The following is a 56,155-nucleotide window of genomic DNA, read 5'->3' as shown; positions in this document are numbered from 1 at the left end:
TCGCCCAAGCCTGCGGAGCTTCGTTCGACCGGCCCGATACGGTCGCAGACGTGATCACGCTGTTGTGCACACGTCGACTCGATCAGATCTGGGGCCTGGGTCCACGGCGTATCGGCGAGATCGAAGTAGCCCTGGTGTTCGTCGGTTTGACCCGCGACCATGGCGGCCCGCTTAGCAGCAACCTGTGAAGTGCCAGGTGAGGGCATCGTGACAGCTGCTATGCATTCAAGATCATCGGGGTTCGCCTACTCCGGATGAGACCTCCGATGAGGCTAAGTCGTCAAGCCGTCCGCTACGCGGCCGGGCCATCCGGACCGTCCGGATCGGGCGTGCGGCCTCTTCGGGCCGGTCCCGATCCGGCGACCGGCTGGCTGCAGGCGCCGAAAGTTTCTTGACACAAAAGAGATGATCTACGGACTATCCGAGGATTCAACGGACATCGACAACTGATAGCTAGCCGCCGGCCCCATGACCGTTGACAAGCACCGAGTTGAGCGTTCGACGCCAGGTAATCCAGGGTTCCTGGTCGACGGCGGTGCTGGCTGTGGTCTGGGCGATGTAGGCGCAGGCAGCGTTTGCGTGGCGCATTGCACGGGAGCAGTGTGGCGAGCAGGCTACGTATGAGACCAGGGCGACACCCGCTTGGTAGCCGCGCGGGTCGAGATGGTGTGCCTGTTCACGGTCACAGTGGTCCCCGAGACGCGTCGCATGGTCGTCGATGCGTTCCTCGCCAATGGCTGCCGTTGTACGGGCGCAGCATTCCGGGTAGCCGAGGAGCAGGCCCAGTTCGAGGGCGTGCGGTTGCGGCCTGCGATCAACGTCGAGGATGTGTCGGGCCATCTGGCCGGTCGGCGCCGCAACAAGATACTCCCCGTCGTGGGCGGACGCCCAGCCGACCTCGGCGAAAGCGGCGGCGGTGCAAGCGGCGATTGCGGTATCACCCACGGCGATGCGTAAGGCGGGCTTTCGGTACGCGTAGATACCGAGAATGTCGACGCGGACGCTGGGCGACAGGTCGGGCCAGGGTAGATCGATCCACTCCATCAGCGGTGTTTGCCCGGCCGTTTCCAGACCATGATGAGCTGCGGGGTGGATACGTCTTCATCGACGACGTATCCGGCGTACTCGGCGGCCTTGCGGGAGGCGAGGTTGGACTTGCGCATGTGGGCGTAGACGGTGTTGTGTTCGCTGGCTACGCTGGCCAGCCGGTAGGCTATGCGTCCTATTCCTCGCCCCTGGCAGTTCTGGTTTACCTTGATTTGGATGCTGGCGTGGGTTCCCAAAGGCAGTTCGTCGATGACGTTGATGTAGACGGCGCCAGCGCGGGTGGTGCCGAGATAGATGTGCCAGAACCCGCCGCCGGGTCCGTTTCCCCGACCCGCGCTTCCAGTGCCTTTCTCCAGCCGTACCTCGTCCGGATCGGCTGGCGGTCGGCTACCGCTGCGCACACTGGTCGGCGGTGGTGGGGTGCTGCGCCTGCGGGTAGTTGTCGCGCGGCGCGGTTGTCGGCCGGAGGTTGGCTTACCGGGTGCCATGAGCGTCTACGGCTCAAGTCGATCGGAGCTAGCAAGTCGATCAACGAGAGTGCCGCAGACCAGCTGCCACAGTTCAGCGGGGAAGAACCCAGGTGAGATTCCGATGGCCACGTCCACGATTCTATGGCGAAGCGGTGCCAGCGCGTCCACGACCCGATCAACTCGCCGCATTACCTGATCTCTGTTGGGATCATGGCGATGGACATTGCCCAGCCAGTCGGAATCCCCGTCGAACCGGTTGTTGAAGAAGTCGAGATCGACATGGAGCAGGATCGGCCCTTCGCCCAGATCGGCCAGCAGCGCTGTTTCGTCATGTCGTACCTGGTATGTGCCAGCAGCCTGGTCGGGAATGGCCAGCGGGTCGACGATCGGGTCAAGGCGAACTGACGGCCGACGCGCCCGGGGATCAAGGATGGTGTCTGGCTCGTGGGCGCGAACGAGCCAATACCGGTCGGTCCGCTCCCGCGCATAGTCCGTGTCGCATAGGTGACGTATGTCAATGAATGGCAGGGTGTGTAGTAGGGGGACGAGGAAGCTGCCCATCCCTATGGCGCCGCTGTTGATCGCGGCTTCGACCGAGGACGGGTCGCGTAGGTCCACCGGATGGCCGGTGAGAAGGTCAGCGAGCCGGTTGTTGTACGCGGCGAGCCGAGGGCACATCAAGTCGTCGTGGTCGTCGAGGTGGATGATCGTGAGGTGACTGGGTAAGGACGCTTGGCCAGCCAGCCATCGACTGGCCGACAGCAGCGTCCAAGCATCGGAGAGACTGACGAAGACGCCCTGCATCATCCGGTGCGCGAACGGGATGTCCGTGACCGAACAACCCCACCACGTCAGCCCCTGGGCAAGCCGTGGATCAATGTAGAAGTCGGCGGTAGGCGGGACGCCGAGGCTGACGCGCCAACCGCCGTCGCTATTGCTGTCGAGAACAGAGCTGGGGACCCGTTCGGCGAAGTACTGGGTCAATACGTGGTCGCGAAGCGCGGGTTCCTCCGGGAGTAGGCCAGCCGGGATGGACCATGCCAGCGGGTTCACGCTCGGGTCCGCTCCCGCAGCAGCGCGGCGAGGTGCTGCCCGGCCGGGGTGAGCTGAACCGTCGCGAGCGTTTGCCAAGCCTGGGCCAGCCTCTGCTCGGTCGTGGCGATCTGAGCGGTCGCGCGTGCGCGGACCTCCTGCCCGACGTTTTGGTCGATGTAGCGCCAGAACCGCAGCAGTTCCACGAACACCCATGCCGCGTGCAGTAGGCCGCTGGGCGGGCGCGGTTCCTCGCGCCAGGGCGAGGCGACTAGCGGTCGGTCCACGGCGACCAGTTCGGCCTGCCGGCCGAGCAGGTACAGCTTCTGGTGGCGGTGTTCGTGGATAAGGCTGTCGGCCAAGTCGTAGACGTCGACGGCGCCTGCGCGACTGCCCAGGCCGAGGTAGAGCGCCCCGGGCACAACATCGTCGCTGAACGAGACGACCTTGTCTGGGTGGGCGGACGTATCGCGTACAAACTGGATTTCTGGGCTGAGCAGCCGGATCTCGGCAGCCAACGCCGTGTCGAACTGGCTGATCAGCGTTAGAGCCTGGGCGACGAGCTCCCGGCCGAGAGACGCGTCGGCCTCGTCGGCGAACTCGATCGGTGCGCTAAACGGCAGCCGTAGCCACGGGTCGTCGCGGTGCACCCGTACGGGTGCATCCATCGGCTCATACAGCATCTGCGCCACTGTGATGGCGTAGGTCGGGTCGAAACGCACTGGTGTGCCGTCTTGGCGACGCAGCGACGCGCCGAACCGCTCGTCGGCGCCAAGCCGGGTCCACAGCACGACACTGGGGCGGATCACGATCTGGCCCAGCAGGTCATCCGACGCCGCGTCCAGGGCCTGAACGGCACGCAGCACTGCCTGGCTGACGTCGCCGCTTGCAAGAATGTGCGCGGCTACCGCCCGCAGATCGGTCAAGGCTGCTCGGCGCCAGTCCTGGACCAGCATGTCCACGACTGCACGAGCTGTGGACGCCTGTTCGAACGCGTCCAGGTCGACGTGGTCAGCGGCGCCACGGGCAAACCGCCGATGGCGTTCCTCGACCATGGTCGAGCGCATGCGGTGTTCAGCGTGTTCGATCAATGCGAGCATTTCCCGGCAGTACACCGTCGGGTTTGCGAAGCCGTTGCTGGAGTAGCGGTGCGGCACCGAGCCGCCGCCGCACATGTCAACGACCGGACAGGCCCGGCATGTGTCGCACAGGCCATCCACGGTGAGCAGTCGCCGGTGAACGGCCAGTTTCGGTGAACCGGCCACCTCGCCGATCGACATGGCGGTGACGCCCGCGCCGAGTGAGGTCTGCCCCTCCTCTGTGATCTTGAGGACGTCGAGGTCGTGATAGCCGCCATCGGTCTCGATAGCCAGCAGACTCACGTCACCGAAGCCGAAGGCATCCGTCCCTCCCGGTAAGCCCGCCAGCTTCGCAAGGAGCCCGTCAAACGTTCGGAGGGGCAGGTGCGGGTACCGGTCATACCACAGATCGAACGCGCGGATGATCCAGTCGCGGTAGAGGTTGGTTTCGGTGTCACGGCCCTGCGGTGGCGTCAGGTGGTTCGCGTCCGGCAGCAGCAGATCAAGTGTCGGCAAGGCCCGCGAGGCGAAGAACTCGAACACATCCTCGGGCGCCACCGCGGGATCGATGACGGCGATAACGCCCGTGAAAATGTCGGGCCGTCGCTCCAGACGGCGGAGCGCGTCGGAGGCCGCGGGAAACGTGCTACCGCCAGCAGCGGTGAGACGATGGCGGTCGTTGGCCGGCCGCGGACCATCCAACGACAGGGACACCCCGATGCCCGCCCTTGCAAGGGCATCTAAGGCTTCGTCGTCAAGCAGGACACCATTGGTCTGCAACGAGAAGTCGACCTTCGTCGCGGTTGGCAGCCGTGACCGGATGTCGTCGGCGAACGCCGCGAGAGTGGAGGCGCCCGCGAGCAGCGGTTCGCCCCCATGAAAGATCACCAGCATGCGTTGCATGACGGTCGCAGCGGCGTACTCGGCGAGCCGATCGGCCACCCGTTGGCGCGTGGCCGCGCTCATCAGGTGCGGTTGCTCCCGCCAACTCTGATCGCGGTGCTCGTACATGTAACAGTAGTCGCACTTGATGTTGCACCGGGACGCGACCTTGAGCAGGAAAGTCGTGAACTGAATCGGATTGGTCTGCGCTACCAACGTGTTCTGTATCAATGGACCATCCACAGTGGCGTCATCGACCTATCTTCTAAGATCGGTTGTGCCGGTGGTGCATCCGGTCATAGCTGGTGATCTGCTGATCCTCGGTGTCGATTAGTCGGCGATGAACGCGCGCCAAGACCGGGTGGTCGGGACTATGCTCGCGCAGTTCGTCAACGAGACTCCCCTGTTGGGCAAGGGAACTGGCGGAGTCGGCATCCACGGTAGCCTCCGTGTCCGTATCTTCGACGGTCCGAGAAATCGGACTCATCGACCATGGTGCCGGACTATTACGCGGCGCGGAAGCCCATACCCCCACCGCCCTAAAGTTAAGACCTTTATTCCGTTTTGGGCAAATCCTAAAAGCGTGTTTGAGATGGGCTATGGCTCTCCCCTCGTACCGTGGAGGTCTGACCTAAGGGGGGTCGGGTCATGGGAGAGACCAGACGTAGTTTCGATCCGGAGTTTCGGGCGGGTGCGGTGCGTATCGTGCGCGAGACCGGAAAATCGATCGCCGCGGTCGCCAAGGACCTGGGGATCAACGCGGGCACGCTGGCCAACTGGATACAGATGGACCGGCTGGCTCGCGAGCAAAGCGCGACCGGGGATCTGAGTGGGTCCGAGCGCGAGGAACTGGCGCAGCTGCGTCGCCAGCGGGCCGAGTGGGTCAAGGAACGCGCAGATGGAGCGTGATGTGCTCAAGCGCTCGGTGGTCTTGTGGGTGAAAGAGGCGACGGGGGGAAGCTCACACGGCGCTGAGTGGCCAGTCAGTTCTCGGTGGGGATGTCCAGGGCGGTGCCGTACAGACGTGACACCCGCAGCCTGATCACCAGGCGTCGTTCCCGCACCGCCTGCCTGAGGAACGCCGCCTCCTGTGCCGGGTCCTCGAAGCCCGGGGTGAGGGCCAGCAGTTCCTGGCCGATCGCGTCTCCGGGCTCAGTCGTCACCTCTGACACCTCCGCATCGCCCTCGGCGACGGCGAACGACCAGATGTCCGGCCCGTTCACGAGCAGGGCGAGGCGGGGGTTGTTGCGTATGTGACGTGCTTTGAGGCGGCCAGAGTGGACAGCACTGCGACGCCGACGGCCATGCCGGTCTGCTGGGTGGTGTTGAACACCCTTGAGGCCAGGCCCGCGTCGTCGGCTTGGGCGCCGGACATGCCGGCCGAATAGAAAGTTTCCACGGTTTCAGGGGATTGCCATTATGAGCGGACCGCCCGGGCGCGCAGACGCTGCTCAATCGTGGGATGAGTCCGCGGTGCCCAATGCTGGCGGATGGCATTTCGTGCTCCCCTGCCCTCATTTTGCAGACACAGCATGGCCCGCACCGGGGCGGCGCCAATCAGATCAACCGCGAACCGATCGGCCGCGTACACCCGGTGACGCAAGATCCATAGCACGGCCTGCTTGGCCAACAGCAGGCCGGCCCCGACGATGAGCATCATCGGCAGCATCGCAAACTCGATGATTCCCCACACGCCTATCACTGCGGCCACTACCGGCAGAATGTGCCGGGCGGCATATAAGACGTACACGTCGAAACGGATGTATCCCAGCGCGATGTACCCGAGTTGGTGGGCGACCAGACCGGCCAGCGCATCCTGGGGCCACTGTTCGGCTGTAGTCCTGTCGACCACGAGTGTCGCGGCTGGGCGAGGCCAGGCCCACCTGACGTCGATCGTCGCCGTCACATGCAGGTCCCCGACGGCGACGGGCAGGCGGGGATCAAGATCTGCGCGCGCTGTGAGAGCGCGCACCAGAATGTGCAGCCGATCATCTGTGTCTGTGTCCATTGTCTCCGCCTACGACGAAAGATCAGCATACGAGCCGCTGCCGTCGACCAGTCACGCTGAATGACGTTCAGCAACACTGCTTTACACGACGCATCTACCGCCCACTCAGTGTGCGAGCCTGCCGACCTGTAATTAAGGAGTCTTCGCCGTTCTCTCTCTATAGCGGGTGAGGCGGTTCAGGGGCGGTCGATGGTGTTCGATCTCGGAAAGTGGTCGCGATGACGAGCGCCGCCGCGGCCAGTAGGTGCCATCGGATCATCATGGTCGCGTCCGAGAAGTGTTCGCCGCCCACGACGATGAGAGCCGCCACGAACCCCTCGAAGGTGGCGAGGACGAGGAGCGCACCGGTCCCCAGGGCGATACGGCGCCGCGCCCGGCTCGCGATGACGCCGCCGGCCGCCGCGGTCAAGGCGATGAGCACGATCAGCACGCCGTCCACATCGGCCTTGCAGGCCCAGGCCCCGGGTTGTTTCCACAGCAGTTCCACAGGCGGTGTATAGGCGAACCAGCCGAAGGAGGTGAACTCACCACCTGGGAGAGCGAGTCGACCGACCGTCCACGAGGCCGCTACGGTGGCCGCCACCCAGAGCATGGTTCCCTGCGGAGGCCGGGGGCCAGAACGTCATCGGTCACAGCCGGCAGGCGCCAGGTCATCGCCGTCCACGCCGCGGCGGCGACGGCGAGTGTCCAGAGATCGCCTCCATGCTCCGTCCGTGACAGCGGTGACCGGGCCGCCAGGGCCAGTGACACCGTGGCCACCGGGTAGCAGACGATCAGGGACCAGGGCAGCACGGGTGGGTGCCGGGCAGGAAAATCGCCCTGAACAGCCCGAGCGCGAGTACGGCGCCAACCGCTGAGACGGCCGTGAGCGTGGCCCAGCGCGACATGCGCAGGACGAGGCCGGCCAGGACGACCGGTAACAGGAGTTTTGCCCAGAACAGCAGCTCCCACGACGCGCTCTCCAGGGCGTGGGGATCGGAAGAAACCGTTGCGGAGATGGCCGCACTCCCGGTGTTCCCGCGGCTCCCACGCGTCCGCGGTTACCTGAGCCGTTGAGCTGTATGAATGCCTGCTCCTACGTCCTGAGGGCCAACAGGGCGGGCAGCGGTTCTCAGTCGAAGCCGGCGTGCGGTGCGCTGGTGCCCTGTGGCACGCGGAGCGGACCGGACGCGCTGGGACGGACATCGAAGTCGAAGATCGCGGTTGGCAGGTAGACGGTGGCGCAGGAGTTGGGGATGTCCACCACCCCCGACAGCCGGCCCTCGATCGGCGCGGCGCCGAGCAGCAGATATGCCTGCTCGGGGCTGTAGCCGAACGCCGTCAGGTAGTCGATCGCGTGCAGGCAGGCACGCTGGTAGGCCAGCTGCGAGTCAAGATAGCGCTGCTCGCCGTCCAGGGTGACGGACACCCCGGAGAAGGCGAGCCACTCGCTGTACTGAGGGCCGGTGCGGCCCGGCATGAAGATGGCGTTCTCGCCGACGCGGTACGTTTGCATACCATCCTTGATGACCTCGACCCGCAGGTCGATGAAGCCGCCCATCTCGATGGCACCGCAAAAGGTGATCTCGCCGTCGCCCTGCGAGAAGTGCAGGTCGCCGACCGACAGGTTCGCGCCGGGTACGTACACCGGGTAGAACACGCGGGAGCCCCGGGTGAGGTTCTTGATGTCCTGGTTGCCGCCGTTCTCTCGCGGCGGCGCGGTGCGGGCCGCCTCGGCCGCGATCCGGTCGAACTCGGATGGGGAGACAGAGCCGAGGACGGCGTCCCGGGGCTCGGGAGGCAGGGCCAGCGGCGGCACTCTCTGCGGGGCCGTGGCTATCAGCGCCGATTCCCGCGCGTTCCATTTCGACAGCAGCGCCGCCGACGGCGCGGTGCCCATGAGCCCGGGGTGGGTGATGCCGGTGAACGACACCGCTGGGATATGACGTGATGTGGCAGTCTGGCCGGAGAAGTCCCAGATCGCCTTGTAGGCGTCGGGGAACTGCTCGGTGAGGAACCCCCCGCCGTTCTTGGTGGGGAAGATCCCGGTGTAACCCCAGCCCTGACCGGCCAGCGGGCCGCTGTCCTCCTGGAGGATGGGCCCCAGGTCGAGGATGTCCACGACCAGCAGGTCGCCCGGCTCGGCCCCCTCGACCGCGAACGGGCCGCTGAGCGCGTGCACCGTCGTCAACGGGGCGTCACGGATGTCCTCGGCGGAGTCGTCGTTGTGGATCGCACCGTCGAACCACTCCCGGCAGTGGACCCGGAAGCTGTCGCCGGGTTTGACCCATGCCACAGGCGGGATCGCGGGGTGCCAACGGTTGTGACCGATCTTGACCTGGTCGGTGAACTTCCTCTTCGAGTCGAGCGGGAAAATCAACTCTGGCACGGCTGGATTCCTTTCGGCGCTGCGAGACGGTCACGGCCGCGGCAGGCGACTGGTAGCGGGATGGGCGACCGCCGCGCCTCCGGTACGGCGCCGCGGCAGGGACGTGACGACTTCGGGCTCGAAGGCGCTGCGCTCCGCGCGCTGCAACCGGGTGGACATGGCGGCCGGAGTACGCGCGAGCATCGGCGCTGAGAACGCCCGAACCGAGGCCGCGCCGCAGTCTGGGCACGGCACCGAAGCGGGTGCGGTGCCGATCGGAAAGGTGATCTCAATTTCAGAGCAGCACGGGCACCGATAGACATATACCGCCATAGCGCGCGCCCTTCGAGCGAATCCGAAATGGTTTTTCCCGGTCGTGACCCTCTCCGCCGACGCGATCTCGGGAAATGGTCTCAGAGTCGGATGTATCCGCAATTTAACGTATGAATGCAATGTAATGCATCTTGCTTTCGTCAACTTGCTCGCACAATAAGGTAGATCGCTTAGTTCATAAGCGGAAATAAGAGGAAATATTCCTTTGTTTGCAATACGTAAACCATGTGGTTTTTTGCCGACTGTGCTCTCCCGGAGCGGGTGCCTCAGGCTCAGACGCTCCTCATGAGGTGGGTAGCTATGGGGCTCTTCGATCTTGAGGGTGAACATCCCCCTCAAGATCGAAGAACCACTATGTCGTCACGGATGCGCTGCAGGCGATGGATATCCTGCACGCGGTTCGGTGACCAATTCGGAAGCGGGGGAGACGCAAACGTCGATCTTGCTAACGCGGATGCTAATCCGAAAATCGGACAGTAACCGGGCAGGCGGCAGCGAACCCCGGCGTACGGTGGCGCGTGGGGTTGGTGGTCGGCCCGGGCGGTCAGGCGGCGGGTTGGAGGATGACCCGGTAGCCGAGGGCTTCGAGCTGGTGGATGTGGTTGCGCTTTTTGCGTTCCGGGCCGATGCGGTTGGTGTAGTAGTCGGCGCCCAGGTCGATGAAGTGGGCGTCGGGGTCGGACAGCAGGTGCCAGATGATGGTGAGCAGGGAGCGGCCGACCACGACGATCGCGCGTTTCTTGCCGCGTCGGCGGGCGATGCGCCGGTAGCGTTCGCCGGGGAAGGTGCTGGTCCTGCCCGCGATCACCGCTGCCTCGCCCAGGATGCGGGCCAGGTAGGGGTTGCCGTGGCCGGTCCCGGCGTGGCCCTTCTTGCGTCCGGCCGACTCCTTGACCCCAGGGGCGAACCGCGCCCAGGAGGCCAGATGCCCTGGGGTGGGAAAGCGGCTCATATCGGTGCCGATCTCGGCGAGGATCACCGCGGCCGCGGTGGGGCCGATACCGGGAATCTCATCCAATCGCGCCGCCGCCGAGGCGAAGGGGGCGAGGAGTTCGGTGATCTTGGCGTCGACCTCGGCGATGTCGGTGCTGATCGCATCGACTCGGCCCAGCATCTTGCCCAGTAAAAAGGCGTGGTGATCGGTGAAGTGGCCGGTGAACGCCTCCTGCAGCAGGGGAATCTTCTTGCGCAGGCTGGTGCGGGCCAGCTGCGCCAGCACCGCCGGATTGCGTTCTCCGGCGATCAGGGCGGCCATCATCGCCCGCCCGGAGGCCCCGAAGATGTCCGAGGCCACCACCGACAGCTTGATCTGCGCGTCCTCCAGCAGCTTTTCCGCCCGCTGTTTTTCGGCGGTCCGTGCACCGATCAGGTCGATCCGATACCGGGTCAGGTCCCGAAGCCGGCGGATCTGCGGCGGGGGGACGAGGCTGGCGCGTAGCATCTGCCGTTCGGCGACCTTGGCCAGCCAGACCGCATCCAGCCGGTCGGTCTTGGGACGACCGGGCAGGTGCTTGACTTGACGTCACGGGCATTGACCAGCCAGGTCTCGAACCCGGCCGCCTCCAGCAGGTAGAAGATCGGCTTCCAATAATCGCTGGTGGCCTCCATCACGACCCGGGTCACGCCCAGGGCGTGCAGGTGATCGGCCATCTGCAGCAGCGCGCCGGTCATCGTCGCATACGTCTGCACCTCCTGCAGGCGCCGCCCCGGCCGGTCCTCGTCCGGCACCCGCGCGCAGCAGACCAGGAAGGCCTTCCCGATGTCCAGCGCCGCGACCCGCTCGATGATCTCCTCGTGGTCCCTGGCTTCCTCCAGCATGCCGCCTCTCCTGCCGTCGTCACCGCTTGCGAGCACCCTGCACGAGCTGCCCGCAAGAGCCGCAAGGACGAAGCGAATCTAATCCGCGTGCTCAAAGCACGGTGAAGGGCCCACGGCGCGGCTCCCGGCGTCCGACTAACAAACGGCCTTAACCAGACCAAGCACCTACGACGTCGGCGAGCAACCACCCCGATTTTCACCCCGGAACGGGCATCCCGCCAGGGATATCGAGGACTAACAACAGCGCTGGACGTTCATGAACGTCCATGGACGATCGTGGACTGAGGGACCTCGTGAAGCCCGCCCGAGCAGGCCCGGAAGACGATCGTGGACGGTCCTGGACGGTCGTGCTTCTAACTCGTAATGAAGGAGGCCGGGGTTCGATTCACCCCATTAGGGGCACTTCCCGGTTGATCTGGGCTACGCGTGCCTTGGTACGGCATGTGACGCGGCTAAGGCGTCCTCCAGTAGCCGCCGGAGCTCGGCAGGCGACTGGACACCCGAGACGGGGGGGCTTCCGTCGATCACTATCGAAGGGACACCGATGACGCCCTGCTCGGCGGCGCGGTGTTCATCGGCCCTGACGTCCTGGGCGTAGGCGTCACCGGCCAGGGTGGTGCGCACCTCGGTGGTGTCCAACCCGGCCTCGACCCCCAGGCGCTCCAGTGTCTGCGGGTCGGCGATGTTGAGTCCCTCGGTGTGGTAGGCGCGAAGCAGACGCTCCATCACCTCGTCGGCCAGACCGTGCTCGACGGCCAGGTGGCACAGCCGATGGGCGTCGAAGGTGTTCACCGGCCGGGCGGCGTGCAGGTTGAGTTCCAGGCCTTCCGCGGCACCAATCGCCTGGATGCGGGCGATCCTGGCGGGCGCCTGGTCGCCCCACCACCCCTTCATCGCCTCGGCGGCCGTCGGGCCGGGGAGTCGGCCTTCCTCCGGGGCGAGTTCGTAACTGCGCCAGACGATCTCCAGCCGATCGCGGTCGGCGACCTGTGCCAGAGCGGTTGCAATACGTCTCTTCCCGATGAAGCACCACGGGCACAGCACGTCAGCGTAGATTTCAACCTTCATGACTTCCTTTTCGGCATATGACGGACCGGCCGCTGGACGTGGCCGGGGACACGGAGCCGGTCCATCGATAGCGAGGCGTTCGCGCCCGGACAGAGGGAGGACCGGGTCAGTCGGATCAGGAACCGGTTGTCTGCGGCCCCGGACCGACCTCGCGGACGACGGTGTAGGTGGGCACTCCGCTCATGCGGGCCTCGGCCTCGCCGGAAAGTCCCTCCAGAGCCTTTTGGATGGCGACCATCCGGCCCTCGGTGTCAGACGTCTCCACGAAGTTGCGGTAGTCCGCCTCGCTCGCCCAGTGCACGACGTTGTAAACCCGGGTGCCGTCGGTGCTCACGTGGAAGCGGGCCGACCGGTAACCGGGGTAGAAACGCACCCATCGCTCCTGGATCTCAGCGAAGGCGTCCACGAGCTCACGCTGGGTACCGGCGCCGTCAACGGTGTAGTCGATGATCGAGTAGAAACCGGTCTCCGCGCTCACAATGCGTTCTCCCTCATGCGGCGATGTGAGATGAGGGCCGACGCCCTGATATGAATCATGCAACCTAGACTTAACTTGAGGTCAAGTGATGCCAGCGGGCGCCTAAGCAGGGCGTTTACTCCGCCCGGTTCGGAAAATCGGTTCGTTGGTGGGTAAGCGGCGACGACAACAAGGGCGGGAAACAGCAATCGACCAAGATCCGACAACCGGCTCCGAGCGGCCGTGGAACGCAACCTCGCGCACCTGGTCAAATGGAAGATCCTCGACACCGGCTGGTGTGGACGCCTGACCGGCTTCCCGGAGGTACTACACACCGTCACCAGCAGTGCTGATCGCGGGGCTGGCATCTCCGGCACCGGATCGATCTGCCGGCATGACGTGGCCTGGTACGCCGGCCGCCTGGTGGTCTCGCTGTCGTGGCCGGGGACGACGGCAGTGATACACCAGGGCCGGCGGCAGATTCGCCCACACGGTCCGCCCGAGGACGACTTCCTCGAACCGATCCGCCAATGACCGGCGGAGCCGGCGAGCCGGGATGAACCGGCGGGCGTGGACATAGGCGAAGGTCGTGAAGGCACCCTGTGGCGACAAGGCGTCCACGACGGCGTCGAGCAGTTCACGCTGTCGTTCGTGCCGAAACGACGCCCACGGCAGGCCGCTGACGATGGCATCGGCCTGACCGAGGCCGCGCTCGGCGAGGATGGCGGAGACGTCACGGGCATCCGCCGTGACCGCGTCGAGGCCGGGGAAGCGTTCGGTCAGCAGGGCGGTGAAACGCTCGTTGACGTCGAGGGCGATATGCCGCCCACGCCCGTCGAGTCGGTCTTGAATCGTCCGGCTGAACGCACCGGTGCCGGAGCCGAGTTCCACGACGACCGGTTGTCCCATGGACGGAACCGGTGCTGTCATCTGCCGGGCGAGAGCTTTGCCGCTCGGTATCACCGATGCGACAACGGTCGGCGCCTTGGCGAACTCACGGATGATGGGTGACGCCGAGGTCGAGCGCGCGATGGATCGCGCGGATGGATTCAGCGTCGTCCAGGCCGCCGCCGGAAAGGAGGGTGCCGGCCATGGACATGGCACCCAGGCCGATCCGGGAAACCCGCAGGCTCCCCAGCATGGCGTGCTGCATCAGAGAACTCGTTTCTCATCGGGAACGTCGAAGGAAGGCGCATCAGAAGAAAGCGGCCAGGGCCCGCGTCCGCGGCACCCGGGGCGGCGATCTCGATCTCGCCGACACCCAGCCAACATCGGTTCACCACATCTCGACAGGCACTGAGAAAAGGGGTACTCACAGGGACCCCTTACGGGACGTGGGCCGGGCCTATCCTTGATCTCATGGACGAGAAGGAGGCCGCGCGGGCGGCGGTCCGCGAGTTCCTCACCACCCGCCGCGCCCGGGTCACCCCCACCGACGCCGGCCTTCCTGCGCAGGGCACCCGCCGAAGGGTGAAAGGCCTGCGCAGGGAAGAGGTCGCGCTGCTCGCCGGGGTCAGCCCGGAGTACTACGTGCGGCTCGAACGCGGCCAGGCAACCGGGCCCTCCGCCGGAGTCGTCGATGCCGTCGCCGACGTCCTGCGTCTGGACGACGACGAACGCGCCCACCTCGACCGGCTGCTCGCCGCTCTGACCCCCGCGGCCCGCAAGCGGCGCCGCGGCGCGGCGAAGGACCTGGTCAACCCCGGAATCCGGGTGCTTCTGGACTCGATGGACCACCTACCCGCAGTGGTCTTCAACGGCCGGTTCGACATCCTCGCGGCCAACGCACTCGGGCGCGCGCTCCTCGCCCCCGTGTACGACCTGCCCGGACGGCCGAACAGCGCCCGCTTCCTGTTCCTCGACGAGCCCAGGGCCCGGGACCTGTTCCCCGAGTGGGACCGGATCACAGCCGACACCGTGGCGACGCTGCGCATCGAGGCCGGTCTCCACCCCGACGACCCCGACCTGACCGAACTGATCGGACAACTCGCCACCCGCAGCACAGAATTCCGGACGCGCTGGGCGACCAACGACGTACGAACCCCCCGAGCCGGAACCAAGACCTTCCGGCACCCGCTCATCGGCGAGATCACACTGCCCTACGAGACCCTCCGCATCGACGCCGTCTCCAGCCAGATCATCAGTGTCTACACCCCCCAGCCCGGCACCCCCGAAGCCGACGCGATCCGCCTCCTGGCCAGCTGGAACGCCGACGACCAACGGAACAACAACCCGACAGCAGGAACACGCGGCCAGAACCCCGAGGACTAACTTGATCTTTAGCCTGCGGCCGGTCGGTATCGACCCCGGCTGACCATGGGGACAGCCCTTGATCGATCATTCCTCTGGCTCAGTGAGTAAGCAGGGACTTAGGCTCCCGACTATGAAGCGCTCGACGATTGCGGTGCTTGTCGTCTGTGTAGGGGGCGGTGCTGCTTTGGTTGCTCTTGTCGCTTTCCTGATGCTTCCCGATGGGTGTACCGCTGAGGATGACCGGCTCGCCGCTTCCTTGGCCACGCTCAGCATTCTCGATGCTCATCCGGTGACCGCGACGCCCCAGGGGGGACGCAGCTCCGGTTGCCACAGTGACGGCCGGCTAGTGAACGTCGTGCAGTCCTATCGCTCTTCAGGCCCGGTAGCCGATGTGCTGTCCTTCTATCGAGACGCCGCGATCATGGAGGGCTGGAAACCCCCTCCGGGGGAGGATGGCGAAGGGGTGAGCTGCTTTGTCAAGTCCGTTGGTGGTAGAGATGTTGGCTTCTCTGTGTGGGTCGTGAAGGAGGAAGGCGAGGAGTACAGCGACGACTACGACGTAGACGTGACCTCTTCCATGACCGGCGGCAGGGGTTGGTGTTGACGCCGCGGAGTCTCGGACCGCTTCGAGCCTCCATCGCCGGCGCCGCGGGATCGAGGTGGCCGAAGGTCAACGCCGTCTTGAGAATTCCGTAAGCCCTGGGATCTATCTCGAAAGGCTCCGAATTACTGTTGTGCTAGATCGATCTAGCGTGGCGTTCCAGTATGCCTTCTTCTCTTGCACGAAATTTTAGCAGGAGGATAGCCGATATGGCTGGCCGGCTCTCCGGTCCGCATGTATCGAGGATCCAGGAGGATTGGCGCTCACCGTCGAGGGCGGCGCCTGTGTTTATTGATCCCAGGCGCGGGGATACTTGTCGCCGTAATCGCTCATTCCGGGCGAATCGACGAATTCGGGAGGCTGACATGAATGGATACCTACCGTATCGTGATTCCACTCCGACTACCCGCCTTGGAGGCGTACGCGGCTGGCAGGCGGACATTCTTCGCGGCGAGTCGTAGCTGAATGAGCCGAGGTGCTGCGGTGCGTAAGGCCGCAGTGCCTCGACCTAATTGCAGGCGGGGCAATGCATCGGGGGGCGTTTGTGACGCGATTGTTTTACCCTGCCGTTTGGCGTAGCGATGCGGTGGAGGATCTGTTCGGAACCCCGGTTTCCGACCCCTACCGGTGGTTGGAAGACGGCAATGATGCGCGCGTGCGGGACTGGGCCGCGGCCCAGGATCATCTCTTCCGCGCGTATCGCGCCGGATGGCGTGAGAAGCAGTCGTGGGCGTCTTTGCTGGATCAGGTGTCATCCTTTGGCGTGTCGGAACCTCCGATGGTGCGTGGTTCGGTCATGTTCCTTGCCGAGCAGCTCCGTGGGGACGAGCAACGGCGCCTGCTCGTCGTTGACCCTGCGGGGAACAGGCGGGTGCTGGTCGATCCGGTAGCGATCGATCCGTCCGGTCGTACCGGGCTGTATGCCTGGTGGCCATCGCGTGAGGGCGAACGTGTGGCCGTCCAAATGGAGGTCGCCGAGCAGCCCGGCAGCGACATCATGGTGCTGGACGTGCGTACCGGAGAGGTGGTGGACGGGCCGTTGCCACGCGCCCGTAACACCTCGCTTGCCTGGCTGCCGGGAGGGGATGCGTTCTACTACGTCAGCCGTGTTCCCGATGAGGAACTGGCCCCCGGCGACATGCGTTTGCAGCGGCGGGTGAGGTTGCATCGGATCGGTTCGCCCTGGCGGACCGACGCGGTGGTGTTCGGCGGCGATGATGCCCCAGACCACTATTACGGGCTCACGGTCAGCGCCGACGGCCGTTGTCTGGCGATCACTGCGATGGCCGGGCCCGCCTCATACAACGATGTGTACGTGGCCGAGCTCACCGATCCGGAAGCCCCGCATTTCGTCAAGATCGTGGACGGGCGCACCATACGCGCCCGTGTTCTCCCGCGCTTCCTCGCGGACAACGATCTGCTGCTGGTCACCGACTACCAGGCCCCGTGTGGCCGCATCTGTACGGCGCACCGGCACGATACCGACCCAGCAGCATGGCGCGCGCTGTTAGCCGAAGATCCCCAAGCCCCCTTGGACGAGTGTCTGGTCCTGGACGGTCCTGCACTTCCGCGGCCCCTCCTGTTGGTGGCACGCGCCCGCCACGGCACCTCCACCCTGACACTGCACGACCTGGCCAGTGGCCGGCCGCTCACCGGTCTGCCCCTTCCCGGCGCGGGCGTCGTGTCATCCCTGCGCACGAACATCCCACACGGGCATCACGCATGGTTCAGCTACTGCGACGCGACCACACCCCCCACCATCTATCGCCACGACGCCACCAGCGGGAAGACGGAACAAGAAACCGGCGCCACAATAGCCGGACATACTCCAGAAATCCGCAGCCGCAGCGTGCGTTATCACGCCGGCGACGGCACCGAGATCACGCTGCTCCTGTTCACCCCGGCTGAAGAACATCAGGGCCCCCGCCCCACCCTCCTCTACGGCTACGGCAGCTTCGGCATGCCGATGCGCTCATGGTTCTTCCCCATGGCAGCCGCATGGGTCGGCGCCGGCGGCACCTACGCGGTCGCCTGTGTACGCGGAGGCGGCGAAGAAGGCCAACGCTGGCACGACGCCGGCCGCGGACCACACAAACACCGCGCGATCAGCGACTTCAACGACGCCGCGACCTGGCTCATCGACACCGGTCGAACCACCCGCGACCAACTGGCGATCTTTGGCCAATCCGCCGGCGGGCTACTGGTCACCGCCGCCGCCACACAGCGACCAGACCTGTATGCCGCGGTCATCGCCGAAGGCCCGCTATGTGACATGGTGCGCTACGAACACTTCGGCCTGGGATGCACATGGACCGACGAATTCGGTACCGCCTCCCAACCCGAACAACTCCAATGGCTCCTCACATACTCCCCTTACCACAACATCACGCCCGGAGCCCGCTATCCCGCATTCCTCCTCACCGGCGCGGTAACCGATCTGCAGACCGGAGAGGCCCACGTCACCAAAATGTGCGCGGCCCTTCAACACGCCACCAGCAGTGACCGGCCGATCCTTATGCGCCGAGAAGCCGACACCGCCCACGCCGCCTCTCCCGCGAGCAAAGAACGCGCCCTGACCGTGGACATCCTGGCCTTCGCCGGAAAACACACGGGTCTGTCACCGAAGAAAACAACCATGCGTCTTCACGAGACCGCCGCAGAACCACACTGAGAACGGTACAGTCCCCTCCCCGGCCGCCTTCCACGCCGGGGCCGAGCGCACCGTCGACGCCGACAGCCTGGAGGCCCTCCGGGCCGAGACCGACCGACAGGAGGCCATCGCCAAGGAGGCCAACGCCCAGGCGGTTGTCGTCACGGAGACTGCGGCCGGGGAGGCGCAGGAGCAGGCCGCCATGCTGGAGATCACCTGGCCGGGCTGGGCCGTGCTGTACGGCACCGGCAGTCGGCTCTTCCATGCCATCGCCACCTGGTCCACCCCAGAGCCACTGATCATCTGTGACCGCACCATCGATGGCCTGAAGGTCCAGATGCGCGAGGCCGAGATGACCGCGATCATCCAACGCTGGGCGCTCGCCGGGACCGGCCGCTTCTGAGCAGGCACGGCGGCCCCATCCCTTCCCCGGTCCAGGACCGCCGTGCCGTTGACGACCTACCGCGCGGGCGCCAAGAAAGGCGCCCGCGCGGTAGGTGACGTCATATAAAGCGTGCGCTCTTTCCGGGCCGGTCCGCCTCGGCCGGAACGGGACGTACCCGAGATCCCCTGAAGATTGTCAACTGATCCAGCGCGACGGCTGTCCGGTCAGGCGGGAGATGGTGTCGAAGTCAGCGTCGGCATGCAGCACGGTGAGCTTGTGATGCCGAGCCGTTACCGCCATGAGGAGATCGACCGGGGAGGCGCTCTGGTGCCACCCCTTGTCAGCGAGATCGCGTTGCAACTCGCTCGTCTCGTCCCAGGCCGATTCGGGGATGACGTAGTACGGGAAGGTCTCCTGGAGCAGATTGCCGGCTTCGTAGAAGGCTGGTCGGCCGCCGACAGCTCGGAGATACTCCTGCCTAACAGGCTCACAGATGCCGACGAGCCCGGCAGAGACCGTCTGGTCCCATTCTGTCCCGACCTGGCCACGGTAGAAGCGGACCAAGGCGCTGGTATCTATGAGATAGAGCTCTGTCACGCCACGACCTGGTGTGTGCTGTCACCCTTATCGATGGCTGAGAAGTCGATCTCACCCTCAGCCACCATCTCCCGCATGCGAGCCACGGCCGCTGCCCGCCTGCGTCGATCAACGATCTCTCGCAGGGCGGCGTTGACCGTGTCTTTCTTGGACGAGGTGCCGAGCAACTTCGCGGCCTCGGCCAGGGCCTCGTCATCGAGGTCGATCAGGGTCTTGGTCATGATGCCCCCGCCTGTATATACGAATTAAGATTAGTATATCAGCGGTGTTGATCCAGAGACGCTGTTCGCAACCTGAACGCGCGAAGACGAGGATCAGGTTTTGCCATGAGGACGGGAGCCGTCGGTTGCCGGGGGTGGCCAACGTGATGCTGACAGGCGCAGGCTTCCGGCTGACTCACGGCGCAAGTACCGACGTTGTGGTCGTTCGCCTCGGCGGGGGCAGCCACTCGCGGTCGTAGCGAGGGCTTGTGCTCTCGCGTGACCGGGCGGTTTTCCAGCCGGTACCGGTCTCGTGGCACCCGGCGTCTGGTCAGATTTCTCCGTTGCGGATTCCCGTCAGGAATCGGTTACTCCAAGAGCAAGCGGAATCAGATAATCTGATTTCATGAAGGTGATGACTGCCACCGAGGCGTCTCGGAGCTTCGCGGCCGTTCTGGACGAGGCCGAGCGAGGGGAGACAATCATGGTCACTCGTGGGGGTAGGCGAATCGCGGTTATCGGCCCCGCGCCCACGGCGCCAGGGCGTATGGTCAAGGCCTTCCTGACCAGAAGCGCGAGAACGCTGGACGCCGATTTCGAGGCCGACGTCGCGGCAGCCCGGGATGCGGTCGACGACGAGATGAGGGAGACGTGGCCCGACGCCTGATCCTGGACACCGGCGTGCTGATCGCCGCGGTGCGAGGTAGGGCCTCGGTGGACACGGTGATCGGAGACGCCGACGATGTGGCGATTGCCGCGATCACCGTGGCCGAGCTGCTCGTCGGTGTGGAAATGGCGGACGCGGCACGCCGCCCCGGCCGGCAGGCCTTTGTGGATGAGGCCCTCGCGTTGATCCCGGTCGAGGAGTACACCACGGACGTCGCCAGGGTCCACGCTCGTCTGATGGCACATGCGCGACGAGAGGGAAAGACGCGGGGCGCATACGATCTGCTGATCGCCGCGACGGCCGCGGCCACCGCGAGAACCGTGATCACGATGGACTCGTCTGCCGCGTTTGACGATCTACCCGGTGTGCGGGCACAAGTCGTTCCCCGCTGAGCACTGACGGCAACCCTGACGGCAACGTCGACCGTCCGCTCTCGCTCTGTTCATCGCATGCGGGTTGCGTCCACGGAGGTGGTGCACCACCTTGCGCTGGGAGAGGGCGGAGCGGATCGGTCACCGGACCTGCCACGGACGGCGGAGAACCGTGGTGTGATGGCGCTGTGAGCCGCGCCGTAGAAGAGACCAACCGCCGCATGCTCCGGGCACGGGATGCGATGGACCGCGCCTACGCGCAGCCGCTGGACGTTCCGGCCCTGGCCCGGATCGCCCATGTGTCGGAGGCGCACTTCACGCGTACCTTCCGGGCCACGTTCGGCGAGACGCCGCACCGCTACCTGCAGCGCCGCCGGGTCGAGCGTGCGATGTACCTGCTACGGGAGACCGACCGCAGTGTGACGGACATCTGCTTCGAAGTCGGCTTCGGCAGCCCGGGAACCTTCAGCCGCACGTTCCGCGACATCGTCGGCCGGTCGCCGAGGACGTACCGCAAGGAAACGGCGGCCACGAACGTACCGACGTGCTTCACGATGGCGTGGATGCGGCCGAGCGCCTGACCGTCCGCACTACCCGTACCGTCCGTCGACTGAGCAGTTTTGGATAAGTTTTCGTCCGGCTTGCCCGGTAGCGTGATGCACATGTTCAACGCCATCACGCACTCGCAGATATACGTCCTCGACCAGGGTGAGGCCCTCGACTTCTACGTCGGCAAGCTTGGCCTGGAGGTCTGCGCCGACGTCGACATGGGCTCCATGCGCTGGCTGACCGTCGGTATCCCCAGCAGCCCTGAGCGCCAGATCCTGCTGGAGGAGCCGGGCGGTCCGATGATGTCCAAGGAGACGGCGCAGCAGGTCCGCGAGCTGGTGACCAAGGGCGCGATGGGTGGCCAGCTCATCTTCAGCACGGACGACTGCCGCAAGACGTACGAGACGCTGCTGGGCCGGGGTGTCGAGTTCACCGAGGAACCCACCGATCGCCCGTACGGAATCGACTGCGCCCTCCGCGACCCCTTCGGCAACCACATCCGCTTCACCCAGCCGAGTGCCTGAGGACTGTCCCACGGGTTACGAGCGGAGCCGGAACCGGATTGCGGCGACGGTAACGGTGCCGTGAAAGAGATGGGCCCGCCAGAAGGGAAGGAGTATGGCCGGGGCTTTTTTGATCTCTGGTGACGGCAACGCCTCACCCCTGGAAGAGTGCGGGATGAGCCGTGACGAAATCCCGCACGCTCGATGCCGGCCTTCCTATGATCTTCTCGATGTCATGCGTCACGCGGTCGTAGCGTCCTTCCGAGTGGAGGCGCGCCATGCCGGCGAGGTGCTCGAAGACGTGCTGGGGCAGCCCGAGAGTGCTCAGTTCCTGGTCGACCCATTGTCGATAGGGCACATCGACGTAAGTGACGGATCGGCCCAGCGCCTCGGAGTACTCCGCCGCCATGCCGGTCAGGTCCTGGGATCGCGGCCCGGTGAGTTCGTAGACCTTCCCGATATGCGGGGAGGGGGCCACGAGGATCGTCGCGATCACTTCGGCGACGTCACGGGACGCGACCGGTGAGGTACGGCCGGAGCCGAAGGGCAGCCGTATGGTGCCGTCCTTGGCGATCGAGGAAACGGCGAAGGTCGTGAAGAGCGGGTTCTCCATGAAAACGGTCGGCCGTACCTGCACCCCGGGCAGGCCGGACCAGTCGAGGACCTGCTCGGCGAGCCAGTGCAGCCGCTGTTGACGTGATTCCGTGGTACTCGTGAGGCTCATCTGGGAGACGGTCATCTGCGACATGTTGATGAACACCTCCAGGTCCCCCTGCTCGCGAGCGGCGGCCGCCGCGGTGGCCGCCGCCTCCAGGTACGAGGTGGACACGCTCATGCTGAAATACACGCGGCGGCAGCCGGCCATCGCACGGACGACGTCCGCGCCGCGGGTGAGATCGCCGGCCACTACCTCGGCGCCCGTGGCGCGTAGCGCCTCCGCCCGGTCGTCCTCGCGATGGACAAGCGTACGAACGGGTAGGTCACGTTGCCGCAGAATCCCGACCACGGCCCGGCCGACCGCTCCGACGCTCCCCGCGGCGCCGGTCACCAGAATCGGTCGCTCATCGGACATCATCATCTCCTCACCGGTATCGACGATCTGCTACCCACGCTGTTCCAGCCGTATCCCTCCTGGTCAGGGTGGTTCCGGTCCGCTCCATGTCGCGACTGCCGGGCGAGGCCGCCGCGGATGACGTCGAGGGATTCGCGCAGGCTTGGCCGTGCCTGGCCGGGCTCTCGCAGGTCGAGGAGGGTGGACAGGGGGCGCGTCCACGGATGTGGTGTACGAGCGTCCGAATCCGGTAAGCCGGTCACGCTTGAAAAGCGCGGCGTCGTCCGTGGGGAAAGCGTGGCGAGGGTGGTGGAGTGGTTCAGGGCCGCTCGTTGGTGTCGCGTCGTGCGGGGTCGAAGGTCAAAAGCGCGCCGAGGACCGTGGAGTGGTCCCAGACCGCCCATCGGTACGGGTCCGCCGCGGTGCGGAAGGATTCGGGGCCGCTCCTCGCCGCCGCCTCGTGCGGGGCTCTCGCCGTGCGGGGTCGGAAGGTCCGCGGGGTGTCCGGTCAGGGGTCGCCCTCGGCCGGGTGCGGGGACGAATCGGGCCTTCCGCCACGAAAGGCGGCCCACCCGAGGGGGCGGGAGTGGCGCTTTCCATGATCTGGGTGAATCCGCACGCCCCCAGCGTGCCAACTCATCCAGATCATGGAAAATCCCCGATCGTCACCACCACGGCCCCGCCTCCACACCCGCCATGACCTGCTTTGCCTCCTCTCGGAGCTCCACCGGCCCGCCCTCTGCCACCCACACCCGACCAACGCCCGCCACCACCCCGCACGATGCGTTACCGGTGAGCGGTCCCGAGCGACTCCGCCGCCCTCGCTGCGCTTTTGATCTTCCACCCCGCACGATGCGTTACCGGTGAACGGCCCCCAACCACTCCGCCGCCCTCGCTGCGCTTTTGATCTTCCACCCCGCACGATGCGTTACCGGTGAACGGCCCCCAACCACTCCACCGCCCTCGCTGCGCTTTTCCCCACGTACTACGCCGCGCTTTTCAACGGCGATCAGCCAGGCGCGACGCAGGTATCGATCTCAAACACTCGTACATCACCTGCGCGGACGCGACCTGGACAGGAGTTCTTCGTTACGGGATTCGTGAAAGCGCGGGGGGTAGGCGCGCATCAGCAGACGGCACCGACACTCATAGGGGTCCATCAGGTCCCCATGCCTGGCTGAAGGTTGAGCCGTCGCTGGGCCGTGGCAGCCAGGCGGCTCAGCCGGACGGTCTCCTCGGTGAGCACCTGTTGGCCATGGCCGGTGAGGTCGTAGTAGCGGCGGTGGCGGCCGTCGACGACCTCCTCCTTGACCACGATGACCAGCCCATCGCCGGCCAGCCGGTCCAGGGCGCCGTAGAGGGTTCCGGCACCGAGCCGGACGCGGTCTTCGGACAGTTCCCGTACTGTTTTGATCACGCCGTATCCGTGCAGCGGGCCTTGGGACAGGGCCAGCAGGATCAGATAGCTCTGCTCACGTAGCGCCATACCTGACATGTATCGCTAAACGTATTATTGGTCAATATTGCCGCGCTTCAGGGGTACCTCACCCGGCGCTCCTCGGAGAGCGTGGACGCTGTCCAGGGCGAGGGTTGCCGGAATCCTTGGGGACGTGTCGATCTGAGCGGGTCCCGTTCGTCGTCATGGTGTACGGCAACCCGCCGTGCGAGGACATGAGGAGAGTCAGGCCATGAAGTACATGTTGCTGATCTACAGTGCCGCGACCACCGACGGGGCCGACCAGTGCGACTTCGAGGACTGGGTGGCCTATGACAAGGCAATGAAAGAGGCGGGGATCTGGGTCGGCGGCCACGCGCTGAAGGACCTGACCACCGCCACGACGGTCCGGGTCGGCCCAGCCGGTGACCGGAACGTCACCACGGACGGACCGTTCGCCGAGACCCGCGAGATCCTCGGCGGCTACGACATCATCGACGTGCCGAACCTCGACGTCGCGCTCGACTGGGCCGCCCGCTGCCCCGGATCGCGCGACGGCGGGTCGGTCGTGGTGCGGCCGGTCGCCGAGTTCGAGGCCTGACACCGGTGGACGAGCGGGTCGCCGGTGCCAGATCGTCCGTGGAGTCGATGTTCCGCGAGGAACGTGGCCGGTTACTCGCCTCCCTGGTCCGCCGCTTCGGCGACCTCGACCTCGCCGAGGAGGTCGCCTCCGAGGCCGTCGAGGCGGCGCTGGTGCACTGGCCGGTCGAGGGGGTTCCGGCCAGGCCCGGGGCCTGGCTGCTGACGACGGCGCGGCGCCGCGCCGTCGACCGGCTGCGGCGGGACCAGGCCTACGCCGCCCGGCTCGCCATCCTGCAGGTGGAGGCGGACCGGGCCGACCCCGCCCCGCCCGCGGACGCGAACAGCGATCTCCCTGACGAGCGGTTGCAGCTGTTCTTCACCTGTGCCCACCCGGCTCTTTCCGCCGAGGACCGCGTGGCACTGACCCTGCGCTGCCTGGCCGACCTGACGACGGCCGAGGTCGCTCGGGCCTTCCTGGTCCCGGCCGTGACGATGGCCCAGCGGATCGTACGGGCGAAGAAGAAGATCCGCGAGGCCCGTATCCCGTTCCGCGTACCCGGCGCCGACGAACTGCCGGAGCGCCTGCCCGGGGTGCTCCAGGTCATCTACTCGATCTTCACTGAGGGGTACGCGGCCAGCTCGGGCCCGGACCTGCAGCGGCTCGACCTCGCCGAGGAGGCCATCCGGCTGGCGCGGATCCTGCGCCGGTTGCTGCCCGTCGAGCGGGAGGTCGCCGGACTGCTCGGGCTGATGCTGCTGGTCCACGCGCGCCGCGACGCCCGGAGCGGTCCGGGCGGCGAGCTCGTGCTGCTCGATGACCAGGACCGCGGCCGCTGGGACCGCGTGATGATCGAGGAGGGCCGCGGCCTGGTGCTCGTCGCGCTGACCGGTGGTCCACCCGGCCTGTACGGGGTTCAGGCCGCGATCGCCGCTCTGCACGACGAGGCCGCGGACGTCGCGACCACCGACTGGCCGCAGATCGTGGCGCTCTACGACGTGCTGCTCGCTCTCGCGCCGTCCCCGGTCGTCGCGCTGAACCGGGCCGCGGCGGTGGCGATGCGCGACGGGCCGGAGACGGGCCTGGCGCTGCTCGACGATTTGGCCGGCGAGCCGCGACTACGCGGCTACCACCCCTACCCGGCAGCCCGGGCGGACCTGTTGTGCCGGCTCGGCCGGTTCCCCGAGGCCGCCGCGGCCTACCGGGAGGCACTCGACCTGGCCGGCACCGCCCCCGAACGTGCTCACCTGCGGCGCAGGCTGAGCGCGGTCGCGACGGCAGGTCCGGCCGACACCGGCCGACACCTGACGACACCTGACGACACCGCCGGGTGCGAGGCGGGAGTTTAGCATCAAGTGGATGGAGCTGTGGGAGCGTTCCGCGACGCTGGATCTCCTCGGCGATCTTCTGCGCGAGAGCGCCCGCGGCGGCCGAGTGGCGGTGGTGGCCGGCGAGGCGGGCATCGGCAAGTCCGTGCTCGTAGCCGAGTTCGCCCGGCGATGCGGGCCGGCAGCATGGGTGCTCTGGGGCGGCTGCGACCGGTTGATCACCCCGCGGGCGCTGGGCCCCCTGCACGACATCGGCCGCCAGACCAGAGGCGTTCTGGCCGATCGGCTGAGCGCCGGCGCCGCGCGAGAGGAGATCTTCGCGGCTTTCCTGGACGAGCTTTCCGGGCCGCCGCAGCGGCCGCGCCCGGTCGTCGTGCTGGAGGACGCGCACTGGGCCGATGAGGCCACACTCGACTGGCTGGTCTGGTCGGGCCGGCGGATCGGCCGGATGTCGGCCCTGTTCGTGGTGACCTACCGTGACGACGAGGTGGGCGCCGAGCACCCGCTGCGGGGTGCCCTGGCGGCCCTGCCCAGCGCCATCGTGCGACGCGTGTCGCTGTCGCCGCTGTCACCGGCGTGCGTGACGGAGCAGGCGCACCGGGCCGGGCGGGATCCGGAGCCGGTCTACCGATTGACCGGCGGCAATCCGTTGCTGGTGACCGAGCTGTTCAAGGCCGAGGGCCGGGCGGTGCCGGCCACCGTGCAGGATCTCATCCTGGACCGGCTGCGGGCACTGCCGCGGCCAGCCCGGGAGCTGGCCCAACTCGTGGCGGTGATCCCGACTCGCGCCGACGCCGCCGTCGTGGCGGGAGCGTCGGACCTGGTCGACATGTGTGTCGACGCCGGGGTGCTCGTGCCGTCCGGCGACGGCGTGTCGTTCCGTCACGAGCTGCTGCGCAGCGCGGTGGAGGACGCGATGTCGCCCGCGCGCCGCGCCGCCCTGCACCGGCGGGTGCTGGGCGTGCTGACGGGAGTGGCCGGGGTCGACCCCGGCCGCCTGGTCCACCACGCGCTGCACGCGGGGGACGAGGCCGCAGTCCTGCGGTACGGGCAGGTGGCGGGGGCCGGCGCGGCCCGGCAGGGCGCGCATCGGGAGGCGACGGCGCATTACCGGGCCGCGGCCGTGCACGCCGACCGGCTGCCGGCTCCGCAGCGGGCCGAGCTGCTGGAGGCGTACGCCTTCCAGGCGTACCTGGCCGGGCTGGCCGAGGAGGGACTGCGGGCCCGGCAGGCGGCGCTGGCCGTACGGGAGGATCTGCGGCAACCCGAGCAGGTCGGGGAGAACCTGCGCTGGATCTCCCGGCTGGCGTGGTGGGCGGGGGACGCGGGGAAGGCCCGCGAGGCGGCAGCCCGGGCGGTGACGGTCCTCGAGGCCGGGCCGCCGGGCCGACAGCTGGCCATGGCCTACAGCAACCGGTCGCAGCTGCACATGCTGGCGGGGGAGGGGGAGACGGCGGTCACGTGGGGGGAGCGGGCGCGGACCCTGGCCGACCGGCTGGGGGATGTGGAGACCTCCGTTCACGCCGTGATCAACGTGAGCAGCGCCCGGCTGATGGACGGTGACGACGCCGCGGCCGCGGCGCTGCGGGAGGCGCACGAGCTGGCCTCCTCCCTGGGCCTGACCGATCACGCCGCCCGGGCGCTGGTCAACCTGGCCACTTTGCTGGTCCAGTCGGCCGAGTACGAAGCCGCCGTCCCGGCGGTCGAGCGGGCGCTGGCCTACGCCACCGAGCAGGACCTCGACGGCTACGTCCAGTACCTGCTCGGGGTGCGGGCGGGGGTGCGGCTGGTCCGCTGTGACTGGACCGGCGCGCTGGCCGACGCGGACGCGGCGCTGGACCGGCCGGTCCGGGCCGGGGTCGCGGTGGTTCCCGCACTGGTGGCGCGGGGCCGGATCCAGGCGGCTCGTGGCGAGCCCGAGGCGTCGGCCACGCTGGACGAGGCCGCCCGCCAGGCCGAACGCACCGGTGAGGTGCAGCGGGTCTGCCCGGTGGCGGCGGCCCGTTCGGAGTACTTCCTGTGGTGCGGCGATGCCGAGCGTGCCGCCGAGGAGGCTCGGCGAGGCCTGGACCTGGCCATGACGGTGGGCCACCCGGTGTACATCGGGGAGCTGGCCTACCGGTTGTGGCGGGCCGGTGGGACCGGCATCCCGGGTGCGTCGGCGCGGCCGTACCAGATGATGATCGACGGCGACTGGGCGGGCGCGGCCGCGGAGTGGGCACGGCACGGCGCCGGATACGCGCGCGTCGAGGCGCTGGCGGGCGGTGACCAGGACGCGGCGGCCGAGGCATTGCGGGTCCTGGACGAGCTGGGGGCCACGCGGGCGGCGGAGAGGTTACGGGCCGAGCTGAGAAGGCGCGGATTCACCCGGGTGCCGCGCGGCCCCCGCCGGGCGACGGCCGCCAACGCCGCCGGTCTGACGCCGCGCCAGGCGGAGGTGCTCGCGCTGCTGGCCGAAGGGCTGTCCAACGCCGAGATAGCCGGCCGCCTGTCGTTGTCGGTCAAGACCGTCGACCACCACATCTCCGCGGTGCTGGGCAAACTCGGTGTGGCCAGCCGGGGTCAGGCGGCCGCTGCGGCGCACCGGCTGAACCTGATCCGGGATCCCGCAAATTAGGGAGATCTCCCCAATCGCGGTCCGTTGCAGAGGTCCTACCGTTCCGTGCGGAGGCGTCGCCGTAACCGGTGTCACGGCCGGCGGATGATCCGTCACAGGCTCCCTCACCCGCCGGTGCCGCGTCGTTCGGGAAGTCCACGTGTTCCATCGGCGAAAGACAAGGAGAAATCCATGGCCGGAAAAGCCGTCGTCAGCTTGACCACCGGGCTCGAGGACCCTGAGCGGGTCACAGTGGCGTTCCTGGTCGCGGTCGGCGCGGTCGAGCAGGGCCGTCCCACGCTCATGTTCCTCACCAAGGAAGCGGCCCGGCTGGCGCTGGACGGAGTCGCCACCGCCGTCGCGTGTGACGGATGCCCTCCGCTGACCGACCTCGTGGCCAGGTACGCCAAGGCAGGTGGACGCTACTTGGTCTGCCCGATCTGCTTCGAGGCCCGCGCGCTCGACAGGGGGCGACTCATCGAGGGCGCGGAGCTGGGCGGGACCGTCCCCATGTGGCAGTGGATCGGCGACGAGGGCGCGACCACCTTCAGTTACTGATGTCCGGAGGGCACCGAAGCAGCGGTGAGGTCGTCGATGAGGTCGTTGGTGAGGTCGACCATCAGCCGGCATGAGAAGTTACCGATCGAGGATCATCACAGCGTCACGGTGCACGGTTTCCAGCCGGTCGGATGCCACCTCGATGGTCCAGACGCCGGGCACCGTGTCCAGGGTTCCCTGCCATGCCCCCGTGCCGTCCGGGAACAGGCGCGTCTTCGCCACGGGGTCACCGCCGGCCGAGCACAGCCGCGCGGTGAAGCGGAGGCGCGGATCGGCTGCCGTCACCGTGACGGTCAACGGCTCGCCCGCTACGGCGAAGTCGGGCACTTCCACGCCGAACATGTCATCTTCGGCCAGGTACTCCGACAGCGGGATGGCGTTGTAGACATTGCTGAGCTGCCGGAGCACGGGCTTCTCGTTCGGCAGTGCCGTATGTCTGTAGGAGTGCAGGACGGTTCGCCCCGTGTGCTCGAACTCATGCGGGGTGGCCGAGAGGCCGGTGACCGTGCCATCCCCCGACCATTCACGCAGGTCGTCCAATGTGGCGTGGAACTTGAGGTCGCCCGCGGACACCGAGAGACCGTGGTCGGTGGGGTGACTGCCGCCGCCCGCGATTGCGATCAGATCGTAGGGACTCGGCTGCCCCTTCATACGATCGGCGACGTCGTTGGCCTCCTGCGCCTCTCGGAGCTCGGCATGGAAGGAGAACGCATCACGCACCATCGAGGTCGGCAGGTCGGGAACGTCCACACTGTCCAGGCGGGTGAGCGCGCCCTCGGGGGCATGGACCGCAGTGTAGACGGGAAGGAGCTGCGCGACGGAGGGGAAGGTGCGGACCACCGGGGTGAGCCGGTCGGCCACGTACTTCGGCACCCGCCAGGGGAGGCTACCGGTGAGCAGCCGGACCGCCTTGACGGCGCCGTGATAGGGGGTGCCGACGGTCACCAGTGCGGAGGCGATCTCGCGCCCGCCCATGCGCTCAAGGTAGTACCGGGCGACGAGCCCGCCCATGGAATGGCAGATAAAGATCACCCGAGGCTCCTCCGTTCCCGGTGACGTCGCCGCCACGCGCTCGCGCCACTGTGCGAGCCGGTCCTCGACGAAAACCTTGAGCCGTAGTGCGGACAGCCGGTTCGACAACCGCCAGTCGTAGGGGAAGACGACGAGCCGATCATGGAGATCGTTTTTGAGGTGGTTGAGGCAGTCGCGGTAGCCGAGATGCGGTAAGCCCGGCCACACTCGTGGCTCACACAACGCCCCCGGGGCTTCGAACGCGTGAGAGCCCTCCGGCTCGCCGTCACCGAGACCTTCGGGTAGCGGCAGCGATTTCAAGGTCACCGATGATCTCGCGATGGCGGACATGGAGAGGTTCCACACGTCGTGGCCCGACTGCGTCAGCCGGCTTCCCATGATTCCCGGGATGAACACCACGAGGTCATGGCGCATGTCGTGCTCCGTTCTCGTCGTAGAGGAGAGGGTTGAGCCGGGTCATGGGCAGCTGTAGCTGATCGCAGCGCTCCTTGCCGGCGAGGAACAGCATGATGGCTCGACGATCGGCTACCGCTGCCACGTGTTCCACCAGGTAGCCGCGATCGGGGATGTCGAGCAACGGCCGACGCCCTACCAGGTCCCAGAGCCGTACCGTCGCCGCTCCGTTCCTGGCGATGAGCAGAGGGCGTTCGGGTGATCCGGTGAGAGCCATGGAGCGCACCGCGGTGGCCGACGTGGTGAGGAGATCCGCCTGCCGGCGCTTCTCCGTGAACTCCGAGACGAAGATCTTCGATCCGGCGGACACGGCGATGAGCGGAGCCCGAGAGCTGTAGACGCCACAGCTCAAGGCGCTCATCGGACCCATGGGCACGTCGATCCGCGAGATGGGATGCGGTCCGGTCTGCCAGAGATAGGCGGATGCCCCTGCCCTGGCCACAACGTACGGTTCATCATCCGGGCGTGCGATCACGGCTATCTGCTCGATCATGGCGGCAGCTGTCACGGAGGCGCTGGTCTCTCCCGGGTGCCAGCCCAGATCCGCGGCATCTCGCCGGTACACGTGCAGCCGCTGGCCGGCCGGAACAAACAGCCGGACGGCGTCGCGGTCGGCGTGCAGGGCCACCGCGCGTATTCCGTCGTCCCTTGGACCGTCCAATTGGAGTTCGTGCCGGTGAGCGACGGTGCCGTTCACGATGGTCCACAGCCATACCGTTCGCCGGAACACCGTCGCGACCAGCCAGGTGTCGTCGGCGAGCGGAACGGCTGAAATCTCGGTGGCCTTGTCGGGCGCGTGGTCGAGGACGAGCTCCTCGGGGGACCACCGGTGGGACCGCCCGGCCGCGGTGTGCTCGGTGATCCTCACCCGGGAACCATCTGCTCGGCAGAGCAGGTGCCGATCACGAATGCCGGGAAAGAGCCGCAGCAGGTGGAGTGCCGATCCGGCCGTGACGTCGCGCGGCGCGATGTCCGCCGGCTCCCAGATGCGCACGGTGCCGCCGTCGGCGACGGCCAGCCGCCCGCTTCCCGCGGGGTCGAAGACCAGAGAGCTGAGCATCGTGTCATGCCGCGTGAGTGGAATGTGCGCTCTGCCGTCCACGTTCCACGTACGGATCTCGGCCCCATCCTTGACGGCGGCCAGCACGCCGTCCCGCCCGCGCCCGAGAGTGACGCCTCTGCCGTGCGTGGCGATGTCGAGGACCGGGGCGTCGCGATTCTCCTCGCGAGGGATTTCACGGAGGTGCCAAACTCGGAGCCGTTGCCACCCCACCGTGGCGACCCATGCGGTGCCGTCGGCTTCGGCGAGGACCGCTACGTCGTCGACGCGTGCCGTACCTGTCTCAAGGAAGCCGGTCGGGGCAGGCTTCCGGGTGCCCCTTGTGATCTCCCGCAGCTCGATCCGCCTCCCGCAGCCGATCACGGCGACGAGAGCCCCGGAAAGGGGAACCAACCGGACCGGGCGGGAGTGTTCGTCTAGCCGGGTTTGATGGATCCGGCTCGGCCGAGGCGGGGCCTTCACCGGCCAGCTCCATACCCACAGCATGTCGCCGTCGAGGGCTGCCGCGTACGCGTCCGCGCCGAGCGAGGTCACCGTCACCGACTTCAGGTCGCCGCCCCAGTACATGCGCTGAGGGTGGCGGGGGGAGGCGGTCGTCCACAGAAGCAGCGCCTTGGCGTCGGCGGCCACGATGACGGGGACGTCGGAGCCGACGACGCCGACGGTGGACAGCGGCCCTTCTCCTCCGAGGGGGTCCGCCTCTCTCTCGAACGTCCACGCGACGTGCCCGCTCGATGCGTGCCAGGCGCGGACCTCGCTGCTTCCCGAGGCCAGCACGAGGTCCCCGCCCGCACCCGTCCAGGAGACCGCGTGTGCTCCCCCGAACGGCCCGCTCCACGCCCGATGCACAGGTTCGGGGCTTGCATCCGTCCAGACGTCGTTCCAGAGCAGCCGCGAGGTCTCGTGTCCCGCCTCGCTGAGAAGGTCGGGGTGGCTGCGCAGGGCGGTGGCTCGCAGCAGGGCCCACCGCTCCGGAACGTCGAGCCGTGGGAATTCCGTGACCACGCGCATATAGAGCCTGAGCGGCTCTGAGACATGGGAGGTGGTGCCGACCAGTGGTAGCACCCCTGCCGGGTCGGCGTTCACGAGGAAGTCGAGGTCGCTCGTAAGCCGTTCGAGCATGTCGTCGCCCGCGGCCGCCGCGTGGGCCGCGATATGGGTCTTGATGTAGGGGTCGGTCTTTTCCCATGAGCCGTCGCCGTCCTTATAGCGCAGGCGATCGAGGGCGTCGACGACGCGGCGATGGAGAAGGCCGGGCTGGGCGTCGTGGCCGAGGGGGAGAAGATGAGCGCCAAAACTTAGGTGATGCAGTCGGTAGAGGTCTCTGCCCTCCTCGCGCTCCACGGAGACGAGCGTCTTCAGGGTGCCACGGACCACACGCAGGAGCTCGTCGTGGGTGTACGGCCGGCCTTTTCTCAGCCGCAGCGCGTTGGCGATCTCAAGCCATACCGACGGACACGGGAGGCCCGCTTGCGCCAGGGCGAGTGGCCTCAGGAGGTCCTGCGTGCGCTCGGGATCGGTGGGGTCCAGCATCCGTATCTCTTCAGCCATGAGCGCGCTCAGCTCGGCCAGGCCCGAGCCGATGCCGCTGTCCAGACGGTGGCGGGGGAGCACCTCCTTCTGTCTCGCGAGGTGGTGCGCCCACATCGAGGCGACGATGAAGAGTCCGCGACTGCGGGTTGACAGCGACGAGCAGACGTAGGCCCGTTCGTCGGCCCTGGTCCGGTACGGCGATCCTTCGGAGTTCAGCACGTGTTCGACGTACCGACCGATGTCGGCGTCCGTGGCAGGGTCCTCGTCGATCGCCAGGGGATCTTCATTCCCCTGTAACACCTCTGGAAGCGTCGCGGTGACCACGTAGTCGGCGGGCAGCTGTCGCGGAAGATAGCGGGTGCCGACGATCACCTTGATCGCGGGACGCGCTGCGAGCCGGTTCAGCAGGTCTCGTGCGATCTCGAAGGACTGTCCTGTCGCGGCCTCGTCCAAGCCGTCGACGAGCAGGGTGAGCGCGCCTTTCAGCTCGGCCACCCGGGCCACCGCCGCGGTGAACTCTTCGGCGGTGTCGAACGAGCGGGCTTCGAGGCCGAGCGGGTGAAGGCGCAGTGCCAGTTCGGAGATGAGGCCCGAGATGCTCTTCCCCCGGCAGTGCACAGCCGCGTGGATGGAGCGGAGATCAGGCTGGAGGTGGAGGGGCGGCTTGCCGGACAGCCGCTCGTAGAACTCGGGAATGGTGAGGTGCGCCACGTAGCTGAGGAGCGCCGACTTGCCGCTCCCGGAGGGGCCGGTCACCACGAGCATGCCGCGGGATCGGGTGCCCAGCCAGGTCACGATTCGCCGTACGCTCGCCGTCCTCCCGGTGAAGTGCCGGATGCCCCACAGGTCGGGGGTCTCGGAGAACGGCCGCATCACGTCCTTGCGAAGATCGTCACCGATCCAGCTTTCGTCCTCTTCCGGTCGTACGGCACGCCGTACAGATTCCGAAAAGTAGGGATTTCGGAGAAATATGCGGGAAAGGGGGGGAATCTCCTGCCAGTTCTGGACCTGCTCGCCCCGGGTCCAGCCCATGTTTTCCGACAGCGCCTTCAGCAGGTCCGGCAGGCTGACATATCTTTCGGTACGGGGGAACAAGGGCTTCTCTTCCACGAACAGGCGGGGGTTGCCCACCACGTGCTTGAGATTTCTGACCCATGCACCCGAGGCCGCCTGCTCTTCGGCCGTGGCGACGACTGCGAAACCCGCAGATCTGCCGCGTTCGTCGACCTCACGGCCCATACTCCTGATGATCTGGGTCACCGTGTCGAGGGCGGCGGTGCTGAAGCAGGCGTCCAGGATCAGGAGGACCTCTCCGGGAAGTTTGGAGGTCATGTGTGCGATGTCCGTGACGTCGAACGCGAGTTCCGGCTGCGCCGAACTGTTGCGGTAGCAGTCGCTGGGCAGTAGAAAGTACTCTTTCTTGCCCTTCCCGAGCACTTTACCGTGCCCGGTCCAATAGACGATCTTGCGAGTGGCGGGGTGCCGGGCCAGGATCTCGAACCCCTCGATGATCGCCTGTTTGGTGCCGCGGGCCTTCTCTGAACCGGCGAGGTCCAGGTAAGAGGCGCGAAACCCCAGTGCGGCGGCCAGCTCGACGAAATCGTCCGCGCTCTGCTGGACGAGCTCGCGACGCTCCTGGCCCTTGGGAGCGCCGGGATAGGAATCGACCACCACGGTGGCGACAACTCCGATAGGGCCGTCGTCAAGTTCCACCACGGTGCACCTCCTGGCAAGGCTCTGAACGCGGTTCTGTCAGGCGTTGAGCGAGGTGCATTCGACCACGATTCGATACGCTTGCCAAGTCAGAGTATGGAATCACACAGTGCGATGCCGGAGGCAGTAGTGTCCTATCGCGACAGGTTCACTGTTGGTGATCTGATTACCGACTCACATGTCTTCGAGGGGGACGGCACCCGCCCGATTAAAGAAGAAAACATTCAGATCATGTACGACCCGGAGCAGATGGTCCAGTTGCCTTCTGAAGTGGCGCGTTGGCGTGCGGAGATTGAGGCCGAGGAGGCGGGGCTGCGGGCAGCCGGCCATCAATACCGATGGAACAACCCCCGGTTCGCACTGGAACGCATCATTGTGGGACGTACCTCGGAGGCTGAAGAGCCTGTGGTACAGCTCCACTTTTCCAATGCGGACTATTATGACTTCCTCGCGGTGACCACCAATCTCGATTTGCCACTCGATGCGTCTGGCGTCACGTTGCGTTCTCTGCACCTGGAGTCCGGCGATCCCACCGATGCACCCGGCTTCATGTCGTGCAGTTTCGGGGTGAACATCGCTGTGGAGACCGGGCCGGACCAAAAGATGATCTTCGCCCGAAGGAGTGGCAAGGTGGCCGGCGTCAACACCCGCCGGTGGAACTCCTCAGCCAACGAAGGGCTCGCCCGCATCCACGATATTCCCGAGGACGGATCGCCGATCAGCCTGCATGCGGTCGCCCGCCGGGCGCTGAAGGAGGAGATGGCCGTCCAAGCGGGTGACGACGTGTCTCTTGAGTTGCTGGCCTTCGCCCTGGACCTCAAGAATCACCAGTGGGCCGCGTACTTTCGGGCGGTTCTGACCGACCTCACCGAGGAGCAGTTGCGGGGGCGGTGGTCCAAGGGCGTTGAGGACAAGTGGGAGCACGAAGCGTATGCCTTCGTCCCGGCCACGCCCGATGACGTCCTTGACTTCATCCTGGGTCAGCCCGCCGATGAATGGACGCCGTGCGCGCCGTCCCTGTTCTACCTGGCGCTGGTCAGAGGTGCGGTGCTTGCCAGGGGTGAGGATCCTGATGGCCGACTTGACGTGGAGGCGGCAGAGCAGCGGGCGGTCCGGCGCCGCCTGAAAAGCGGCGCCGCCTGAAAGACGGCGGGCTGTCTCTCTAGTAGGGCAGGAAGATCTGACGCTCCGTCGCGCTGTCGTCGAACGCCTCCAGCCGGGCCTGTCCTTCGGTGGAGAGGGTGTCCAGCATGGTGTGGAGCAGCGCGGTGCACAGAACCGTGGGACCGGCGTGGGAGTCGAAGGCGAAGTCAGAGCTCACCGGTGCGAGCAGGACCTCGTCCGCGAGCTCGGTGAGCCGTCCCACCGGCTGGTCGGTGATGAGGGCGATCTTCAGCCCGACTCGGCGCGCCCAGGTGAGCCCCTGTTCCAGCTCGCGCGGGTAGCGCGGCAACCCGATGGCGAGCACCCATTCGGCTCCGGATTCCGCCGCCCGGCTCAGCCGGTCCTCCGCGGTCGAGCCCGCGATGTCAAGTACCCGTACGTCGGGGAGCACCTTCTCCGCGAGGTGGCCGAACAGGTGCGCCAGCGGTGCGGAGATCCGCAGTCCCATCACGAGGAGAGGACGCGACCTGGCCAGTTGACCCGCCACCTCGCGGAGCTGACTCAGATCCCGGAGGCTGTCCCGCAGTCGCTCAAGGTCGCGGATCTCGGAGTTGACCAGTTCCTGGATCTCGTTGAGGTCCTCGGCGGGCAGCTCTCGCTGCGAGCCGCCGAACACCGATGAGCGGAGCGCGTCCCGGAACTCAGGGAACCCCCTGAACCCGAGCGCGGCGGCGAAGCGGGTGACCGACGGCTGGCTGACGCCGACGCGCTCGGCGATGTCGGCACTGGTGAAGAAGACGGCCTCCTGCGCGTGCTCAAGCAGGTAGCGCGCGATCCGGCGTTGTGAGGGGGAGAGCCGGTGGTCGTCGAAGAGCCCGCGCAGGTTCGCGGCAATTCGCGACGCGTCCGGCACGGCGAGCGGCTGGCCGGTCTCCCTGGCATGCCCCATCCTTGAACTTCCCTTCCCCACGGAGTGATGACGGACCCAGCGATGATTCTCACCGCCCGGCGGGCAGGGCGATCGGGTTTTGGCCGCATGACTTCAAGAGTGTGGGGCGAAAGCGGTGCCGGGCGGCCCCCCACAGGGGACCGCCCGGCTTATTGGGGTGCGCTCAGTGCTTCGGGCCGTTGCCGTTGAAGCGGGTCTTGCACTCCTGCAGCCGAACATCGACCTGCTCGCCCCTGTCGACGGTGACCTTCACCGTCTCCAGGACCTCACCGTTCGGACGGGCGCAGGTGAGCGTCCAGCTCTCCTGGAGGAAGTTGCCCGGACCGGTGGCGACGACACCGTTCTCGGTGTAGGCCGGGACCGGCCGCACCGACGGGTTGACGTGCCAGGTGAACTTGCCGTTGGTCGGGGCGATCAGGCTGGACTCCAGGTGGGTGGGGACCGCCTGGGGCGGGTCGAGGACAGTGCTCGTCTGCCGGATCGGCGCGGTCCACAGGTCGAAGTCCTTCGTGATCGTCAGAACCGCGCCCTTCGGCGCCTTGCCCGTGATCACGGAGTGCCCCGCCGGGTCCGCCGCGTACTCCAGGGCCACCATGAACGCCTCGCGGTTCGACTTGCCCTCGTAGCGACCGGTGCCGAGGTAGTCCTCGATCACCTCGGGGTAGGTGTTGTTGGTCGACTGGGTCTTCATGATCTCGTACGTGAACCCGAGGCCGCGGGTGGCGTAGTACGACCAGTCCGGGGTCTCGCCGGTCGTCTCGTAGTCGAAGCCCGACTTCATGCCCACGTAGCCGTTCTTGGCGGTTATCGCGTCGGTCAGGGCGGAGTAGACGGCCTCGTCCGGGGTGTCGCCCGCGCGCTTCTCCAGCGGCGGACGGAGGAGGGTGTGACCGGAGGTGTGGTTCGTGATCAGGACGGTGACCTGGTTGGTCGTGGTCAGGTCCATGATGTTCCGCACCTCGGGCTCGGAGGCCGGCGCCGGGCCGCGGTTCGTCACGTTGGAACCCGCGTTGCTACCCCAGCCGAGGGGGTAGTTGCGGTTGATGTCGACTCCGCCGCTGCCGGCGCACGTCGGCGAGATGCCGCAGCTGGTGCGCCGGTTGATGAGGAACCCGTCCACGTTGACGACCGGGACGAAGATGACCCGCGCCTGGTCGAGCAGGCGCTTGACCTTCGGGTCCTTCCCGGCGTTGTTCACCAGGTCGTAGGCGAACTCCAGGGTGTGCTCACCCGAGGGCCACTCGTTCCCGTGGTGCATTCCCGTCATGAACAGGACGGGCTTGCCGTCGGAGGCGTTGACGTCGCGGGTCACCTCGATGCCGTACACCTCGCGGCCCTGGCGGGTTTTGTGCGGCAGCGTGATGTGCTTGACGAGGTTGGGGTGCTGCTTGCTCAGCGCGAGCATCTCGTTGTTGTAGTCGGTGATCGTCCGGTAGGTGGTCCGGCCGCTGGGCAGCGTCGCTGACTGCGCTGCCAGCACCTGGGCGGCTGCTCTGATGTCGGTGGACTCGGCGAAGGTGGTGGTGGCCGCCGGAATGCTGAGACTTCCCAGAAGTCCGACGCTCAACGCAAGCGTCAAAACGCGTTTCTTGGCGCTCCAGGCCGTGGGGGACTGCGAGTCTCTTGAAGACATGCTGAAAGAACCTTTCTAGCCACGGACGAATTGGCATCAGAAACGCGCGCTTCTTCCCGTGCCGTTCTTTCGGGAGCGCTTTGGATGCCCAACGATCGACCGTTGATTGCAAACTTTCAGTCAGTCTTGGTCATGAATGTATGATTGTCAACCGGTTGTGTCGGCGGTATTTCCGCACATGTGTGGGATGTCGGGGGTGGGGGGTGTCTTCGAAACATGGCCGGAGCGGGCGGGGTGCCGCCGGGCGGATGAGCCTCGACTCGGATCGGGCGGGGGTGTCGTGCGGTGCTCAGGTGCCGGTCGAGGGCGCGCCGACGCGGCGCTCAGCATCGGGATCCTGACGACTCGGGTTCCTCCTGGCGCATGCTCCGGTAGTCCACGCGCGGTCGCCGGCGGTGGCGGGTGACCGGTTCCGCTGGGAATGGCACGGGGGCGAAGCGGCTTGGCCGGACGGCACCAGTGGCGCTTGAGTCCGGCTCTAGCCGGTTGCGTCACGATGTGCCGGGGAGTTGCGGCCGGATTCCGTACGCCGTTCCGAGAGCGCCATACCGTTCACCGTTTCGGCCGGAACCGGAACGGTGCCGAACGGCATGCCGTGCACGAGGTGGAACCGCTTCTTCGCCGAGTTTTCGTGCGAGGCGGCGATGTAGTGACAGGCCCGCGAACGTAACACGAAAGTAGTGACAGGCCCGCGAACGTAACACGAAAGTAGTGACAGGCCCGCGAACGTAACACGAAATCAGAAGAGGTGCAGATGGCGACGGAGGCATCGACCGCATCCACATCCGAATCGGATCCTCGTAGGTGGCTCGCGCTTCTCATTGTCCTCACGGCCGTTTTCATGGATCAGCTCGACGTGACGATTGTCAACGTCGCGCTGCCCTACATGCAGCGGGAGCTGAACGCGGACTATTCGATCGGGCAGTGGATCCTCGCCGGCTATGCCCTCACCTACGCGCTTTTCCTGGTCACGGGGGGACGGCTCGGGGACATCGCGGGGCGCAGAAAAACCTTCCTTATCGGTATCGCCGGATTCACCGTCGCGTCGATGCTGGCGGGCCTGTCGTGGAGCGGCGAGGTGATGGTCGGCGCACGCCTGCTCCAGGGGGTTTTCGCCGCGCTCATGGTGCCCCAGGTGCTGTCGGTGATTCAGGCGATGTTCCCGCCGCGTGAGCGCATCAAGGCGATGGGGCTGCTGGGGGTCGCCATCCCGGCCGCCGCCCTCGTCGGTCCCTTCGTCGGTGCCGTGCTCACGGCGGGGCCCGGCTGGCGGTGGATTTTCTGGGTGAACATCCCGATCGGCCTGCTCGCCTTCGTGGGAACCCTGCGAGTGTTGCCCGAGAGCAGGTCCGACCGCCCGCTCCGGTTGGACATCCCCGGTGTGCTCCTGCTCGGGGTCGCATCGATCATGCTCATGTACCCCCTGGTACAGGGGCGCGAGATGGGCTGGCCCACCTGGGCCTTCGTGTCGATGGCCGCCTCGGTGCCGATGTTCCTCCTCTTCGGACTCCATCAGCGACGGCACGAGAACGACTCCCCGCTCGTGCCCCCGGCGCTGTTTCGCAACCGGTCCTTCGTCGCCGGATCCATCCTGCTGACGATGGTCTTCTCCGGCATCATGTCCTACGTTCTCGTACTCGTGTGGGGCTTCCAGATCATGCATGGCTGGAGTCCGTTGCGCATGGCGCTGGTCGGTCTGGGCTGGACGGTCGGCCTCGGCGTTACCGCGAACCTGGCGGTCAGGTTCGGGTCGCGCATCGGCCGCAGGCTCATCGGGACCGGCCTCGCCCTCATGGGCACGGGGATGTCCCTGCTGATCCTCGTCATCAGGCAGTACGGCTCCGCCACCACGACCTGGCAGGTGTTCGGGTGCCTGTTCGTGGCCGGTCTGGGCACCGGACTGATGGTGCCCATCCTGGTGGACCTCATTCTCGCCGGTGTCCCGGCGCGTGACGCGGGTGCCGGGTCCGGTGTGGCGAACGCGACGATCCAACTGGGTGGGGCCATCGGGGTCGCGATCATCGGGGCGCTGTTCTTCGGGGTGGCGGGTACCGGCCCACCCGACCGGGCGGTCTGGATCGAGGCGTCCTGGCAGTCCCTGTTCTACAACGCCGGCGTGTTCTTTGTGGCGATCCTGCTGGTCCCATTCCTGCCTCGGCGCACCCGTGTACTCGGAGACGAGCGGGCCTCCTCTGTTACGCCATAAAAGGGCGCCGCGCATACCTCTGCCTGCATGATCGTGATAGGAAGGTTGCCATGACAGAAAAATCCGGCAATAATCCTGATTGCGAAGGTATGTAATTTGTTTCATCTCTTCCAGGTGCCGGTCGGCGAATTGTTGATCATATGCGTCGGGGAAGATGCCCTAAGATACGGCAGGTGCGCATTCGCTAGATAATCCATGGCCGATAACCGTCGGAAGAAGCCTGATGGTTGTTCGTGAATCAGTACTCCTGATGAATGCGGGGGTTCTTCAGCATGGGACAAGCGCTACAGTTCGGGATCCTGGGACCGCTGGACGTGCGGCGCGGCAATCAGTCACTCACCGTTAACGCAAAAAAGCAGAGGGTCATTCTCGCCACGCTTCTCCTGTCCGCGAACCGGATCGTTCTGGCGGACGAGCTCATGGAACGGCTCTGGCAGGACCGGTTTCCACGCGACGCGCGCGCGTCATTGCAGACCCACCTCGCACGGCTGCGCCGTACGCTGGGCGACGGTCACGAAGACACGAGGATGATCCACACCAGTCCCGGCGGCTATCTCATCAAGGTCGACACCGAACACCTCGACCTTCTGCGCTACCGAAGCCTGCTCGACCGGGCATCCCGGGCCGAGTCCGCCGGTGAGCCGGAGGAGGAGGCCCGGCTGCTGCATGAGGCGCTGGCACTGTGGCGGGGGCCCGCCCTGGCCGACATCGCCTCGGACTCTCTCCTCCGTGAGGAGGTGCCGCAGCTCACCGAGGAGTGGTTCAAGACTCTCCATCGGCGTTTCGACGTCGAACTCATGCTGGGCAACCACGCCGAGATCGTCGCGGACCTGCACAGGCTCATGCTCAGGCATCCGATGCGCGAGCGGTTGTGCGGCCAGCTCATGATCGCGCTGTTCCGCTGTGGCCGACAGGTCGAGGCACTGAAGGCGTACGCCTCGGTCGCCACCCTCCTGCGGAACGAGTACGGGCTTGATGTCGGGGACGAACTGACCCGCCTGCACCGCGCGGTGCTGACCGGGGATTCGGCCCTGGAGGCCGAGTCCAGCCGGCGCAAGGACATCAACAAGATGCCCGAGGGGCATCGGCCCTGGGCAACGCCCCGCCAGCTGCCGGTCGGGGTCGCCGACTTCGTGGGACGGGCCGATATCCTGGAGCGGATCGACACCTCTCTCAGAGAGGAGCAGCCCGACGGGATGACGATCGTCACCGTGACGGGACCGCCCGGCGTGGGCAAGAGCGCGATGGCCGTCCAGCTCGCGCACCGGGTGCGGGACCGCTTCCCCGGCGGTCAGTTGTTCGCGCGGCTGGGCAGGGGCGGCGAGCGGCGCGACCCCTCGGAGGTCCTGGCCGAACTGCTGGAGGCTACGGGGGTGAGCCGCCCCGTCATCCCGGCGGGCCAGGAACAGCGCGCGGCCATGTTCCGTTCCAGACTGGCCGACCGGCGCGTCCTGCTGCTCCTTGACGACGTGACCGACGTCGAGCAGGTACAGCCCCTCCTTCCCGGCATGCCGGGCTGCGCCGTGATCATCACCAGCCGGTACATGCTGTCCGCGCTTGCCGGGGCCGTCTCGACACACCTGGGCAACCTCACCGAGCCGGAATCGGTCGAGATGCTCGAGCGCCTGGTCGGGGAGAGACGGATCCGGCAGGAGGGAAAGGCGGCGGCGCGAATCACCACCGCCTGCGGTCACCTGCCGCTGGCGCTGCGGATCGTGGGGGCGAAGCTGAGCATGCAGCCGTTGGTGAGCCTCACATCGTTCGCGGACCGGCTGCGGGACCGGAACCGCCGTCTGGACGAGCTGAAGGTCGGCGGCCTCGACATGCGCCGTAGTCTGCGGCAGAGCTACATCGTGCTCGACCCGCCCGCTCGTGCCGCGTTCCGCCAGCTCGGTCTGGTGCCGGATGCCGAGGTCGCGCCCTGGGCGATGGCGGCGCTCACCGGCGGCGACGAGCGGCTGACGGACCAGCTCATCGAGGCCAACCTTCTGGAGCCGGTCGGGCTCAACGCGATGGACGATCCGACCTACCGCCTGCACCCTCTCTCGGCCCTCTACGCGACAGAACTCGCCGAGCAGGACCCCTCTTCCGTCACGGTGGCCCTGCGCCGCTACATCGACACACTGCTGGAGCTGGCCGCACGGGCCTCGCGGCAGCTACCCCACGCCGTCGGCCAGCTGCCGCTGGAACCCCTCTCCGGAGGCTGGCTTCTCCCGCACGACGCCGGCCGCGTGGAGGCCCAGCCGTGGAAGTGGCTCGTCACTGAGCGAGACCGGCTTCTCTCCGCGATCACGCATTGTTGCCGGTACCGTTGGCACGATCGGGCGGCACGGCTGGCCGAGATCGTCATCCCGCTCGCGAAACACCGTGACGATCTGGCGAAGCTGATCCAGGTGTCCATCATGGTGCGCAACGTCAGCTGGGCCAACGGCGACCAGCGGACCGGCTGGCGGGCCGAACACGGCCGCGCCATGCTCCTGTTCAGGCAGGGCAGGGTGGGGGAGGCGCGGAGGCTGCTCACCCAGTGCGTGAGCGCCTTCGAACGGCTTGAAGCCCTGCGGGAACTTCCCTTCAGCCTGGCCATGCTGGCCCACACCTGCGCGCTGCAGCAGGCGGCCGACGAGGCGCTGAAGCTCGCCGAACAGGCCCATGAGCTCGCCCGGTCATCCCCCGCCGCGCACGCCGAGATCCTCACGTCCGGGGTCATCGCCGACATCATGCTCGCCACGGAGCGCGAGGAGGAGGCGAGGAGCATCCTTGACAGGATGCTGGCGCGCGCTCGCGAACTCCGCGAGACCCGCTTCGAGGCGGTGACGTTGAACGCGCTCGGCCGTTGCCACCTCCAGGAGGGTGATCTACCGGCGGCGATCCTCCTGACCGAGGAGGCGCAGGCGCTCGCCGAGGTCGGCGACCGGTACGGCAGGGCGCGTCCCCTGGAGTTGATCAGCGCGGCCGAGCTGGCACGGGAGCGCCACGGGGAGGCGATGCGGTTCGCCGAGAACAGCCGGCGTGTCTTCGCCCGTCTCGGGGACGCTCGGGGAGAGGCCGAACTCGCCTGCCTGGAAGCGAGGATCCATCTCGCGGCCGGACGCCCCCGCGACGCCATCGCCCTGCTCGTGCCGAGCCTGAGCCGGCTCGATGAGCTGGGCGCCTACCGGGAGCAGGAGAACGGGGCGCGCGTCCTCGCCAGGGCGCACGCCGCACTCGGCGACCACCAGGCGTGGTGTCATGTCTCCGGCCAGGTCGACGGCCACAGCGGCGCTGCCTGATCACGGTTCCGGTATGTCTGGAGTATCCGTGCGCCCGGTTCTTCGCGAGGATCCACCCGTCCGCGAGAGCCGACCCGGCCGGCAGGACCACCGCGTCACCCGGCACGAAGAGCCCGATGAGGAGCGAGGTCTCCGCGCACATGAACAGGGCGACCGCCGCGGCGAGCAGTAGCGGGTGAAGTCCGTCCAGGAATTCGAGAATCTCGATGACAACCTCCTTCCGACAGGTGTCACGTTCTTCATTGTGGGTTGATTCCGGATGGTCAAATCCCTGACCGGTTATTTGTCAGGGGTGACTCAGGGATCCCCCGAGAAGAACTCGGGGGAGAACCCCGATGGTGTGATCCTCTCGGTTCCGCGAATTTGGAAGGGAGGCCTCGGAGAATGTCGTCTGTTTCCCGCATGAGTACTTGTCCGTATCGCGGAGGAAACGTGGCATTCGGCCGCTGGGGCCTCGACCCCGGTAATCCGCACCTGAGCGTGCCGGCGGCGTACTCGGACGGACCCCCGGGATGCCGATCGGGCGCGGTCCCGAACGATCCCCACCACAGAGGAGCAACGACATGGGCTGGCCGGACCTCCCCGCCGGAACACGCTCTCACGACCCCCTCTTTCCGCACATGGTGGACGAGCGCCGCTCGTTGCGGATACTCCTGGGCACCGACACCTATCCTCCCGACATGAACGGCACGGCGCGTTCCGTACAGCGGCTCGCCTCCGAACTGGTCATGCGCGGTCACGAGGTCCATGTCGTGTGCCAGTCCGACCACGGGCCGCCCCGGGTGGAGAGCGTGGACGGTGTGCGGATCCATCGGCTCCGGTCGGTGCCGGTGTTCGGGAGACCCATGGCGCGGGTCACGGCACCGGTCTGGTCGCGGGGAACCGTCGAGAGGGTGATCGGGCGGATCGCCCCCGACGTGGTCCACGTCCAGGGGCACCTCATCGTCGGGCGTACGGTGCTCGGGGCCGCACTCCGGAGCGGCATCCCGGTGGTCGCCACCGGGCACGTCGCACCGGATCGCCTGTTCCGCCGACGCGGGGTGCCCGCGCGGGTGCGGGCCGTGGCCGCGGACCTCGCGTGGCACGATCTCGCCCGGGTGTTCAACGGCGCCGACCACGTCACGGTGCCCACTGCGATCGCCGCCGACCTGTTCAGGGGCAGGGGTCTCACCCGCCCGGTCGAGCCGGTGGTCCACGGCGTGGATCCCAGTCGCTTCCGCCCCCGTGAGCGGGCCAAGGCATCGGTCCGCAGGGAGCTCGGCCTCCCCGAGCGCGCCACCGCGCTGTACGTCGGCCGGCTCGGTGCGGACAGGAGGCTGGAGGACCTGGTCCGCGCCCTGCCGTACGTCTGCCGTCGGACCGACGCGCAGGTCGTGCTGGCCGGTGCCGGACTCCAGCGGCCACGGCTGGAACGGCTGGCCGACGAGGTCGGGGTGGCCGATCGCCTGTGCTTTCTGAGCCCGGTGACGGAGAGGGACCTCCATCTCACCTATGCCTCGGCCGACGTCTTCGCCGTCCCGGGCGTGGCCGGGCTGCAGAGCGTCGCCACCCTTGAGGCGATGGCCAGTGGTCTTCCCGTCGTCGCCGCCGTCGCGGACGCGCTCGCCCACCTCGTGCGATCGGGCAGCACCGGTTACCTGTACAGGCCGGGGGACGTGGCCGCCCTCGCGCGTCATCTGACGTGTGTCCTGACCGATCCCTGCCGGAGAGCCACGATGGGCGGCGTCTGCCGCGCCATCGCGGTCACTCATGACCATCTCCGCTCGCTCGCCAGGTTCGAGGAGATCTACGCCTCCCTGGCCCAGGCGAGCCGACGGCGGCTCGCTGGAGAGCGGGCGGGGTGACCGGCCGGTGCCGTGGAGCACGGGCTCAGCGTGGCACGGGCTCGGCGGAGTACGGGCCCGGAGGTCAGGGGAGCTTGTCGGCGATCAGGACCCGGAACGCCAGGCCGGGAACGTCGTATCGCCGGCCGCCGGTGAAGCCCGCTGCGGCCAGCATGCGGTCGTAGGCGGGGATCGAGTGCACCTCACCCTCGAACGTCCAGGACAGCATGAGGATCGAGAACAGGTGCGGCGCCGGATCCTCGGCGGGGCTCTCGTCTCCCAGGGTGAAGCCCACCAGCACGATCTTGCCGTCCGGCTTGACCACGGGGGCCAGCCTGCTGAGCAGTTCGCCGGCTCGTTCCTCGGAGAAGTGATGGAGGACGTTGGTGACGAGGACGACATCGTAGGGACCGCCGAGGGGCACCTCGAACATGTCGCCGGGCAGCCGGTGCAGCCGGTCTAGGACCCCCATCCGCTCCGCGTGCTGCTCGGTCAGCGGGAGAACGTTGGGCCAGTCGAGCGCCCAGACCCGCGCCTGCGGATTGTGTTGCGCCAGGGTCAGCCCGTACATCCCGTGGCCGCACGCCACGTCCAGTACGTCCAGCTTTTCCCGATCCTTGGCCCACGGCGCCAGTGCCTCCGCCGCGACCTCGGCCGTGGGGCGGGCCACCACCGTCGCGTAGGCCGCGAAGTCCTCCCAGTACCCGTATCCGGGAGTCTCGGCGTGCACCTCCATGACCGTCCCGCCGTGCCGCACGGCCTCGTCCAGCCTCTTGAGCGAGTCCCACTCCCAGTCACTGGCCATGATCCGGACCATGTCCCCGAGGTAGCCGGGGCTCTTGTTCACCAGGAACTCCTCCGCTCCGGCAGGCAGCTCGAACCGGCCCGCCCTCTCCTCCACGAGGCCCACCGCGGCGAGGGCGTTCAGCAGGATCCGCATGCCGCGTGGGTGACTGCCCAGACGGCCCGCAGCCGTCTCGGCGTCCACCGGTCCCTCCGCCAGGCAGTCGAACACGCCCATCGACACGCCCGTCCGCAGGAGGCTCGTCGTCTTGTACGCCTGCATCATGCCGAGTAGCGATTCGCGGCTGATCGTTTTCTTGTTCATGGTTGATGCCCCTCCCCGCCGAAACGGTGACAGTGGTCTCGCTGGTTTGCGTGCGTGGCCGGGCTACCGTCACAGAGCCGGCCTGGGGATCACTCCCACCCCGGCCTCCCACCGGTAGAACTCCCTGGCCATCGCGTCACGCGGCGAGCGCCAGGTCTGGGGGTCGTACGGTTCGACGAACCGCGTCAGGCTCTCGCTGAGACGCAGGAACTCGGGGTGCTGACGTATCTGACCCATCGTGTGCTGCGCGTTCTCCCGCACCTCCATGAGCTGGAAGTACAGGCCGTGGAATGAGAACAGGCTGCGACTGACGGCGCCACCGAGCTCGGGCAGTTCGGTGTGGTCCGATTCGGCGAACAGGTGGGCGACCTCCGTCTCCGCGGACGGCCGCATTCGTGCGACGACCAGGATTCGTTCCATTCGGGCTCTCCTTCGGGTAACGATCGGCGCATCGAGGATGATCTCTGCTGTAGTTTGCGCGCCCCCGCTCGTAGGCGACTAGAGGCCGGTTCAAGTGGTGGTATCCCGCGCGGTGCGCTCCGGCGAGGCCGAACAGGGATGACGTGGATCGCTTGGTGGTATCCCGCGCGGTGCGCTCCGGCGAGGCCGAACAGGGATGACGTGGATCGCTTGGTGGTATCCCGCGCGGTGCGCTCCGGCGAGGCCGAACAGGGATGACGTGGATCGCTCCCGCCGGTGGTGGGCGACCAATCGGGGATTCACCGGGACCCGCGACCGTGCCCGCCGGCTCAACCGGTCTTCGACCCGGGCTCTAGCCCCGCATCGGAGCATTCTGAGAGTCGATCACCTCTGGAGAACCCATGACCGCGACTTTCGATGCCTCGAAGACACGGACCCAGCCTCGCTGGTTCACCACCCTGTTCCTGACCGACATGTGGGAGCGGTTCAGCTTCTTCGGCATGCAGGCCATCCTGATCCTGTTCGCCGTGGCTCCCGAGAGTCAGGGCGGGCTGGGCCTGCCGCAGCCCACCGCGGTCGCGCTGTACGGGGCCTACGTCGGGCTTCTCTTCGTGCTGTCCATGCCGGGAGGCTGGCTCGGCGACCGGGTTCTCGGCGAGCAGCGGGCGACGCTCTACGGGGGGATCGTCATCGCGCTCGGCCACTACATGATGCTCCTTCCGGCCCGGGTCACCGCCTATCTCGGGCTCGTGATGATCGCGGCCGGCACCGGGATGCTGAAGCCGAACATGCTCGCGTTGCTCGGCCGCTTCTACGGTCCCGACGAGAGAGGCAAGCGCGAGGCAGCCCTCGCCGTCTTCTACATCGGCATCCAGATCAGCGCGCTCCTGGCGCCACTGGTCACCGGATTCCTCGGTGAACGGGTGGACTGGCACATCGGTTTCGGCGCCGCCGGTCTCGGTATGACGTTCGGGGTCATCCAGTACGCCGTGGGCGTCAGGAAGTTCGGAGACACCGGCCGCCGGCCCGCGCACCCGGTGAGCACCGGCGAACTGCGCACCGTGACGAGGAGGATCGCCGTCGCCGCGGCGGTCCTCGCCGTGCTCCTCGCCGCCGACATCCTGGCGGGCACCTTCACGATCATTCACGTGATCGCGGCCTTGGGCCTCGTGACCCTGGTCTCGCCGTTCGTGTACTTCTCGACGTTGACCCGGCGGACCCGGCTCGGCCACGCCGAGCGCCGGCGGCTGTCCGCCTTCCGCTGGGTGCTGCTCGCCGCGGCGCTGTTCTGGATGTTCGTCATCCAGGCGGGTTCGACGCTCAGCCTGTTCGCCCAGCAGCGCACCTCGCGCACGGTGGGTGACTTCCTGATTCCGGCGAGCTGGTTCCAGTCGGCGATCCCCCTTTTCATCCTCGTCACCGCTCCGGTCTTCGCGTGGTTGTGGCTGCGCGGCGGCGGCCGTACCGGGGTGGCTGTCAAGATCAGCCTTGGGCACGGGATCGTGGGCGCCGGCTTCGTCGTGATGAGCCTGTCGACGGTGGTCGCGGCGGAGGGGGGCCAGGTATCCCCGCTGTGGCTGCTGTTCGTCCTGTTCACCCTGGCCTGCGGCGAGGTGATCCTCGGCCCGACGACACTCAGCGCGGCCGTGGACCTCGCCCCCGCGGCGTTCACCGGCCGGACGATGGCCCTCTACTGGATGTTCGCGGGAGTCGGTGGAGGGCTCGGCAGCCTGCTGGGGCGTCTGGCCGGAGGGGAACCGCGGCCCGTCTACTACCTCGGTCTCTCCCTGCTCGCCCTGGTCACCGCCGCGGGGTTCGCGCTCGCCCGCCGGCGACTGGCCGAGGCCATGGCGCCGTCCGTACCGGAGTCGGCACCGTCCCTCCCCAGTGGCTGATGTCGTTGAGAAGTCATCCCATTCACTATCAGAACAGGGCGAAAGAGAGGCGACAGCGCCACGTCAGAGGCATCCACTAGAAAGAGAAAACATGGGGTCGGTCATTGACTCAAGGAGCACATCCAACAGGAAAGTCCGTAGTCATCACCGAAGGGACACGGGTGGACATGCGCTTTCAGGTGCTGGGAACTCTGGAGATACAGGACGGTCCACAGCGGATCGCGCCAAGCGCGCCGAAACAACGGAGCGTGCTCGCACTGCTGCTCTCCTCCGCCAACGAGGTCACTCCGACGGAAGTGCTGATGGAGGAGCTCTGGGAGGGGCGCCCGCCGACGAGCGCGCAGACGACCCTGCAGACCTACGTCTACCAACTGCGAAAACTGCTCTCCCGCGGTGCCGTCACGGCGGATTCTCCGCGGCTCGTCACCAAGCACGGCGGCTATCTGCTCACCGTCGGGGATGGGGGCCTCGACGCCGTGGAGTTCGAGGGTTTCGTCGACGTCGCCGGTGAGAGCCTCAAGGCGGATGACGTCGAACGTGCGTCGTCGGCGGCCCGCCGGGCGCTCGATCTCTGGCATGGACAGGCGCTCGCCGATGTGGTCACCGGGCCACGCCTGGACATCTACCGGACCCGGCTGGAGGAGCTTCACGTCCACGCCGTCAAACTAAAGATCGAAACACAGATGAGGATGGGACAGCACCATGAGCTGATCGGCGAGCTCAAGGAGCTCGCCAGCGTCTACCCGCTCGACGAGTGGTTCCACCTCCAGCTCATGGAGGCGCTCTCGCGCGCCGGCCGCCGCCATGAGGCACTGGAGGTCTACCACCGCCTGCGGTATCTCCTCCGGGAGGAGCTCGGGCTGGAACCCGGCTTCGAGATGCAGGAGCTCCAGCAGGACGTACTGGCCGCCAACCACCCGAGGAGCGGGCGGCCGAGGCACAGCGTCGCCTGCGCGGCCGGCCGGCCTTAAGCCGGCCGCGGGGGGTCACCGCGGGGAACGGGGCCCTCACGACCGGAGAGAGACCATGTCGTCCACCCGCGACGTGTGGTGCCTCGCCTCGAGGAACAGCGTGTCGGCCAGTATCTCCCGCAGGAACCCGATCGTGGTGCACACCCCCCGCCCGGTGATGCGGAACTCGCTCAGCGCGCGTTCCATCCGGACGATCGCCTGATCACGGTCGGGTGCCCAGACGATGACCTTCGCCAGCAGGGAGTCGTAGTCGGCGCTCACCGAGACGCCGTTGGCTCCGTGGGTGTCGACCCGGGTGAACGGCCCGCCGGGCGGTACGAACTCCTCGATGCGTCCCGGCGTCGGCAGGAATCCACGAGTGGGATCCTCGGTGTTCACCCGGCACTCGATGGACACCCCGCGCGGGGCGATGTCCCCCTGGCCAAAGGAGAGAGGCCTGCCGGAGGCGATCAGGAGCTGCTCCCTGACCAGGTCGATGCCGGTGACCATCTCGGTCACCGGATGCTCCACCTGGATCCGGCAGTTGGCCTCGATGAAGAAGAAACCGCCCCCGGCGTCCACGAGGAACTCGAACGTGCCGGCACCCACGTAGCCCGCGGCGCGGGCACAGGCGACGGCGGCCTCTCCGATCCGCGCGGTGAGCTCCGCGGGGAGCCCGGGCGCCGGTGATTCCTCGATCAGCTTCTGCCTGCGCCGCTGGATGGAGCAGTCACGTTCCCCGAGGCTCACGATGTTGCCGTGGAGATCGGCCAGGATCTGGACCTCGACGTGCCGTGCGGTGTCGACGTACTTCTCGACGTAGACCCGCCCGTCGCCGAACACCGCCTGGGCACTCGCCCGGGTCTCGGTGAAGGCTCGCAAGAAGTCCAGCGGATCGCGGACCACCGCCATACCGCGTCCGCCGCCGCCCGCCGCGGCCTTGATGATGACGGGGTAGCCGATCTCGTCGGCGACGTCCTTGGCCGCCTGCGCGATGGAGAGCGTGCCGGCGCTCCCGGGGAGGACGGGCAGCCCGGCCCCGGTGGCGAGCTTTCGCGCCCGCGTCTTGTCCCCCAGGGAGGCGATGACCGGCGGCGGCGGTCCGACGAAGGTCAACCCCTCCGCCTCGCACATCTCCGCGAAGTCCGCGTCCTCGGAGAGGAAGCCGTAACCCGGGTGGACTGCTTCCACCCCGGCGCCCAGCGCGGCCTCAAGGATCGCCGGTGGGTAGAGGTAGCTCCGCTTCGCCGCGGCCGGTCCGATCCGCACCAGCTGGTCGGCCAGCCGCAGCGCCGGCGAGTCGCGATCGGCCGTCGAGTAGACCATGACCGTTCGGATGCCCAGCTCACGGCAGGCGCGGGCGATCCGCAGCGCGATCTCGCCCCGGTTGGCGATGAGAAGCGACGAGATCACGGAGCCTCCGGATGAGCGCTCAGGCACGCTCATGGCGCGTCGAGGGGGGCGATGGCGAACAGCGGCTGGCCGTACTCGACCGGCACGCCGTCGGACGCCAGGATCTCGACGACGCGGCCGGGCCGGTCGGCCTCGATGGGATTCATCAGCTTCATGGCCTCCACGATCCCGATCTGCCGCCCCTTCTCCACCGTGTCGCCCACCCCGACGAAGGGCGGCGCCCCCGGCTCGGGGGCCCGGTAGAACGTCCCCACCGTCGGCGCGCAGACGTGGTGCGAGTCATCGGCCTCGGGCACGACCTCCGCCGACGGCACCCCGTGCGAAAGGGCCGCGGACGGTGCGCCCCCGGTGGCGGCGACGCTCTCCGGCCACTCCAGCTCGACGCTGGAATCGCCCAGCTGCAGGCGGACCCGCCGGAGCCCGGACCCGCCGGCCCGGCCGGCGCCGATGAGCTCGACGGCACACCGGCAGAGCTCGCCGATCAGCGCGTGTGAGGTTGCCTCGGTCGTCTCTTCCACGGCGCTTCCTTCACTCATCAGCGCTCCCCTCATCTATCGCGGTGCCGAGCCGAACTGGCGGAATCGCTGGCGTCGCTGCGCGACCAGCTTCCTCGGATCGTGAATGGCCAGCTCCTGAAACGCCTCGGTGACCACCGCGCCGAGCAGTCGCGCGCTCCTCACCGGGTCCGTGTGAGCACCCTCGCCGGGTTCGGGGATCACCCCGTCGACGATCCCGTGCCTGAGCAGCTCCCTGGCGTCCAGCCGCAGCGCGTCGGCCGCCCGGGGAGCCTCGGCCCGGCTCTTCCACAGGATGGACGCGCAGCCCTCGGGGCTGATCACCGAGTACACCGCGTTGGACAGGGCCAGCACGCGGTTGGCGACGCCGAGTGCCAGCGCCCCCCCGCTGCCGCCCTCGCCGGTGACGACGGCGACGACCGGAACGGGCAGCGCCGACATCAGGCGGAGGTTCTCCGCGATCACCCATGCCTGGCCGTTTTCCTCCGCCTCGATGCCCGGGTAGGCGCCAGGCGTGTCGATGAGTGTCAGCACGGGGTAGCCGAGCTTGGCGGCGAGCCGCATCAGCCGGGCCGCCTTGCGGTAGCCGGCGGGGGTCGGCATGCCGAAGTTGCGCTCGATTCGCTCGCGGGTGTCGTGCCCCTTCTGGTGACCGACGAGGACGATGGGCCTGCTGTCAAGCCGTCCGATCCCGCCGACGATGGCCGGGCAGTCACCGCCGACACGGTCCCCGTGCAGCTCGACGAACTCCTCCAGCAGGTAGCCGGCGTAGTCGAGAGTGGTGGGACGGTCCGTGTGCCGGGCGAGCCGGACCGCTGTCCAGCCGTCCCGTACCGGCAGCCGTTCCGGCTGGAAGATCAGCTCGGACGGCGGCTCCGGCCGGTTCACGGGGGTGAGGGTCGATCCGGGGTTCCGGAAGGCACAGAGTCTGGCGAGTGTCGAGCGCAGCGCGCTCCGGGGCTGGACGACGTCGATGAGCCCCTTCGCGCGCAGGAACTCCGCGGTCTGGAACCCTTCGGGGAGCTCCTGGCCGATGGTCTGCTTGATCACGCGGGGGCCGGCGAACCCGATGTGGGCGCCGGGTTCGGCGAGGATGACATCGGGCAGGGTCGCGAAGGACGCGGCCACCCCGCCGTAGGTCGGGTCGGTGACCACGGCCACCGTCAGGATCCCGGCCTCGTCCAGCTCGGCCAGGGCCTGGCCGGTCTTGGCCATCTGCATGAGCGACAGCGCGCCCTCCTGCATCCGGGCGCCTCCCGATGCCGTCACCAGCAGGAACGGCATGCGTTCGGCCAGTGCGGCCTCGGCCGCGGTGACGATGCGCTCTCCCACCCCGGACCCGAGGCTGCCGCCCATGAAGCGGAAGTCCATGACGGCCGCGATGGCCGGGTGTCCCTCGATCGTGCCGCGGACGCAGACGACGGCCTCGTCCAGTTCCGTTTTCAGGCGTGCCTCGCGCAGCCGGTCGGTGTATGGCCTGCTGTCCGCGAACCCGAGGGGGTCCTCCACGACCGGCGACGCCTCGATCGGCTCCGCGCAGCCCTCGTCGAAGAGCTGTTCGATCCGCTGCCACGCGCTGAGCCGGGTGTGCAGCCCGCAGCCGGGACACACGCCGAGCTCGCGCGCGAACCGCTTGCCGTACACGATCTCGGTGCACCGTGAGCAGCGAACCCACTCGATGCCCTTTACCGCCGCTGGAGAAGTCACGGTCATCGCGGGTCCTCCCTGCCATCCTTCACACCGGTCAACCACACGTCGGCGAAACCCGTCCTCGCGACGCTCTGCAACCCGGTCCACAGGTGCCGTCCTACCGCGTTCGCGACCCGCCACGCGGATGTCCGGGGCTCTGCCCTCGGATCAGAGCTCGTCCACGACTTCATAGACTCCGTAACCTCTCCCTCGTCCCTCGTCTCGATAGGGCCGGAGCGAGGACGTCTGCCCCTTGTGCCGCGTCCCCTCCTCCCAGACACGAAACTCCGCGAGGCTCGCCCACTCGCTGAGCACGGCGAACTCGCCCGGTTCGAGCGCCGAGCGGAGCAGCTGGCTGCTCCGCAGACCGGGGGTGCCGCGCATCGTCCCGTTGACCTCGCGGTAGGCCTCGACCACGGAGCCGGCCTCCTCGGCCGGGGTGGAGTAGTAGACGACGACCCGGACCTGGCCGCTCATCCGCCACTCTCCATCCGCTCGCGGCCGAGGTCGAACACCATGTTCAGGGTCGTCATGGTGCCGTGCGAGCGGTACGGGTGCAGCTTCTTGCGGTGCTCGACGTGCGCGTCGCTGCCCTCGAACTCGCGGAACCTGACCTCGTCCACCCAGTCGCTCATGATGTGGTAGACGCCCTCCTCCTCGGCGCTCCGCAGCAGCCACTGCCCGACGTTCGCGGGGTTGTCGCCGACCACGTCCGCGACGGAGTACCAGACCTTCTCGAAGTCCCGCTCCATGCCGGGGAAGATCTGCATGCGCAGCATCACCCGGAAGACCGTCGTCTCCGCCATGTCAGATCCCTCCGTCGACGTGAACGGTCTCGCCGGTCATGTACCGGGAGCGGTCGCTGGACAGGAACAGCACCACGTCGGCGACCTCCTCGGGCTCACCGAGCCGGCCGAGGGCGGTCATGGTGCGGTAGCGCCGCGCGTGCTCGGGGCTGAGGTCGTCCACGGCGTGGGTGTTGATGATTCCGGGCGCGACCACGTTGATCCGGATGCCGCGCGGGCCGAGTTCCTTGGACAGGGATCGCGCGAGGCCGAGTTCGCCCGCCTTCGACGCGGTGTAGTGGGTGCGCAGCGGCACGCCGACCATCGCCGCCTTGGAGCCGATCGCGATCACCGATCCGCCCTCGGACATCAGGGGCAGCGCCCCGCGCACCACGAGGTACATGCCGGTGAGGTTGGTGTCGAGTATCCGGTGCCACTCGTCGAGTTCGAGTTCGGCGAAGGGCACGTGGCTGATGGCGCCCGCGTTGTGCACGACGACGTCCAGCGAGCCCAGCCTGGTACGGCACTCGCCGATCAGACCGTTCACCTCCTCCTGCCGGCTCACGTCGGCCTGTACGACACTGTGCTTGCCCGGGGTGGACGCCAGGTCGTGCTCCAGTCGCTCGGCCGCCTCCTTGTCGGCGCGGTAGCAGGTGACGACGTTGCATCCCTCCTCGGCGAGACCGAGCACCACCGATCGCCCGATTCCCCTGCTTCCGCCGGTGACCAGGACGTTCTTTCCAGACAGTCGGAAACTCATGAACTCTCTCTCCTCTGTTGTCACGCGATTTCGCTGTCGCGCGATCGGCGGCCGTTCACGGCAGGGTGGCGGCCGCCGCCGTGTTCAGGACGAGGGCGAGCACCGCCACCGCGGTGCGCGTGCCGTTCCACCGCGCCCATCGGTTCCGGAAGGCGTCCAGGTCCCAGCCGGCGGGCAGCGACCCCGGGTCCTGCGCCTTGATCCAGCGGTTCATCGGGACGGTGCGGGTCAGCGAGATGGCCACCACCGAGATGGCCGCCAGGCCGGCCGCCGCGCACAGCACGCGCACCGTCGTGGTGGGCGCCGTGATCGCCTTCGCGGTGTCGGCCGCGAAGGTGATCAGCAGGCAGGCCGGCTGGAAGGGGTCGTACCTGCCGACGGCGAAGGCGTGCGCCCTGACGTAGCTGTCGGCGGCGAGTGTCATGTAGAACGGGACGACCCCCAGCACCGTGCCCACCAGCACGCCGGCCGCGAGGCCGTTGGCCAGGAGTGCCAGCGGCAGCAGCAGGTCCGTCATACCGCCTCGGCTCGCCGCGCCGCCTGCTCGACCCGCTCCTTGATCAGCTCCATCTGCACCGGCGTGTTGGTGTCGATCCGCCTGGTCATCTGCTCCAGGCTCACCGGCGACTCCGGCTTCATGCGGAAGTCCTGGATCCAGCGCATCTCCACGCCGTCGGGCACCTCCCGGTACTCCCAGCGGATGTTCATGTACTCGAACCAGCCGGTCTCGACCCGGTACGCCCGCACGGTGCGCGTCACCGGATCCGCCGTCCGCTCCGACACCCAGGACCAGGCGTTGCCGTCCTCGTCGGGATGCATCGTCAAACGGAAGCGGACCGTGTCGCCCTCGCGATGGATGATCTCGGCTCTGGCGTACTCGCTGAAGAGGTCCGGCCACGACGCGACGTCGTTGGTCATCTTCCACACCAGATCCGATGGAGCGGAGATCACGATCGCTCGTTCGGTGTGTCCTGCCATGA

55 protein-coding genes and 1 pseudogene (1 of these 56 cut by a window edge) are annotated in these 56,155 nt (G+C 67.4%); 21 read left to right on the top strand and 35 right to left on the bottom strand.

From position 1 onward, the window contains the following. Positions 1-188 carry the 3' portion of a hypothetical protein gene (locus OG884_RS14140; RefSeq protein WP_326645760.1) on the top strand. 85 nt of this gene lie to the left of the window's left edge, so the window shows 188 of its 273 coding nt (coding positions 86-273); its start codon lies beyond the left edge, outside the window; its stop codon occupies positions 186-188. 265 nt (positions 189-453) lie between these two features. On the opposite strand, the gene OG884_RS14135 is transcribed toward OG884_RS14140, so the two are convergent. The 5 genes from OG884_RS14135 to yhhA all read right to left on the bottom strand — a co-directional run bounded on the left by OG884_RS14135 (position 454) and on the right by yhhA (position 4,997). Continuing rightward, positions 454-1,044, bottom strand: a complete 591-nt coding sequence (locus OG884_RS14135) for a hypothetical protein (RefSeq protein ID WP_326645758.1) — start codon at positions 1,042-1,044, stop codon at positions 454-456. After that, positions 1,044-1,448, bottom strand: coding sequence for a GNAT family N-acetyltransferase (locus tag OG884_RS14130; protein WP_326645757.1), 405 nt, complete (start codon positions 1,446-1,448; stop codon positions 1,044-1,046). Before OG884_RS14130 ends, OG884_RS14135 begins: the two co-directional genes overlap by 1 nt. A 93-nt stretch (positions 1,449-1,541) precedes the next feature. Next, entirely contained in the window at positions 1,542-2,570 is a 1,029-nt protein-coding gene (locus OG884_RS14125; RefSeq protein ID WP_326645756.1) for a hypothetical protein, read from the bottom strand. After that, a complete protein-coding gene (gene yhhB, locus OG884_RS14120; RefSeq protein WP_326645755.1) occupies positions 2,567-4,741 on the bottom strand; it encodes a cyclophane-forming radical SAM/SPASM peptide maturase YhhB in 2,175 nt (724 codons plus the stop codon). Before yhhB ends, OG884_RS14125 begins: the two co-directional genes overlap by 4 nt. Positions 4,742-4,775: 34 nt before the next feature. Beyond that, positions 4,776-4,997 (bottom strand): YhhA family cyclophane-containing RiPP, encoded by a 222-nt coding sequence (yhhA, locus tag OG884_RS37495; protein ID WP_442811681.1) that lies wholly within the window; start codon positions 4,995-4,997, stop codon positions 4,776-4,778. A 161-nt stretch (positions 4,998-5,158) separates the two neighbouring features. On the opposite strand from yhhA, the gene OG884_RS14115 reads away from it, so the two are divergent. Beyond that, positions 5,159-5,419, top strand: coding sequence for a transposase (locus OG884_RS14115; protein WP_326645753.1), 261 nt, complete (start codon positions 5,159-5,161; stop codon positions 5,417-5,419). Positions 5,420-5,493: 74 nt separating this feature from the next. Here OG884_RS14115 and OG884_RS14110 read toward each other — a convergent pair whose 3' ends face one another. From OG884_RS14110 to OG884_RS14065, 10 genes are all read right to left on the bottom strand, one after another. Continuing rightward, positions 5,494-5,673, bottom strand: a complete 180-nt coding sequence (locus OG884_RS14110) for a hypothetical protein (protein WP_326645751.1) — start codon at positions 5,671-5,673, stop codon at positions 5,494-5,496. A 56-nt stretch (positions 5,674-5,729) separates the two neighbouring features. Then, the gene (locus OG884_RS14105) at positions 5,730-5,909 is read right to left on the bottom strand and encodes a hypothetical protein (RefSeq protein WP_326645749.1); all 180 of its coding nucleotides are present in this window, start codon (positions 5,907-5,909) and stop codon (positions 5,730-5,732) included. An 18-nt stretch (positions 5,910-5,927) separates the two neighbouring features. Beyond that, positions 5,928-6,518: a M48 family metalloprotease gene (locus OG884_RS14100; RefSeq protein WP_326645747.1), complete on the bottom strand. Its 591-nt coding sequence runs from the start codon at positions 6,516-6,518 to the stop codon at positions 5,928-5,930. 157 nt (positions 6,519-6,675) lie between these two features. Beyond that, positions 6,676-7,101, bottom strand: a complete 426-nt coding sequence (locus tag OG884_RS14095; protein ID WP_326645745.1) for a hypothetical protein — start codon at positions 7,099-7,101, stop codon at positions 6,676-6,678. Between the two features lie 528 nt (positions 7,102-7,629). Further along, positions 7,630-8,886, bottom strand: coding sequence for a formamidase (fmdA, locus tag OG884_RS14090; RefSeq protein WP_326645743.1), 1,257 nt, complete (start codon positions 8,884-8,886; stop codon positions 7,630-7,632). 30 nt (positions 8,887-8,916) lie between these two features. Then, a complete protein-coding gene (locus OG884_RS14085; RefSeq protein WP_326645741.1) occupies positions 8,917-9,069 on the bottom strand; it encodes a hypothetical protein in 153 nt (50 codons plus the stop codon). Positions 9,070-9,742: 673 nt separating this feature from the next. After that, positions 9,743-10,663 (bottom strand): IS110 family transposase, encoded by a 921-nt coding sequence (locus tag OG884_RS14080; protein WP_326646924.1) that lies wholly within the window; start codon positions 10,661-10,663, stop codon positions 9,743-9,745. Next, positions 10,585-11,016: an IS110 family transposase gene (locus OG884_RS14075; protein ID WP_326645739.1), complete on the bottom strand. Its 432-nt coding sequence runs from the start codon at positions 11,014-11,016 to the stop codon at positions 10,585-10,587. The genes OG884_RS14080 and OG884_RS14075 overlap by 79 nt, the downstream gene beginning before the upstream one ends. Positions 11,017-11,436: 420 nt before the next feature. Continuing rightward, positions 11,437-12,084 carry a DsbA family oxidoreductase gene (locus tag OG884_RS14070; RefSeq protein ID WP_326645737.1) on the bottom strand — a complete coding sequence of 216 codons (648 nt, stop codon included), beginning with the start codon at positions 12,082-12,084 and terminating at the stop codon, positions 11,437-11,439. 115 nt (positions 12,085-12,199) lie between these two features. After that, complete coding sequence (locus tag OG884_RS14065) at positions 12,200-12,562, bottom strand: antibiotic biosynthesis monooxygenase family protein (RefSeq protein ID WP_326645734.1); 363 nt, start codon at positions 12,560-12,562, stop codon at positions 12,200-12,202. Positions 12,563-12,784: 222 nt separating this feature from the next. On the opposite strand from OG884_RS14065, the gene OG884_RS14060 reads away from it, so the two are divergent. After that, the gene (locus OG884_RS14060; protein ID WP_326647135.1) at positions 12,785-13,075 is read left to right on the top strand and encodes a hypothetical protein; all 291 of its coding nucleotides are present in this window, start codon (positions 12,785-12,787) and stop codon (positions 13,073-13,075) included. Between the two features lie 123 nt (positions 13,076-13,198). Here the strand turns inward: OG884_RS14060 and OG884_RS14055 are convergent. Together OG884_RS14055 and OG884_RS14050 are read right to left on the bottom strand one after the other, a co-directional pair. Next, positions 13,199-13,450 (bottom strand): annotated as a pseudogene (locus OG884_RS14055) (SAM-dependent methyltransferase); the annotation flags it as partial. Positions 13,451-13,535: 85 nt separating this feature from the next. Then, positions 13,536-13,694: a hypothetical protein gene (locus OG884_RS14050; protein WP_326645732.1), complete on the bottom strand. Its 159-nt coding sequence runs from the start codon at positions 13,692-13,694 to the stop codon at positions 13,536-13,538. A 206-nt stretch (positions 13,695-13,900) separates the two neighbouring features. Between OG884_RS14050 and OG884_RS14045 the strand changes: the two genes are divergently transcribed. From OG884_RS14045 to OG884_RS14030, 4 genes are all read left to right on the top strand, one after another. Further along, complete coding sequence (locus tag OG884_RS14045; protein ID WP_326645730.1) at positions 13,901-14,812, top strand: helix-turn-helix transcriptional regulator; 912 nt, start codon at positions 13,901-13,903, stop codon at positions 14,810-14,812. 112 nt (positions 14,813-14,924) lie between these two features. Continuing rightward, positions 14,925-15,398 carry a hypothetical protein gene (locus OG884_RS14040; RefSeq protein ID WP_326645729.1) on the top strand — a complete coding sequence of 158 codons (474 nt, stop codon included), beginning with the start codon at positions 14,925-14,927 and terminating at the stop codon, positions 15,396-15,398. A 583-nt stretch (positions 15,399-15,981) separates the two neighbouring features. Further along, complete coding sequence (locus OG884_RS14035) at positions 15,982-18,066, top strand: prolyl oligopeptidase family serine peptidase (RefSeq protein ID WP_326645727.1); 2,085 nt, start codon at positions 15,982-15,984, stop codon at positions 18,064-18,066. A gap of 181 nt (positions 18,067-18,247) precedes the next feature. Next, a complete protein-coding gene (locus tag OG884_RS14030; RefSeq protein ID WP_326645725.1) occupies positions 18,248-18,448 on the top strand; it encodes a hypothetical protein in 201 nt (66 codons plus the stop codon). 177 nt (positions 18,449-18,625) lie between these two features. On the opposite strand, the gene OG884_RS14025 is transcribed toward OG884_RS14030, so the two are convergent. Then, positions 18,626-19,027, bottom strand: a complete 402-nt coding sequence (locus OG884_RS14025) for a PIN domain nuclease (RefSeq protein ID WP_326645723.1) — start codon at positions 19,025-19,027, stop codon at positions 18,626-18,628. Then, positions 19,024-19,248: a type II toxin-antitoxin system VapB family antitoxin gene (locus OG884_RS14020; RefSeq protein ID WP_326645721.1), complete on the bottom strand. Its 225-nt coding sequence runs from the start codon at positions 19,246-19,248 to the stop codon at positions 19,024-19,026. The genes OG884_RS14025 and OG884_RS14020 overlap by 4 nt, the downstream gene beginning before the upstream one ends. A 394-nt stretch (positions 19,249-19,642) precedes the next feature. Between OG884_RS14020 and OG884_RS14015 the strand changes: the two genes are divergently transcribed. From OG884_RS14015 to OG884_RS14000, 4 genes are all read left to right on the top strand, one after another. Beyond that, positions 19,643-19,894 (top strand): type II toxin-antitoxin system Phd/YefM family antitoxin, encoded by a 252-nt coding sequence (locus OG884_RS14015; RefSeq protein WP_326645720.1) that lies wholly within the window; start codon positions 19,643-19,645, stop codon positions 19,892-19,894. Then, complete coding sequence (locus tag OG884_RS14010; protein WP_326645718.1) at positions 19,879-20,286, top strand: PIN domain-containing protein; 408 nt, start codon at positions 19,879-19,881, stop codon at positions 20,284-20,286. The genes OG884_RS14015 and OG884_RS14010 overlap by 16 nt, the downstream gene beginning before the upstream one ends. A gap of 200 nt (positions 20,287-20,486) precedes the next feature. Next, positions 20,487-20,846, top strand: a complete 360-nt coding sequence (locus tag OG884_RS14005; RefSeq protein WP_442811727.1) for a helix-turn-helix domain-containing protein — start codon at positions 20,487-20,489, stop codon at positions 20,844-20,846. 81 nt (positions 20,847-20,927) lie between these two features. Continuing rightward, on the top strand, positions 20,928-21,338 hold the full coding sequence (locus tag OG884_RS14000; protein ID WP_326645716.1) for a VOC family protein: 411 nt from the start codon (positions 20,928-20,930) through the stop codon (positions 21,336-21,338). A 133-nt stretch (positions 21,339-21,471) separates the two neighbouring features. Here OG884_RS14000 and OG884_RS13995 read toward each other — a convergent pair whose 3' ends face one another. Further along, on the bottom strand, positions 21,472-22,395 hold the full coding sequence (locus OG884_RS13995; protein ID WP_326645715.1) for an NAD(P)H-binding protein: 924 nt from the start codon (positions 22,393-22,395) through the stop codon (positions 21,472-21,474). 1,132 nt (positions 22,396-23,527) lie between these two features. Beyond that, entirely contained in the window at positions 23,528-23,854 is a 327-nt protein-coding gene (locus OG884_RS13990; protein ID WP_326645713.1) for a PadR family transcriptional regulator, read from the bottom strand. 202 nt (positions 23,855-24,056) lie between these two features. On the opposite strand from OG884_RS13990, the gene OG884_RS13985 reads away from it, so the two are divergent. From OG884_RS13985 to OG884_RS13970, 4 genes are all read left to right on the top strand, one after another. Then, positions 24,057-24,404, top strand: coding sequence for a YciI family protein (locus OG884_RS13985; RefSeq protein WP_326645711.1), 348 nt, complete (start codon positions 24,057-24,059; stop codon positions 24,402-24,404). 47 nt (positions 24,405-24,451) lie between these two features. Then, complete coding sequence (locus OG884_RS13980) at positions 24,452-25,732, top strand: RNA polymerase sigma factor (protein WP_442811726.1); 1,281 nt, start codon at positions 24,452-24,454, stop codon at positions 25,730-25,732. A gap of 10 nt (positions 25,733-25,742) precedes the next feature. Then, positions 25,743-28,328, top strand: coding sequence for an ATP-binding protein (locus OG884_RS13975; RefSeq protein ID WP_326645707.1), 2,586 nt, complete (start codon positions 25,743-25,745; stop codon positions 28,326-28,328). A 171-nt stretch (positions 28,329-28,499) separates the two neighbouring features. After that, on the top strand, positions 28,500-28,865 hold the full coding sequence (locus OG884_RS13970) for a hypothetical protein (RefSeq protein ID WP_326645706.1): 366 nt from the start codon (positions 28,500-28,502) through the stop codon (positions 28,863-28,865). Positions 28,866-28,943: 78 nt separating this feature from the next. Here OG884_RS13970 and OG884_RS13965 read toward each other — a convergent pair whose 3' ends face one another. Then, positions 28,944-30,311, bottom strand: coding sequence for a lipase family alpha/beta hydrolase (locus OG884_RS13965; RefSeq protein ID WP_326645705.1), 1,368 nt, complete (start codon positions 30,309-30,311; stop codon positions 28,944-28,946). Next, on the bottom strand, positions 30,301-34,659 hold the full coding sequence (locus OG884_RS13960; RefSeq protein WP_326645703.1) for an nSTAND1 domain-containing NTPase: 4,359 nt from the start codon (positions 34,657-34,659) through the stop codon (positions 30,301-30,303). The genes OG884_RS13965 and OG884_RS13960 overlap by 11 nt, the downstream gene beginning before the upstream one ends. A gap of 126 nt (positions 34,660-34,785) precedes the next feature. Here OG884_RS13960 and OG884_RS13955 point away from each other — a divergent pair, with 126 nt between their 5' ends. Next, on the top strand, positions 34,786-35,799 hold the full coding sequence (locus OG884_RS13955; protein WP_326645702.1) for a hypothetical protein: 1,014 nt from the start codon (positions 34,786-34,788) through the stop codon (positions 35,797-35,799). A 19-nt stretch (positions 35,800-35,818) separates the two neighbouring features. On the opposite strand, the gene OG884_RS13950 is transcribed toward OG884_RS13955, so the two are convergent. After that, positions 35,819-36,709: a MurR/RpiR family transcriptional regulator gene (locus tag OG884_RS13950; protein WP_326645700.1), complete on the bottom strand. Its 891-nt coding sequence runs from the start codon at positions 36,707-36,709 to the stop codon at positions 35,819-35,821. Between the two features lie 163 nt (positions 36,710-36,872). Next, entirely contained in the window at positions 36,873-38,276 is a 1,404-nt protein-coding gene (locus tag OG884_RS13945; protein WP_326645698.1) for a M14 family zinc carboxypeptidase, read from the bottom strand. An 820-nt stretch (positions 38,277-39,096) separates the two neighbouring features. Here OG884_RS13945 and OG884_RS13940 point away from each other — a divergent pair. The 3 genes from OG884_RS13940 (at position 39,097) to OG884_RS13930 (ending at position 45,661) form a co-directional block, all read left to right on the top strand. Then, positions 39,097-40,548: an MFS transporter gene (locus OG884_RS13940; protein WP_326645697.1), complete on the top strand. Its 1,452-nt coding sequence runs from the start codon at positions 39,097-39,099 to the stop codon at positions 40,546-40,548. 272 nt (positions 40,549-40,820) lie between these two features. Continuing rightward, positions 40,821-43,817 (top strand): AfsR/SARP family transcriptional regulator, encoded by a 2,997-nt coding sequence (locus OG884_RS13935; protein ID WP_326645695.1) that lies wholly within the window; start codon positions 40,821-40,823, stop codon positions 43,815-43,817. A gap of 563 nt (positions 43,818-44,380) precedes the next feature. Continuing rightward, a complete protein-coding gene (locus OG884_RS13930; RefSeq protein WP_326645694.1) occupies positions 44,381-45,661 on the top strand; it encodes a glycosyltransferase in 1,281 nt (426 codons plus the stop codon). Between the two features lie 64 nt (positions 45,662-45,725). Here OG884_RS13930 and OG884_RS13925 read toward each other — a convergent pair whose 3' ends face one another. After that, positions 45,726-46,748, bottom strand: coding sequence for a class I SAM-dependent methyltransferase (locus OG884_RS13925; protein ID WP_326645692.1), 1,023 nt, complete (start codon positions 46,746-46,748; stop codon positions 45,726-45,728). A 69-nt stretch (positions 46,749-46,817) separates the two neighbouring features. Continuing rightward, positions 46,818-47,168: a TcmI family type II polyketide cyclase gene (locus OG884_RS13920; RefSeq protein ID WP_326645691.1), complete on the bottom strand. Its 351-nt coding sequence runs from the start codon at positions 47,166-47,168 to the stop codon at positions 46,818-46,820. 401 nt (positions 47,169-47,569) lie between these two features. On the opposite strand from OG884_RS13920, the gene OG884_RS13915 reads away from it, so the two are divergent. Both OG884_RS13915 and OG884_RS13910 read left to right on the top strand, forming a co-directional pair. Continuing rightward, the gene (locus tag OG884_RS13915; RefSeq protein ID WP_326645689.1) at positions 47,570-49,063 is read left to right on the top strand and encodes a peptide MFS transporter; all 1,494 of its coding nucleotides are present in this window, start codon (positions 47,570-47,572) and stop codon (positions 49,061-49,063) included. A gap of 167 nt (positions 49,064-49,230) precedes the next feature. Further along, positions 49,231-50,034 carry an AfsR/SARP family transcriptional regulator gene (locus tag OG884_RS13910; protein ID WP_326646923.1) on the top strand — a complete coding sequence of 268 codons (804 nt, stop codon included), beginning with the start codon at positions 49,231-49,233 and terminating at the stop codon, positions 50,032-50,034. Between the two features lie 36 nt (positions 50,035-50,070). On the opposite strand, the gene OG884_RS13905 is transcribed toward OG884_RS13910, so the two are convergent. The 8 genes from OG884_RS13905 to OG884_RS13870 form a co-directional block, all read right to left on the bottom strand. Beyond that, positions 50,071-51,426 carry an acetyl-CoA carboxylase biotin carboxylase subunit gene (locus tag OG884_RS13905; protein ID WP_326645687.1) on the bottom strand — a complete coding sequence of 452 codons (1,356 nt, stop codon included), beginning with the start codon at positions 51,424-51,426 and terminating at the stop codon, positions 50,071-50,073. Between the two features lie 29 nt (positions 51,427-51,455). Further along, positions 51,456-51,962 carry an acetyl-CoA carboxylase biotin carboxyl carrier protein gene (gene accB, locus OG884_RS13900; protein ID WP_326645685.1) on the bottom strand — a complete coding sequence of 169 codons (507 nt, stop codon included), beginning with the start codon at positions 51,960-51,962 and terminating at the stop codon, positions 51,456-51,458. Between the two features lie 15 nt (positions 51,963-51,977). Next, a complete protein-coding gene (locus OG884_RS13895; protein ID WP_326645683.1) occupies positions 51,978-53,654 on the bottom strand; it encodes an acetyl-CoA carboxylase carboxyltransferase subunit alpha in 1,677 nt (558 codons plus the stop codon). A gap of 144 nt (positions 53,655-53,798) precedes the next feature. After that, a complete protein-coding gene (locus OG884_RS13890) occupies positions 53,799-54,107 on the bottom strand; it encodes an antibiotic biosynthesis monooxygenase family protein (RefSeq protein ID WP_326645682.1) in 309 nt (102 codons plus the stop codon). Continuing rightward, on the bottom strand, positions 54,104-54,436 hold the full coding sequence (locus tag OG884_RS13885; protein ID WP_326645680.1) for an antibiotic biosynthesis monooxygenase family protein: 333 nt from the start codon (positions 54,434-54,436) through the stop codon (positions 54,104-54,106). The genes OG884_RS13890 and OG884_RS13885 overlap by 4 nt, the downstream gene beginning before the upstream one ends. A gap of 1 nt (position 54,437) precedes the next feature. Then, positions 54,438-55,175, bottom strand: a complete 738-nt coding sequence (locus tag OG884_RS13880) for an SDR family NAD(P)-dependent oxidoreductase (RefSeq protein ID WP_326645678.1) — start codon at positions 55,173-55,175, stop codon at positions 54,438-54,440. A 55-nt stretch (positions 55,176-55,230) separates the two neighbouring features. Then, entirely contained in the window at positions 55,231-55,692 is a 462-nt protein-coding gene (locus OG884_RS13875) for a DUF1772 domain-containing protein (RefSeq protein ID WP_326645676.1), read from the bottom strand. Continuing rightward, complete coding sequence (locus OG884_RS13870; RefSeq protein ID WP_326645674.1) at positions 55,689-56,153, bottom strand: SRPBCC family protein; 465 nt, start codon at positions 56,151-56,153, stop codon at positions 55,689-55,691. The genes OG884_RS13875 and OG884_RS13870 overlap by 4 nt, the downstream gene beginning before the upstream one ends. Positions 56,154-56,155 lie beyond the last annotated feature (2 nt).

This window comes from Streptosporangium sp. NBC_01755 (genome assembly GCF_035917995.1).
Lineage (GTDB): Bacteria > Actinomycetota > Actinomycetes > Streptosporangiales > Streptosporangiaceae > Streptosporangium.
The sequence above is the reverse complement of the archived record's forward strand: the minus strand, read 5'-3'. Positions and strand labels throughout refer to the sequence as shown.

Excerpts from the sequence above, each read along its gene's own strand:
- OG884_RS14135 (WP_326645758.1), bottom strand. The coding sequence starts at position 1,044 with ATGGAGTGGATCGATCTACCCTGGCCCGACCTGTCGCCCAGCGTCCGC.
- yhhA (WP_442811681.1), bottom strand. The coding sequence starts at position 4,997 with ATGAGTCCGATTTCTCGGACCGTCGAAGATACGGACACGGAGGCTACC.
- OG884_RS14115 (WP_326645753.1), top strand. The coding sequence starts at position 5,159 with ATGGGAGAGACCAGACGTAGTTTCGATCCGGAGTTTCGGGCGGGTGCG.
- OG884_RS14100 (WP_326645747.1), bottom strand. The coding sequence starts at position 6,518 with ATGGACACAGACACAGATGATCGGCTGCACATTCTGGTGCGCGCTCTC.
- OG884_RS14085 (WP_326645741.1), bottom strand. The coding sequence starts at position 9,069 with ATGCTCGCGCGTACTCCGGCCGCCATGTCCACCCGGTTGCAGCGCGCG.
- OG884_RS14075 (WP_326645739.1), bottom strand. The coding sequence starts at position 11,016 with ATGCTGGAGGAAGCCAGGGACCACGAGGAGATCATCGAGCGGGTCGCG.
- OG884_RS14070 (WP_326645737.1), bottom strand. The coding sequence starts at position 12,084 with ATGAAGGTTGAAATCTACGCTGACGTGCTGTGCCCGTGGTGCTTCATC.
- OG884_RS14050 (WP_326645732.1), bottom strand. The coding sequence starts at position 13,694 with ATGCAGCACGCCATGCTGGGGAGCCTGCGGGTTTCCCGGATCGGCCTG.
- OG884_RS14045 (WP_326645730.1), top strand. The coding sequence starts at position 13,901 with ATGGACGAGAAGGAGGCCGCGCGGGCGGCGGTCCGCGAGTTCCTCACC.
- OG884_RS14040 (WP_326645729.1), top strand. The coding sequence starts at position 14,925 with ATGAAGCGCTCGACGATTGCGGTGCTTGTCGTCTGTGTAGGGGGCGGT.
- OG884_RS14030 (WP_326645725.1), top strand. The coding sequence starts at position 18,248 with ATGCTGGAGATCACCTGGCCGGGCTGGGCCGTGCTGTACGGCACCGGC.
- OG884_RS14020 (WP_326645721.1), bottom strand. The coding sequence starts at position 19,248 with ATGACCAAGACCCTGATCGACCTCGATGACGAGGCCCTGGCCGAGGCC.
- OG884_RS14015 (WP_326645720.1), top strand. The coding sequence starts at position 19,643 with ATGACTGCCACCGAGGCGTCTCGGAGCTTCGCGGCCGTTCTGGACGAG.
- OG884_RS14005 (WP_442811727.1), top strand. The coding sequence starts at position 20,487 with ATGCTCCGGGCACGGGATGCGATGGACCGCGCCTACGCGCAGCCGCTG.
- OG884_RS14000 (WP_326645716.1), top strand. The coding sequence starts at position 20,928 with ATGTTCAACGCCATCACGCACTCGCAGATATACGTCCTCGACCAGGGT.
- OG884_RS13995 (WP_326645715.1), bottom strand. The coding sequence starts at position 22,395 with ATGATGATGTCCGATGAGCGACCGATTCTGGTGACCGGCGCCGCGGGG.
- OG884_RS13990 (WP_326645713.1), bottom strand. The coding sequence starts at position 23,854 with ATGGCGCTACGTGAGCAGAGCTATCTGATCCTGCTGGCCCTGTCCCAA.
- OG884_RS13985 (WP_326645711.1), top strand. The coding sequence starts at position 24,057 with ATGAAGTACATGTTGCTGATCTACAGTGCCGCGACCACCGACGGGGCC.
- OG884_RS13980 (WP_442811726.1), top strand. The coding sequence starts at position 24,452 with ATGTTCCGCGAGGAACGTGGCCGGTTACTCGCCTCCCTGGTCCGCCGC.
- OG884_RS13975 (WP_326645707.1), top strand. The coding sequence starts at position 25,743 with ATGGAGCTGTGGGAGCGTTCCGCGACGCTGGATCTCCTCGGCGATCTT.
- OG884_RS13970 (WP_326645706.1), top strand. The coding sequence starts at position 28,500 with ATGGCCGGAAAAGCCGTCGTCAGCTTGACCACCGGGCTCGAGGACCCT.
- OG884_RS13965 (WP_326645705.1), bottom strand. The coding sequence starts at position 30,311 with ATGCGCCATGACCTCGTGGTGTTCATCCCGGGAATCATGGGAAGCCGG.
- OG884_RS13950 (WP_326645700.1), bottom strand. The coding sequence starts at position 36,709 with ATGGGGCATGCCAGGGAGACCGGCCAGCCGCTCGCCGTGCCGGACGCG.
- OG884_RS13940 (WP_326645697.1), top strand. The coding sequence starts at position 39,097 with ATGGCGACGGAGGCATCGACCGCATCCACATCCGAATCGGATCCTCGT.
- OG884_RS13935 (WP_326645695.1), top strand. The coding sequence starts at position 40,821 with ATGGGACAAGCGCTACAGTTCGGGATCCTGGGACCGCTGGACGTGCGG.
- OG884_RS13930 (WP_326645694.1), top strand. The coding sequence starts at position 44,381 with ATGGGCTGGCCGGACCTCCCCGCCGGAACACGCTCTCACGACCCCCTC.
- OG884_RS13925 (WP_326645692.1), bottom strand. The coding sequence starts at position 46,748 with ATGAACAAGAAAACGATCAGCCGCGAATCGCTACTCGGCATGATGCAG.
- OG884_RS13920 (WP_326645691.1), bottom strand. The coding sequence starts at position 47,168 with ATGGAACGAATCCTGGTCGTCGCACGAATGCGGCCGTCCGCGGAGACG.
- OG884_RS13915 (WP_326645689.1), top strand. The coding sequence starts at position 47,570 with ATGACCGCGACTTTCGATGCCTCGAAGACACGGACCCAGCCTCGCTGG.
- OG884_RS13910 (WP_326646923.1), top strand. The coding sequence starts at position 49,231 with ATGCGCTTTCAGGTGCTGGGAACTCTGGAGATACAGGACGGTCCACAG.
- accB (WP_326645685.1), bottom strand. The coding sequence starts at position 51,962 with ATGAGTGAAGGAAGCGCCGTGGAAGAGACGACCGAGGCAACCTCACAC.
- OG884_RS13895 (WP_326645683.1), bottom strand. The coding sequence starts at position 53,654 with ATGACCGTGACTTCTCCAGCGGCGGTAAAGGGCATCGAGTGGGTTCGC.
- OG884_RS13890 (WP_326645682.1), bottom strand. The coding sequence starts at position 54,107 with ATGAGCGGCCAGGTCCGGGTCGTCGTCTACTACTCCACCCCGGCCGAG.
- OG884_RS13885 (WP_326645680.1), bottom strand. The coding sequence starts at position 54,436 with ATGGCGGAGACGACGGTCTTCCGGGTGATGCTGCGCATGCAGATCTTC.
- OG884_RS13880 (WP_326645678.1), bottom strand. The coding sequence starts at position 55,175 with ATGAGTTTCCGACTGTCTGGAAAGAACGTCCTGGTCACCGGCGGAAGC.
- OG884_RS13875 (WP_326645676.1), bottom strand. The coding sequence starts at position 55,692 with ATGACGGACCTGCTGCTGCCGCTGGCACTCCTGGCCAACGGCCTCGCG.
- OG884_RS13870 (WP_326645674.1), bottom strand. The coding sequence starts at position 56,153 with ATGGCAGGACACACCGAACGAGCGATCGTGATCTCCGCTCCATCGGAT.